Origin of the sequence: Rhizobium sp. P38BS-XIX (genome assembly GCF_012641435.1) — a bacterium.
Taxonomy (GTDB): Bacteria; Pseudomonadota; Alphaproteobacteria; order Rhizobiales; family Rhizobiaceae; genus Rhizobium.
Genome location: NZ_JABAIJ010000003.1, coordinates 227,887 through 285,178, shown reverse-complemented (window position 1 = coordinate 285,178; position 57,292 = coordinate 227,887). Strand labels below are relative to the sequence as shown.

General features: G+C 58.5%; 55 protein-coding genes and 1 riboswitch (2 of these 56 running past the window's edge). Of the genes, 17 read left to right on the top strand and 38 right to left on the bottom strand.

What is annotated here, in order from left to right:
• The 8 genes from HGP17_RS13375 to HGP17_RS13340 all read right to left on the bottom strand — a co-directional run.
• A protein-coding gene (locus HGP17_RS13375; RefSeq protein WP_168809640.1) for an ABC transporter ATP-binding protein crosses the window boundary here: on the bottom strand, window positions 1-775 show its 5' portion. Its footprint begins 41 nt before the window's first position; only the first 775 of its 816 coding nucleotides appear in the window; the start codon lies at window positions 773-775; the stop codon falls past the left edge of the window.
• Window positions 772-1,674 (bottom strand): ABC transporter permease, encoded by a 903-nt coding sequence (locus HGP17_RS13370; RefSeq protein ID WP_168809639.1) that lies wholly within the window; start codon window positions 1,672-1,674, stop codon window positions 772-774. Before HGP17_RS13370 ends, HGP17_RS13375 begins: the two co-directional genes overlap by 4 nt.
• A complete protein-coding gene (locus tag HGP17_RS13365) occupies window positions 1,671-2,654 on the bottom strand; it encodes an ABC transporter permease (protein WP_168809638.1) in 984 nt (327 codons plus the stop codon). The genes HGP17_RS13370 and HGP17_RS13365 overlap by 4 nt, the downstream gene beginning before the upstream one ends.
• Before the next feature lie 22 nt (window positions 2,655-2,676).
• Window positions 2,677-4,371 (bottom strand): ABC transporter substrate-binding protein, encoded by a 1,695-nt coding sequence (locus HGP17_RS13360; RefSeq protein ID WP_168809637.1) that lies wholly within the window; start codon window positions 4,369-4,371, stop codon window positions 2,677-2,679.
• A 415-nt stretch (window positions 4,372-4,786) separates the two neighbouring features.
• A complete protein-coding gene (locus tag HGP17_RS13355) occupies window positions 4,787-5,182 on the bottom strand; it encodes a RidA family protein (protein WP_168809636.1) in 396 nt (131 codons plus the stop codon).
• Window positions 5,183-5,440: 258 nt separating this feature from the next.
• Entirely contained in the window at window positions 5,441-7,240 is a 1,800-nt protein-coding gene (locus tag HGP17_RS13350) for an NAD(P)/FAD-dependent oxidoreductase (RefSeq protein WP_168809634.1), read from the bottom strand.
• A gap of 65 nt (window positions 7,241-7,305) precedes the next feature.
• Window positions 7,306-8,379, bottom strand: a complete 1,074-nt coding sequence (locus HGP17_RS13345; RefSeq protein WP_168809632.1) for a 2,3-butanediol dehydrogenase — start codon at window positions 8,377-8,379, stop codon at window positions 7,306-7,308.
• 163 nt (window positions 8,380-8,542) lie between these two features.
• The gene (locus HGP17_RS13340) at window positions 8,543-10,420 is read right to left on the bottom strand and encodes a sigma-54-dependent Fis family transcriptional regulator (RefSeq protein ID WP_168809630.1); all 1,878 of its coding nucleotides are present in this window, start codon (window positions 10,418-10,420) and stop codon (window positions 8,543-8,545) included.
• A gap of 233 nt (window positions 10,421-10,653) precedes the next feature.
• Between HGP17_RS13340 and HGP17_RS13335 the strand changes: the two genes are divergently transcribed.
• Both HGP17_RS13335 and ligD read left to right on the top strand, forming a co-directional pair.
• Window positions 10,654-11,448 (top strand): SDR family oxidoreductase, encoded by a 795-nt coding sequence (locus HGP17_RS13335; protein WP_168809628.1) that lies wholly within the window; start codon window positions 10,654-10,656, stop codon window positions 11,446-11,448.
• 87 nt (window positions 11,449-11,535) lie between these two features.
• Window positions 11,536-12,423, top strand: coding sequence for a non-homologous end-joining DNA ligase (gene ligD / locus HGP17_RS13330; protein ID WP_168809626.1), 888 nt, complete (start codon window positions 11,536-11,538; stop codon window positions 12,421-12,423).
• Between the two features lie 2 nt (window positions 12,424-12,425).
• On the opposite strand, the gene HGP17_RS13325 is transcribed toward ligD, so the two are convergent.
• The 6 genes from HGP17_RS13325 to HGP17_RS13300 all read right to left on the bottom strand — a co-directional run bounded on the left by HGP17_RS13325 (window position 12,426) and on the right by HGP17_RS13300 (window position 15,366).
• Window positions 12,426-12,950, bottom strand: a complete 525-nt coding sequence (locus tag HGP17_RS13325; protein ID WP_246704080.1) for an isoprenylcysteine carboxylmethyltransferase family protein — start codon at window positions 12,948-12,950, stop codon at window positions 12,426-12,428.
• Between the two features lie 45 nt (window positions 12,951-12,995).
• Entirely contained in the window at window positions 12,996-13,733 is a 738-nt protein-coding gene (locus HGP17_RS13320; RefSeq protein ID WP_168809622.1) for a glutathione S-transferase, read from the bottom strand.
• Window positions 13,734-13,759: 26 nt separating this feature from the next.
• Complete coding sequence (locus tag HGP17_RS13315; RefSeq protein WP_168809620.1) at window positions 13,760-14,158, bottom strand: GFA family protein; 399 nt, start codon at window positions 14,156-14,158, stop codon at window positions 13,760-13,762.
• A 121-nt stretch (window positions 14,159-14,279) separates the two neighbouring features.
• Window positions 14,280-14,594 carry a plasmid stabilization protein gene (locus HGP17_RS13310; RefSeq protein WP_168809618.1) on the bottom strand — a complete coding sequence of 105 codons (315 nt, stop codon included), beginning with the start codon at window positions 14,592-14,594 and terminating at the stop codon, window positions 14,280-14,282.
• A 39-nt stretch (window positions 14,595-14,633) separates the two neighbouring features.
• A complete protein-coding gene (locus tag HGP17_RS13305) occupies window positions 14,634-14,828 on the bottom strand; it encodes a hypothetical protein (RefSeq protein WP_168809616.1) in 195 nt (64 codons plus the stop codon).
• 265 nt (window positions 14,829-15,093) lie between these two features.
• Window positions 15,094-15,366 carry a DUF2934 domain-containing protein gene (locus HGP17_RS13300; RefSeq protein WP_168809613.1) on the bottom strand — a complete coding sequence of 91 codons (273 nt, stop codon included), beginning with the start codon at window positions 15,364-15,366 and terminating at the stop codon, window positions 15,094-15,096.
• 350 nt (window positions 15,367-15,716) lie between these two features.
• Here HGP17_RS13300 and HGP17_RS13295 point away from each other — a divergent pair, with 350 nt between their 5' ends.
• On the top strand, window positions 15,717-17,180 hold the full coding sequence (locus HGP17_RS13295) for a phospholipase D-like domain-containing protein (protein ID WP_168809612.1): 1,464 nt from the start codon (window positions 15,717-15,719) through the stop codon (window positions 17,178-17,180).
• A gap of 124 nt (window positions 17,181-17,304) precedes the next feature.
• The gene (locus tag HGP17_RS13290; protein ID WP_168809609.1) at window positions 17,305-18,138 is read left to right on the top strand and encodes an endonuclease/exonuclease/phosphatase family protein; all 834 of its coding nucleotides are present in this window, start codon (window positions 17,305-17,307) and stop codon (window positions 18,136-18,138) included.
• Between the two features lie 112 nt (window positions 18,139-18,250).
• Here HGP17_RS13290 and HGP17_RS13285 read toward each other — a convergent pair whose 3' ends face one another.
• Entirely contained in the window at window positions 18,251-19,006 is a 756-nt protein-coding gene (locus HGP17_RS13285; RefSeq protein WP_168809608.1) for an SDR family NAD(P)-dependent oxidoreductase, read from the bottom strand.
• Between the two features lie 743 nt (window positions 19,007-19,749).
• Here HGP17_RS13285 and HGP17_RS13280 point away from each other — a divergent pair.
• Window positions 19,750-20,493 carry a CDP-diacylglycerol diphosphatase gene (locus HGP17_RS13280; protein ID WP_168809606.1) on the top strand — a complete coding sequence of 248 codons (744 nt, stop codon included), beginning with the start codon at window positions 19,750-19,752 and terminating at the stop codon, window positions 20,491-20,493.
• Here the strand turns inward: HGP17_RS13280 and HGP17_RS13275 are convergent, their stop codons facing one another.
• Entirely contained in the window at window positions 20,494-20,937 is a 444-nt protein-coding gene (locus HGP17_RS13275; protein WP_168809604.1) for a MarR family transcriptional regulator, read from the bottom strand.
• Window positions 20,938-21,047: 110 nt separating this feature from the next.
• On the opposite strand from HGP17_RS13275, the gene HGP17_RS13270 reads away from it, so the two are divergent.
• From HGP17_RS13270 to HGP17_RS13260, 3 genes are all read left to right on the top strand, one after another.
• Entirely contained in the window at window positions 21,048-21,821 is a 774-nt protein-coding gene (locus tag HGP17_RS13270; protein ID WP_168809602.1) for an SDR family NAD(P)-dependent oxidoreductase, read from the top strand.
• A gap of 245 nt (window positions 21,822-22,066) precedes the next feature.
• Window positions 22,067-22,864, top strand: coding sequence for an NAD(P)-dependent oxidoreductase (locus HGP17_RS13265; RefSeq protein ID WP_168809600.1), 798 nt, complete (start codon window positions 22,067-22,069; stop codon window positions 22,862-22,864).
• 64 nt (window positions 22,865-22,928) lie between these two features.
• Window positions 22,929-23,534, top strand: a complete 606-nt coding sequence (locus tag HGP17_RS13260; RefSeq protein ID WP_205925959.1) for a hypothetical protein — start codon at window positions 22,929-22,931, stop codon at window positions 23,532-23,534.
• A 92-nt stretch (window positions 23,535-23,626) separates the two neighbouring features.
• Here the strand turns inward: HGP17_RS13260 and HGP17_RS13255 are convergent, their stop codons facing one another.
• From HGP17_RS13255 to HGP17_RS13185, 15 genes are all read right to left on the bottom strand, one after another.
• The gene (locus tag HGP17_RS13255; RefSeq protein ID WP_168809598.1) at window positions 23,627-24,673 is read right to left on the bottom strand and encodes a sulfate/molybdate ABC transporter ATP-binding protein; all 1,047 of its coding nucleotides are present in this window, start codon (window positions 24,671-24,673) and stop codon (window positions 23,627-23,629) included.
• An 11-nt stretch (window positions 24,674-24,684) separates the two neighbouring features.
• Complete coding sequence (cysW, locus tag HGP17_RS13250; RefSeq protein ID WP_168809596.1) at window positions 24,685-25,554, bottom strand: sulfate ABC transporter permease subunit CysW; 870 nt, start codon at window positions 25,552-25,554, stop codon at window positions 24,685-24,687.
• Window positions 25,544-26,401 (bottom strand): sulfate ABC transporter permease subunit CysT, encoded by an 858-nt coding sequence (gene cysT, locus HGP17_RS13245; RefSeq protein WP_168809594.1) that lies wholly within the window; start codon window positions 26,399-26,401, stop codon window positions 25,544-25,546. The genes cysW and cysT overlap by 11 nt, the downstream gene beginning before the upstream one ends.
• A gap of 6 nt (window positions 26,402-26,407) precedes the next feature.
• A complete protein-coding gene (locus HGP17_RS13240; protein WP_168809592.1) occupies window positions 26,408-27,436 on the bottom strand; it encodes a sulfate ABC transporter substrate-binding protein in 1,029 nt (342 codons plus the stop codon).
• Between the two features lie 160 nt (window positions 27,437-27,596).
• Entirely contained in the window at window positions 27,597-28,052 is a 456-nt protein-coding gene (locus tag HGP17_RS13235) for a PTS sugar transporter subunit IIA (protein ID WP_168809590.1), read from the bottom strand.
• A gap of 93 nt (window positions 28,053-28,145) precedes the next feature.
• The gene (locus tag HGP17_RS13230) at window positions 28,146-28,838 is read right to left on the bottom strand and encodes a response regulator transcription factor (RefSeq protein ID WP_168809588.1); all 693 of its coding nucleotides are present in this window, start codon (window positions 28,836-28,838) and stop codon (window positions 28,146-28,148) included.
• A complete protein-coding gene (locus HGP17_RS13225) occupies window positions 28,835-31,546 on the bottom strand; it encodes a sensor histidine kinase KdpD (protein ID WP_168809586.1) in 2,712 nt (903 codons plus the stop codon). Before HGP17_RS13225 ends, HGP17_RS13230 begins: the two co-directional genes overlap by 4 nt.
• A gap of 60 nt (window positions 31,547-31,606) precedes the next feature.
• Window positions 31,607-32,212, bottom strand: coding sequence for a K(+)-transporting ATPase subunit C (locus HGP17_RS13220; RefSeq protein ID WP_168809584.1), 606 nt, complete (start codon window positions 32,210-32,212; stop codon window positions 31,607-31,609).
• Window positions 32,213-32,224: 12 nt separating this feature from the next.
• Window positions 32,225-34,312, bottom strand: a complete 2,088-nt coding sequence (kdpB, locus tag HGP17_RS13215) for a potassium-transporting ATPase subunit KdpB (protein WP_168809581.1) — start codon at window positions 34,310-34,312, stop codon at window positions 32,225-32,227.
• Window positions 34,313-34,360: 48 nt separating this feature from the next.
• Window positions 34,361-34,522 (bottom strand): hypothetical protein, encoded by a 162-nt coding sequence (locus HGP17_RS13210; RefSeq protein ID WP_168809579.1) that lies wholly within the window; start codon window positions 34,520-34,522, stop codon window positions 34,361-34,363.
• A 12-nt stretch (window positions 34,523-34,534) separates the two neighbouring features.
• On the bottom strand, window positions 34,535-36,238 hold the full coding sequence (gene kdpA / locus HGP17_RS13205) for a potassium-transporting ATPase subunit KdpA (protein WP_168809577.1): 1,704 nt from the start codon (window positions 36,236-36,238) through the stop codon (window positions 34,535-34,537).
• A gap of 27 nt (window positions 36,239-36,265) precedes the next feature.
• A complete protein-coding gene (kdpF, locus tag HGP17_RS13200) occupies window positions 36,266-36,355 on the bottom strand; it encodes a K(+)-transporting ATPase subunit F (RefSeq protein WP_163985493.1) in 90 nt (29 codons plus the stop codon).
• A gap of 670 nt (window positions 36,356-37,025) precedes the next feature.
• Entirely contained in the window at window positions 37,026-38,030 is a 1,005-nt protein-coding gene (locus HGP17_RS13195) for a Tim44 domain-containing protein (RefSeq protein ID WP_168809575.1), read from the bottom strand.
• A gap of 159 nt (window positions 38,031-38,189) precedes the next feature.
• Complete coding sequence (locus tag HGP17_RS13190; protein WP_168809573.1) at window positions 38,190-39,014, bottom strand: FRG domain-containing protein; 825 nt, start codon at window positions 39,012-39,014, stop codon at window positions 38,190-38,192.
• 75 nt (window positions 39,015-39,089) lie between these two features.
• A complete protein-coding gene (locus HGP17_RS13185) occupies window positions 39,090-39,323 on the bottom strand; it encodes a hypothetical protein (RefSeq protein ID WP_168809571.1) in 234 nt (77 codons plus the stop codon).
• A gap of 401 nt (window positions 39,324-39,724) precedes the next feature.
• Between HGP17_RS13185 and HGP17_RS13180 the strand changes: the two genes are divergently transcribed.
• Complete coding sequence (locus tag HGP17_RS13180; protein ID WP_168809569.1) at window positions 39,725-40,003, top strand: HU family DNA-binding protein; 279 nt, start codon at window positions 39,725-39,727, stop codon at window positions 40,001-40,003.
• A 131-nt stretch (window positions 40,004-40,134) separates the two neighbouring features.
• On the opposite strand, the gene HGP17_RS13175 is transcribed toward HGP17_RS13180, so the two are convergent.
• From HGP17_RS13175 to HGP17_RS13150, 6 genes are all read right to left on the bottom strand, one after another.
• A complete protein-coding gene (locus HGP17_RS13175; RefSeq protein WP_168809567.1) occupies window positions 40,135-40,959 on the bottom strand; it encodes a glycerophosphodiester phosphodiesterase family protein in 825 nt (274 codons plus the stop codon).
• Window positions 40,960-41,170: 211 nt separating this feature from the next.
• The gene (gene nrdF, locus HGP17_RS13170) at window positions 41,171-42,145 is read right to left on the bottom strand and encodes a class 1b ribonucleoside-diphosphate reductase subunit beta (protein ID WP_168809565.1); all 975 of its coding nucleotides are present in this window, start codon (window positions 42,143-42,145) and stop codon (window positions 41,171-41,173) included.
• 25 nt (window positions 42,146-42,170) lie between these two features.
• Entirely contained in the window at window positions 42,171-44,276 is a 2,106-nt protein-coding gene (gene nrdE, locus HGP17_RS13165) for a class 1b ribonucleoside-diphosphate reductase subunit alpha (protein WP_348648936.1), read from the bottom strand.
• Window positions 44,277-44,368: 92 nt separating this feature from the next.
• Complete coding sequence (nrdI, locus tag HGP17_RS13160) at window positions 44,369-44,764, bottom strand: class Ib ribonucleoside-diphosphate reductase assembly flavoprotein NrdI (RefSeq protein ID WP_168809561.1); 396 nt, start codon at window positions 44,762-44,764, stop codon at window positions 44,369-44,371.
• Between the two features lie 11 nt (window positions 44,765-44,775).
• Window positions 44,776-44,997, bottom strand: a complete 222-nt coding sequence (gene nrdH, locus HGP17_RS13155) for a glutaredoxin-like protein NrdH (protein WP_168809559.1) — start codon at window positions 44,995-44,997, stop codon at window positions 44,776-44,778.
• A gap of 252 nt (window positions 44,998-45,249) precedes the next feature.
• A riboswitch (cobalamin riboswitch) is annotated at window positions 45,250-45,471 on the bottom strand.
• A gap of 315 nt (window positions 45,472-45,786) precedes the next feature.
• A complete protein-coding gene (locus tag HGP17_RS13150; protein WP_168809557.1) occupies window positions 45,787-46,932 on the bottom strand; it encodes an acyltransferase family protein in 1,146 nt (381 codons plus the stop codon).
• 268 nt (window positions 46,933-47,200) lie between these two features.
• On the opposite strand from HGP17_RS13150, the gene HGP17_RS13145 reads away from it, so the two are divergent.
• From HGP17_RS13145 to ugpC, 6 genes are read left to right on the top strand one after another with little or no spacing between them, the layout of a single operon-like run.
• Window positions 47,201-48,211 carry a LacI family DNA-binding transcriptional regulator gene (locus HGP17_RS13145; RefSeq protein WP_168809555.1) on the top strand — a complete coding sequence of 337 codons (1,011 nt, stop codon included), beginning with the start codon at window positions 47,201-47,203 and terminating at the stop codon, window positions 48,209-48,211.
• A gap of 21 nt (window positions 48,212-48,232) precedes the next feature.
• Entirely contained in the window at window positions 48,233-49,552 is a 1,320-nt protein-coding gene (locus HGP17_RS13140; RefSeq protein WP_168809553.1) for an extracellular solute-binding protein, read from the top strand.
• Between the two features lie 51 nt (window positions 49,553-49,603).
• Window positions 49,604-50,449 carry a sugar ABC transporter permease gene (locus HGP17_RS13135; protein ID WP_168809551.1) on the top strand — a complete coding sequence of 282 codons (846 nt, stop codon included), beginning with the start codon at window positions 49,604-49,606 and terminating at the stop codon, window positions 50,447-50,449.
• Entirely contained in the window at window positions 50,446-51,279 is an 834-nt protein-coding gene (locus tag HGP17_RS13130) for a carbohydrate ABC transporter permease (protein ID WP_168809549.1), read from the top strand. Before HGP17_RS13135 ends, HGP17_RS13130 begins: the two co-directional genes overlap by 4 nt.
• Before the next feature lie 29 nt (window positions 51,280-51,308).
• Window positions 51,309-53,417 (top strand): ADP-ribosylglycohydrolase family protein, encoded by a 2,109-nt coding sequence (locus HGP17_RS13125; RefSeq protein ID WP_168809547.1) that lies wholly within the window; start codon window positions 51,309-51,311, stop codon window positions 53,415-53,417.
• Entirely contained in the window at window positions 53,417-54,511 is a 1,095-nt protein-coding gene (ugpC, locus tag HGP17_RS13120; RefSeq protein WP_168809545.1) for a sn-glycerol-3-phosphate ABC transporter ATP-binding protein UgpC, read from the top strand. The genes HGP17_RS13125 and ugpC overlap by 1 nt, the downstream gene beginning before the upstream one ends.
• Window positions 54,512-54,559: 48 nt before the next feature.
• Here the strand turns inward: ugpC and HGP17_RS13115 are convergent, their stop codons facing one another.
• On the bottom strand, window positions 54,560-55,381 hold the full coding sequence (locus tag HGP17_RS13115; RefSeq protein WP_168809543.1) for a GntR family transcriptional regulator: 822 nt from the start codon (window positions 55,379-55,381) through the stop codon (window positions 54,560-54,562).
• A 68-nt stretch (window positions 55,382-55,449) separates the two neighbouring features.
• Here HGP17_RS13115 and HGP17_RS13110 point away from each other — a divergent pair, with 68 nt between their 5' ends.
• Both HGP17_RS13110 and manD read left to right on the top strand, forming a co-directional pair.
• Window positions 55,450-56,763, top strand: coding sequence for an MFS transporter (locus HGP17_RS13110; protein ID WP_205925958.1), 1,314 nt, complete (start codon window positions 55,450-55,452; stop codon window positions 56,761-56,763).
• A 30-nt stretch (window positions 56,764-56,793) separates the two neighbouring features.
• Window positions 56,794-57,292 carry the 5' portion of a D-mannonate dehydratase ManD gene (manD, locus tag HGP17_RS13105; protein ID WP_168809541.1) on the top strand. Its footprint extends 704 nt past the window's final position, so 499 of the gene's 1,203 nt are visible here — the first part of the coding sequence; its start codon is at window positions 56,794-56,796; its stop codon lies off the right edge, out of view.

The following is a 57,292-nucleotide window of genomic DNA, read 5'->3' as shown; positions in this document are numbered from 1 at the left end:
GGGGAATGGCGTTCCAGAGCTTGCGCGTATATTCGTGAACAGGCGACTGGCTCACCTGTGCGACGTCGCCGACCTCGACGAGCTCACCCTTCAGCATGACGCCGATGCGTCCACAAAGCTGCGCCATAAGATGCAGATCGTGGGTGATGAACAGCACAGAGAAACCATAGGTCTGCTGAAGGTCGAGGACTTGCTCGAGGATCTCGCGCTGCACGACCACATCAAGTGCTGTCGTCGGCTCATCCATGATGATGAGTTCCGGCCGCAGCGCCAGGCAGATAGCGATGACGATACGCTGGCGCATGCCGCCCGAAAACTGGTGCGGATAGTCGCTGACGCGATGCGCGGGAATGCCGACCAGCTTGAACATTTCCTCGGCACGGGCACGGGATTCCTGACGGGAGCAACGCGTATGGCGATAGAGCACGTCATGGAACTGCGCCTCCACCCGCATCAGCGGGTTCAGCGAATTCATGGCGCTCTGAAACACCATGCCGACCCGCTTCCAGCGGATTTTCTGCAGCTCCGTCTCGGGTATCTTTAGCAGATCCTGCCCATCGAGGCGGATGCTGCCGCCGCTGATCCATGCCGGCGGCTTGGAAAGCCGTGTAATGGCAAAAGCGATGGTGCTCTTTCCGCAGCCGGATTCGCCGGCGAGACCAAAGATCTCGCCGCGGCCGATGTTGAATGAAACATTCTTCACCGCCCGGAAGTCACCCTTGTCGACGAGATAGTCGATATTCAGGTTTTCAATCTCAAGCAGATTATCACTCATTGGCCTGATCTCATCATGCGGTTGCGGGCTCGGGTCAGGCGGAACCAGCGGGTCAAGGCCGGACCTGAGCGCAATTGCGGATTGGCGATTTCATCGAAGGTGAAGTTGATCAGCGCGAGGCCAAGGCCAGTGAGCGCGATACCGGCGGCGGGAACGGCAATGTCCCACCATGCGCCAACCATGATCGCCGAGGCGTTCTGCGCATTGTAGAGCATGGTGCCCCAGGTAACCTTCAGCGGATCGCCGAAACCGAGATATTCGAGCGTGGTCTGAGCAACGATCGCATAGATGATGCTGCCGACGAGATTGATGCCGATCAGCGGTGTCAGATTCGGCAGGATCTCGACAAAGATGATGCGCCACGCCGGCTCACCGATCATCTTCGCAGCCGTGACGAAATCACGGTTGCGCAATGCCATCGTTTGCGAACGTGTCATGCGCGCGCCCCATGGCCATGATGTCAGCGCGATGATTGTCATAATGGTCATCGGTCCGACCGTACCCGCAAAGGACGCGAGCAGGATGAGCAACGGCATGTTGGGTATGACCAACACCGCATTGGTCGCAAGATCGAGTGCGGCATCCGTCTTGCCGCCGGTGTAGCCGGCAATGAGACCGATGGCCGTGCCGATGACGGTAATGGCGATGCCGGTGGCAAAGCCGACCGAAAGTGAGCTTCTCGCACCCCAGACGAACTGACGATAGACATCGCGGCCCATCTTGGTGGTTCCGAAGACGTGCTCGACGGACGGCGCCTGATGCGAACGGCCGACACGGGCGCCGGGCTCGCCGGGCGCGATGATCGGCGCAAAAATGGCCATCAGGCACAGGACTGCAATGATGATGAAGCCGATGAGGGCCTTTTTCTGGCCGAAAATGGATCGCAACGCGAAGCTCATCGTGTGCCCTCCCTCAATCGCGGATCGACAAGGCCGTAGATGATGTCGACCAGGAAGTTTGCAGCGAGCGTCGCGATCGTCATCAGAAGCAGCTGCCCCTGAATGACGGGATAATCGCGGGCAACACTGGCGGTGAAGAGCGTCAGGCCGAGACCCGGATAGTTGAAGACGATTTCCGTGACGATCGAGCCGCCAAAGACAGCACCGAGCATCAATGCCAGATTGGTCAGGACAGGCAGTAGCGCGTTGCGCGCACCGTAGCTGAACATGACGGCGAGATTGCTGAGCCCTTTCGCCCGGCCCATGGTCACATAATCCTCGCCGAGGATCACGATCATCGAGGACCGCATGGTCGTCTGGAACTCGCCGATGAGAAATGGCGAGAGCGTCAGCACCGGCAGGATGGCATGCATGAAGACGCTGCTGAAGAAGGTGAAGTTGAAGCCCGGATCGAGATTGGGATCATAGGCATACCCGACAGGAAACCACCGCAACGAGACCGCGAAGACGAAGAGGATCGTCAGAGCGATGATCACGGGCGGGATCGAGAACATGATCACCGCGAGAGGCGACACGACCGTGTCGAACCGCCCGCCACGACGCCATGCCGAAATCGCGCCGAGCATGACGCCGACGCACAGCGAAAAGATGATCGCCGTTACGACAAGGAAGATCGTCCAGAGCGTGGCGCGGCTCAGCACCTGCACCACGGTCTGGGGATAATATTTGACCGAAACGCCAAGATCGAGCGTTGCGAGACCTTTGAGATAATCGACGAACTGCATCAGGATCGGTTGATCGATCTCACCGAAGCGGGCCTTGATCGCCTCGACTGCCGCGGGGGTTGCCCGCGGCCCGAGCTGGGCGACCATAGCATCGACGGGACTCCCCGGCATAAGCCGGGGAAGAATGAAGTTCACGACGATCGCGAAGGCCAACGCCACCGCGTAGACGCCAAGGCGCCGGCTTGAAACACGCATGTCTGCTTCCTTCGCTGTGGTCTTATTGGACCGGCTTCAGGCGCAGCAGATGCATGAGACGCATGCGGTTGTTGTCGTGGTTTTCCGGGTTCATGACCGGATCCTTGTCGGTGACCCAACCGGTGAACCGCTTGCTGGAATACTGGTACCAGGTCGGGCCGTTGAAGACGGGAACGACCGGGAAATCATCGGCGATCAGAACCTGGATGTCGTTGAAGATCTTCTTGTGATCCGCATCGGAAGACGACTTCAGATATTGATCGAAGAGCGCGTCGAGCTTCGGGTTGGAGTAACGCGGCGCAGAGACCGTGAGCTTGCCGGCATAGGCCGTCGACAGGCTCTGATAATAGCCCTGGAACGGCGTCGCGCTGTCGGCGCGCGAGTTCATGACGACATCGAAACTGCCGTCGAGAAGCTGCTTGCGCCACTGTTCGTATTCAGGCGTGGCGACCGAGGCATTTATGCCGGCCGCACGGAGACCTTCGACAGCGATCTGCACGGCGTCGATCCAGTCGGTCCAGCCGTTCGGAACGATGATCGGGAAGGAGATCGGCTTGCCGCTCGGCGTGGTGCGGAAGCCGTCAGCTCCCTTCTTGTAGCCGGCATCGTCGAGGATCTTGTTTGCCTTTTCGGTGTCGAAGCCCATGAAGGCATCCTTGTCGCCTTCGGCCGCCTTGTTACGCCAACTATCGAAGCGCGGCGGCAGGCCGCTGGCATGAAGGTTGACGACCGGATAACCGAAGCCGGCAATATCGACCATTGACTGGCGGTCCATCGCCATGCTGAAGGCGTGACGGAAATTCAAATCCTTGAAGGCCTCGAGATTGCCAGCATTCGTCGACTTGAAGTTCATCTGGAAGGCGACGGTTTCCGCCGGCGGCTGCCAGTAGCCGTTATGCTGCGGGTCAAGTGCGACGAAGGTCTTGTCGATCTGCGGCAGGAACGAGCCGATCCAGTCGACAGTGCCTTCCGGCAGCAGCGCCAGCATCTGGTCGTTGCCCGAAATCTGCGGCAGGCGCAGGCAATCTACATGCAGCGATGCAGCATCCCAGTAGTTCGGGTTGCGGCACTGCTCGTAGACCTGAGGCGTGAAGCGGCGAACTTCCGTCATCGGGCCGGAGCCGACAGGCTTTTCGTTCTTGAAGGCGACCGGATCGGCAATGTCCTTCCAGATATGTTCGGGCACGACGGCCAAATCGGCCAGCGATTCCGGGAATTCGGAGTTCACCGCCTTGAGCTTGATCGTTACCTCAGTTGGTGACGGTGCTTCGACGGAAGCGACAGTCTGGCCGACGCCAACGGTGTCAACGGCCGGATTCTTCAGCATCAGGTCGATCGTGTACTTCACGTCTGCCGAGGTCAGCGGCTGGCCATCCGACCACTTCACGCCGGGACGTAGCTCATAGGTGATCGACATCAGATCGTCGGAGAACTTGTAGCTGGTCGCCAGGCGCCAGACCGGCTTGCCGCCGTCATTGGCGTTGAAGATGACGAGCGGCTCGTAGATGAAATCCATCGTGCTCTGACGACGACCGGCCAGATCGAAAGGGTTGAAGTTGCTGACCCAGCTGGTCTGCTCCTCGATGTGCATCGTCAGCACGGATTCGGCTGCCATGGCCGCACCGGTGCCCAATGCCAGCGAGGCGCCAAGCGCCGCAGTCGCAAGCCACGGAGCCCGGTAAAGGAAATTACGCAATCTGCTTTTCTTCATTCCCATTTGCAGTTCCCTCTCGTTGATTTTCGAGTAGTCAATCAAATTGATTTAATCGTGAGTTTGCGCCCTCGTCAATCCGCTGTTTGGAAATCAACAGGCAATGAGATGCACAGTCGCACGCATCGTCCTGGTGGGACGGCGATCTCAGGCAATCAGGAATTTTTGAAAGAAAGAGCGGCGGTCGGCTTTTGCCGATCAGGGGCAAGTCGGCGCCTAGAGGCACGACGTGGCATGATCGCTGCCCCACGCGGCATACGCTCGAATCAACGCACGTGGTCTATGGGCGCAGCTTCGGACCCTGGGAAATAGAAAAAGATTGCGGCGGCATAATTTCAGCCGCCGCAATCCGCGAGGGGAAGTAGCTCCAATCAGCGCAGGGCGCGCAGGTGAAGCTTTCAATCACAATGAGAGATCTGGATTAGTCGAGCGGCTTATAGGCGACGACGTCCATCTCGACCTTCACATCCACCATCATCGGCGACTGAACGGTGGAGCGCGCAGGCGGATGATCGATGAAATGCTTCTGGAACACCGCATTGAAGCTCGAGAAATCGCGGGCGTCATCGAGCCAGACGTTGACCTTCACAACATGTTCGAGTGTGCAGTCGGCAAGGGCAAGCACGTCCTTGATGTTGGCGATGACCTGTTCCGTCTGCGCCACGATGTTGCCGACGATCACCTCGCCATCGACGGTGGGGACCTGACCGGAGACATAAACGAAATCACCGGCGCGGACGGCCTTGGCGAAGGGGCGGCGCTGGCCGCCAGCCTGACTATCGGCGACATCGAAACGAATCAGCTTGTTCTTGCTCATGGATCTACCCGGCCTTTCTCGGTTATCGATAGCCGCGATCGCCAGCATTGGGGGCTCAAAAGGATGGGCGCGCGACTCTCCTGCGCTCTTCCATATCTGCCAAGGCGCAGTCACGCCAGATTGATTCGCCATGGGGACGTCGCGTTCTTTAACCTCGTATCTATCCATCCACATCTAGCGAACAGCTACAGCTCCGGAAATCATATGATTCCCGGGGCTGCAATTTTTTCAATTACTTAAACGCTTTCAACTAACGGATTAGCGCTGGTGATGAACGGATTGCAGGCCATAGACGGGCGTCTCGATGCCCTCCATGCGTGCCTTCAATTGCAAGGAAAGATACTGTGAATAGTGCCTGCTCTGGTGCAGATTGCCGCCATGGAACCAGAGCGCCTGCTGCTGCGTCGGCTTCCACATGTTGCGCTGTTCGCCTTCCCACGGGCCGGGGTCCTTTGGCGTATCCGAGCCCAGCCCCCAGACCTTGCCAACCTTATCCGCGGTCTCCTGATCGATCAGATCGGCGACCCAGCCGTTCATCGAACCATAGCCCGTGGCATAGACGATCACATCCGCAGGAACCTCCTGCCCGTTGCCAAGCTTGACAGAATTTTCCGTGATTTCGGCGACCTGACCGGCTTGCAGTTTGATTTTCCCGTCGATGATAAGCTGGGACGCGCCGATGTCGATGTAGTAGCCCGAGCCTCGACGCAGATATTTCATGAAAAGACCGGAGCCGTCCGCGCCCCAATCCAGCTGAAAGCCGGCTTTCTCCAGCGCCGCATAGAAATCGGCATCGCGCTCGCGCATCTGATCGTAAAGCGGGATCTGGAACTCATGCATGATCCGGTAAGGGAGAGATGCGAAGATCAGATCTGCCTTGGCGGTGGTCACGCCGTTGGCCAGTGCCTGTTCCGAGTAGAGCGCGCCGAGCCCGATATCCATGAGCGTTTCCGAGCGGACGATATGGGTGGTCGAGCGCTGGATCATCGTGACGTCGACGCCGGCCTCATGTAGCGCTGCGCAAATATCGTGAGCGGAGTTGTTCGAACCGATGACGACGACCTTCTTGCCCTTGTAGCCATCCGGACCGGGATGCTGCGAAGAGTGATGCTGATCTCCCTGGAACCGCTCGCGGCCCTTGAAATCCGGAATATTGGCCTTGCCGGACATGCCGGTCGCAAAGACCAGCTGCTTTGGCCGGAGAACGACCTCCTCGCCGTCACGGTCGACGACAACGGTCCATTCCTTGTTCGCTTCATCCCACGTCGCGGATTTTGCCGAGGAACGGGTCCAATAATTCAGCTCCATCACCTTGGTATAGAATTCCAGCCAGTCGCCGATTTTGTCCTTCGGTGCGAAGATCGGCCAATTCTTCGGAAAATCGATATAGGGCAGATGGTCGTACCAGACCGGATCGTGCAGGCAGAGCGACTTGTAGCGCTTGCGCCAGGAATCGCCCGGTCTGTCGTTCTTTTCCAAAATGATCGTTGGGACGCCAAGCTGCCTCAGGCGAGCGCCGAGCGCGATACCGCCCTGCCCGCCGCCGATGACGACGACGTAGGGCTGATTCTCGTATCCGAGCGCTCTGGCCTCCTCCTCGCGCTCTTCCTTCCAGGTCTTTGCACCGATGTTCTGACCGTGTTTGGCGCCGAGCGGGCGCGTGAATCCCGCCTTCTCCTCATGCCCCTTCAATTCGACCAGCGCTGTCAGCAGGGTCCAGATCAAACCGTTCTTGAAGCGTATCAGGCCATAGCCGCGTCCCACGCCGGTCTCGAACGAAATCCAGCTTTCAAGCACGCCACCCGCTTCTGTTGCCTCCTCACCTGCGGCAACACGGAAATTCGATGGCTTGGCGGTGCCCAGCTGCTTCTGCAGCATGTCGCGAACCTGATCGCGCCCCTCCACTGTCTTGATATTCCAGGTGAAGGAAACGAGATCGCGCCAATAGCATTCCTCGGCAAACATGGACACGGCCTCATCGATGCGGCCGGCCGCAAGGACCTCGCTGAACTTGTCGAGAAGCGTCTGGACGCGCGTGGTTGGGGTCTTATCGAGCATATCATCTCCTCCTGCTCTTTGAGAATTGCGGGACGGCTCCTCAACCGTCCCGATGGATCGATTGCCTATCGCGACAGATCGATCAGTATTTTCAGGTGTTTGCCCGCGGGATCGAGCAGCTGGTCGAACCCTTCCTTCACAGCATCGCCAAGCGACACGAATTTGGTGACGATCTTGCGCGCAGGGATCTGACCACTGGCGATCAGCCGGGCGACGCGTGGCCAATAATGCGTCGGATAGGCCCAGGAACCCCTGATATCGATATCCTTGAAGGTGACGTCGAACCAGTTGAGCGGGTTTTCGTGGGGGTGCAGGCCGGTCTGGACGACAACGCCCTGTTTGCGCACCGCATCGGCGCAGTTCTTCAGCGCATACTCGTTGCCGACGCATTCGATCGCGATGTCGCAGCCAACGTTGCCCTCTGTTTCGTTGCGAATGACATCCGCCACCTTTTCCGACTTCGGATTGATGGTGCGGACGTCTCCAAGAGCCTCCCGGGCAAGCGCAAGCCGCGTCTCGTTGGGATCCGACATGAAGAGTTGCGTCGCGCCGGCCGCTCGGGCGGCCATGGCCGTGAGGATACCGATCGGTCCTGCGCCGGTAATCAGCACGCTGTTGCCAGCCGTCACGCCGGCGCGATCGCAGGCATAGACGGCGACGGCCGTCGGCTCGATGAGCGCTGCCTCTTCGTCGCTGAGGCTGTCGGGAATTGGCTGTACGTTATAATCGTTGAGCAGTGCTCGCTGCGCCATGCCGCCGGAGTGCCAGGAAAGGCCTGCAAGCGCGAGCTGCGAACTCAGGTGGAATAGCCCACGTGCCGCGTAATAATCACCCACACGCGGCATGATCAGCGGCTGCACGGAAACACGATCGCCGACCTTGACGTGGTCTACACCTTGGCCGACGGCCTTGACCACGCCGCCGAATTCATGCCCCAGAACCTGCGGACCATGCGCCTTGGTAAACGGGTGCGGCTCCTTGGGCACGAAAATCGGACCGTAGGCATATTCATGCAGATCAGTGCCGCAAATACCGCAAAAGCGGTTTTCGATCAGGACTTCGCCTGGACCAGGCTCAGCCGGCGCGGGGATATCCTCGATGCGCAAATCCTTTGCCGCATGGAAGCGGAGAGCTTTCATCCTGTTTCCTCCTCAAATGCTCTAGCAATGAGAAGGCAGCAAGCCGCGTGCCAAACAGCATGAATCCGTAAAAGCCTTTTACTTCAAATAGTTGTCTAAGTGCAGAACCCACGCAGATCACGCATGCAACACATGTCCTGCAACAGGTGTTGCATGCGGCGCATCAGTTGAGGCGCTTCAATCGACGATGGATCGTGGAGCGGTTGACGCCGAGTTTGCGGGCAAGCGCGGAGACATTGTTTCCGCATTCGTCGAGAGCCTTGTGCAGATCGGTATCCTGCTCCTCCGCATGGGGTCGTAACGGCTCGACATGCAGGTCGTCTGGCAGGCAATCCGTGCCGATGACGCCCGCCTCGGAGAGTGCGGCAGCCACGCGCAGCACATTAAAAAGCTCGCGTAGATTTCCAGGCCAGTCATGCTCGAGCAACAATCCGCGCGCGCCAGCGTCAAGCCGGTAGAATTGTGCATTCTCCCGCCCGATGCGAGCAAGCAGATGATCGATGACATCAGGCAGATCCTGCCGTTCGCGCAGTGGCGGCAACGCAAGCGTGACCGCATTCAGACGGTAATAAAGATCCTGTCTGAATTGGCCAAGCGCGACGAGGCCGGCAAGATCACGATGCGACGCGGAGAGAATGCGCAGACGTACCGGCTTGGATTTCAGAGCGCCGATCGGCTGCACCTCGTTTTCCGAGAGGACACGCAGCAGCCGGCTTTGCAGGGGAAGCGGCATGTCGCCGATTTCGTCCAGGAACAATGTACCGCCATCCGCCTCCTCGATGAGGCCACGTTTGCCCTTCTGATTGGCGCCGGTAAAGGCACCCGGCGCATAGCCGAACAGCTCGGATTCCATCAGCTGCTCGGGAATGGCCGCGCAATTGACGGCGACGAACCTTCCGGCGCCACCGCTGCTGTCATGAATGGCTCGCGCCAGATATTCCTTTCCGCTGCCGGTCTCGCCTTGGATGAGAATGGGAATCTCGCGGCCCGCCAATTTTGCTGCCTTCGTCTGGAGCCGCTCCATGGCTGGGTCGCCGAAGCTGAGGTTGTCGAAGGCGCCCTTGCCCCTGGAAACATCGGCGGAGGGCATCCGGCGCAGATGAGTGGCGGGGGCAATGGCGCTGGCAAAGACGGCAAGCCCGCTCTTTGCCTTCAGCAGACGATCGCCATTGGGCTGGCCGCGCATGAGTTGCGGGAGATCGTTCAGATCGATATCGAAAAAGCGATCGATCGGCTGTCCGATAAACTGTCGCGTCACGATACCATGCATGTTCATCGCACGCGCCAGCGCTCCGAAGCCGCCATGCGTCATGCCCGTGATGCGGCCACTGCCGTCAAGAGCGATGGCGGCATCCGGATCGACATCGAGGAATTCAGGTGAGCGCGCCAGGCGCAACACCCAATCGTTGCGGGTGCGGCTCATCAGATTGGCAAGCTCGATGCGCCGCGCCGTCGAGGCAACCAGGTGAAGCGCCAGCTGCTGGCTGGCCTTTGCCGTGGGGGAGCGGAGCTGGGAGATGTCGAGAACGGCCGTCAGATCGCCGAGCGTGTCGAAGATCGGCGCGGCAGTGCAGGTCAGCCCGATATGGCTGGTGTCAAAGTGATCGTCCTGGTGGATGATCACCGGCTCGCCGGAGACGATGCACGCTCCGACAGCGCATGTCCCTGCCCGGCTCTCAGACCATTCCGAGCCAAGATAAAGGCCTGCCTTGCGCAACTGATTATCGAAGGTCGGATCGCCCATGAAATCCACGGTCACGCCGCGCCCATCCGACAGGAGCAGGACGTAATTCTGCTCCGATACCTGGCCAAAAAGCTGTTCGAGACCGGACCGGCCGATGCGGATCAGCTCCTCGGCCTGCTCGCGATGCTCGCGCAGTTTTATCTCCGGCACGATGTAGGCTTCCTGCGCAGCGGCAGGATCAAGCCTGTAGTCGTTGAGGCAGCGCAGCCAAGACTGCACCACGGGCGCGTCGCGCGGGCTGGTAGCCCCCATGGCAACGCGCTCGATCTCCTTAATGTGCGACAACGTCGACACCATGGACCGCTCCTCCCGAAGGCATGGTCGCACATTCGATGCCGCTCAACAATCTTTCTTCTTCTCTCCGCAACGGCTGCGATTTGTCCATTCACCGACGGAAATCCTAGTCGCATGCCTCCGACCGCACGTCCGCGTCTTTTTGTCGGTCACTGCCGGATTGCCTTGCCGTGTCGGCGCCTGTTAAGACAGGATCGATTTCGTCATATGATTGTTGAAGTTCAGGAGGAGACGTCATGACAGAACTCGCACAGTCCCTTGCTTCCATCCGCATCCCCGATCTTAACGGCAAGCGCGTGCTGATCACAGGCGCATCGACGGGCATCGGGGCGGCGCTTGCCCGCGCCTTTGCAGCGCAGGGGATGAAGATCGGTCTGCATTTCAACGCAAGCCGCGAACCCGCGGAAAAGCTCGCGGCCGAAATCAAGGCTGGCGGCGGCACCGTGCATCTGATCCAGGGCGATGTTTCGCAGGATGGCCAGACCGAACGCGTGGTCAATGAAGCAGCCGACATTCTTGGCGGCCTGGACGGGTTGATCAACAACGCCGGTGGCATGCTCGGACGCCTGCCGACGGCCGACATGACCGACGAGCACTATGAGCGCGTGATGAACCTCAACGCCCGCTCGGTGCTTGCGGCAACGCGGGCTGCCCATCCGCATCTCAAGAAGCAGGGTGGCTTCATCATCAACACCACCTCGATCGCCGCCCGTAACGGCGGCGGCAATGGCGCGATCCTTTATGCGGCCTCCAAGGGCTTCGTTTCGACCATTACCCATGGTCACGCAAAGGAATTCGTCAACGACAAGATCCGCGTCAACGCGGTCGCGCCAGGCGTCATCGCAACGCCCTTCCATGAGCGCTACACCAACGACGAGCAGATGGAACTTCAGCGCAAGACCATTCCCATGGGCTTCGTCGGCACCTCCGAGGATTGCGTCGGTGCTTACCTGTTCCTGGCGTCTCCGACATTGTCCGGCTACATCACCGGCCAGGTCATCGAGGTCAACGGCGGCCAGTTGATGCCGTAAGGCACGGTGAATGATCGACTAATCGCGCCGGGCAATGCTACACTGCGCCCGGCGCTATTTTCGCGTCGAAAAATGGAGCGCATGCGAATGGCAAAGACGCCCATTAAGGACAGCATTGAGACTTCCGTTCAACTGACGCATCCCGAGCGGCTCTACTGGCCCGACGATAAGGTCAGCAAGCAGGATCTCCTCGATTATTATGCGCTGGCTTGGCCGCGGATGGCGCCCTTCGTCGCCAATCGCCCTCTGGCTTTGCTTCGCTGTCCCGACGGTATCGGCGGCCCGCGCTTCTTCCAGAAACATGCCTGGAAAGGCATCAATCCGCATATCATCGAGATCGCCGATCCGGAGGACAGCGAAAGCGCCAAGTTCCTGAAGATCGAGGATTTCGATGGGCTCGCCGCGCTGGTTCAATCCGCATCGCTTGAAATCCATCCCTGGGGCACGACCACCGATCATTGGGAACAACCCGACATGATCATCATGGATCTCGATCCGGGCGAGGATGTCGCCTGGGCCAAGGTCGTTGCCGCGGCCAGGGAGATACGCGAACGTTTCACCGCGCTGGGGCTCACCTCCTTTGTCAAAACTTCCGGCGGCAAGGGGCTTCACATCGTCGCGTCGCTCAAACCCAAGGCGGATTGGGCTAAAGTCAAGGACGCGGCCGAAGCGATCGCGCATGCGATGAGCGCCGACGATCCCGAAACATATCTTTCGGTCGCCAGCAAAGCGAAGCGAACTGGCCACATTTTCATCGACTACCTGCGCAATGGCCGTGGCAACACGGCGGTTGCGCCCTATTCGACGCGGGCAAGGCCAGGGGCCACCGTATCGATGCCGATCGCCTGGGACGAATTGGACAAGAAGATCGGCGCAGCCTCCTTCAGCGTGAAGAATGCTGCCGACCGCCTGAGCGGTTCCAGCGCGGATCCCTGGGCCGACTTTTTCAAATCGGCGTCTGCCCTGAAGGCATGAGACTATAGCAGGAAGGGAATGAGTGCCGGCGTTCTGGCCTTGTAGTCGGCGTAATCTCGGCCAAAGCTATCGCTCATCCAGCTTTCCTCGATGGTCATCCGACGCAGCACCGCGTAAAGCACGGCTGCGACAGCGAGCGCCGCCGCGATATCGCGGCGTGCAACGGCCGAGCCTATGATTCCCAGCATCAGGCCAGTGTAGATCGGATGACGGACGAGCGCGTAGGGACCCGAGCGGATCAGCACGTGATCCTGCTTGAGCGTAATCACGCCACTCCAATTGCGGCCGATGTGAAAGCGCGCCCAAACCGCAAAAACAAGGCCAATGAACGTCAGAACCGCGCCGGCAACCGAGATCGTCACATCGTTCGGAAGGAGACGAACCTGAAATGGGCCTAACCATGCCGGATGGGCGGATAGCAGAATAGCGCCAACCAAGATCGGCAAGGTATTGCCGAGTCTCGAGAGCGCATCTTCATGCCTTACGGTCTTTTTGGCGTTGAGGGCGGCGAAAAACCAGACGGCCAACCAAATGATCCAGCAGGCAGCAATAAAGGAATCCGGTGACATCGCTCAGGCTACATCTTTGTCAAGTTCCGGATAATGCCGGAAAATGCCGTCCTCATTGAAGGGTATTCGTCGGTCGGAGTGAAGATAGCGAGCGATATTGGGCCGCTTCATGACAGCTGCGTGCAAGGCTACGAAATGCGGATAATGTTTCTCCAGATGCGCTGTCGCACGTGGAAAGGCATAGCGCAGGCCCTCGTAAATCTGGAACAATGAGAGATCGACATAGGTCAGATCCTTACCGAAAATATGGGCCGGTCCATGAGGGTTCTGTTCCAGCACCCGTTCGAAATAGCCAAGATATTTCGGAATTCGATTGTCGATGAACTCGGCCGAGCGCCCCTTGGCCTCCTCCTTCTGCTCCTCGTAATATTTCGAGGTCGCGATGGGGTGATGCGTATCATGGACCTCGGCAACGAAATCGGTGATCGTCAGCTGCAAACCATTCAGGAGATGGCGCTCGTGATCGTCTTTGGGAGCAAGACCGAGCTTCGGCCCCAGATACATCAGAATGTTGGCCGCGTGTGAAACGATAAGTTCGCCATCCCTGAGGAAAGGCGGCGCAAACGGGACTGTGGCCAGCGATTTGCTCTCCATGATATCAATCATGGCAGATGTTCCCTGTCCTTCATTTGATGGCCCGCGGCAGATATCGACATAGTCGGCGCCGGCCTCCTCAAGTGCCAGGCGAATGAATTCGCCACGCCCCTGAATGCTGTTCCAATAATAAAGTTCGTAAGCCATTCGCTCTCTCCTCGGACTGGCCTCGATCAATCGCTTTCGTCATATTGTGGGAGATCGTCCGTGATTTCAAACCACTCGGCCTTCGAGCCGACAAAAACATGGTGGGTCGGCCGGATGCTTGGCGTATCGACGAGGGTGCCCATGGTGACATGCGCGTAGGTGCCGTTCTTGACGACCGCGTAAAGAAGCGAGCCGCATTTGCCGCAATGCAGGTAGTTATCGGGTTCATCGCCGTAGACCATGAGGTTCTCAGAGCCCGCTGCTATCTTGATTTTTTCGATGGCAATGCCGGCCAACGGCTTGAAAGCCGAGCCGGTTGTTCGCCGGCAATTCGAGCAATGGCAATTCACGGCATAGGCAAATTCGTCGGCAGCTTCATAGGTAACGGCACGGCATCGACACTGTCCCGTGAGAATTCTCGTCATCGCGCCTCGCAACGTTCGCCCGTCATCCTCTGAGAGGCATGCCTCGAAGGCACAGGGATACTACGACCCGCTGCGGCCGCACAATACATATGCCTTGGACCATGACGTCGCAGACTTAACGCTAACGATGCGCGCTGTGTTCATGCCGCTTGCGGGTCTCTGCCGCTTTCTTTGCGGATGCGGAACGCTCGGCAGCGGGCCGGTTTGCAGAGGCGCGGCCACCAATCCTTCCGCCTTTTTCCGACGACTCGTGATTTTCAGCGTGACCACGGCCGGAGCCTGATTTCTTGCCCCCGCCACTTTCCTTGTTGACGGTCGCCCATGCGCGCCGTTCGGCTTCGTCATGGGAAACGCCACGATCCTCGTAGCCTTCCTCGATGTGCTCGGCCTTACGTTTCTGTTTGTCCGTATAAGCGGATTTGTCTCCACGCGGCATGATCTTTCTCCTCATTTCGGATGAAAGACGAACCCACCGTCATGGAAAAGGTTCCGATATGCGGCTGGGCGAGCTGCGGTTGACCAAGGCAAACCACGAACGACGATCATGCCGCGGAGCGGCGCGATGTTTGGCTGAGGCCGGGAAGAAAACACCGACGGAGCGATCGATGATCAATATCAGGATCAGCGCGGCCAGAAGATAAAGTGCTGCAAGAACGAAGAGAGATGTCATCGCATCGCCTCCACACACTCGCGCTGCCTCGAAAGAGCGCGCATGCAGACCATCGCCGAAACGATAACTTCCAGATGATCGACACAACTGCGACGCATAACGGGGCTCCCTACCCGCATTGATAGCAGCAATGTGTGACAAGTATTTTGTGGTCTGGGCCCAAGTCGCAGAAATGATTGCGGATATTTGGCCTACGGCACAGAAAGAGCGGCTCGACGCTCATCATCGAGCCGCTCCACTTCCGCCCCCCAAAGGCGAACCGGCTTCAGGCCTTGGCCTTGACAGCCTTTTTAGGCGCGCGCTTGGCTGCCGGCTTATCCGCTGCCGTCTCGGCTACGACCGCGGCGGTAACCGCTGGCTTGCGCTTCACCTTCACTTTGGCGTCTACCTTGCCTTCCGCACCAGTCGTCTCTTCAAGCGCGATACGTTCGCTGCTCGCCTGCTGCCAGTGCATCATATCACGCCCTAAGGGATAGCCTTCTTCTTCCCAGATGGCATATGCACGCTTCTGGATCCATTCGTCCCGAGGTTCCAACATCTGCTGTTCTCCGTTCGCATCAATGAACATGGTCGATGAGCAATGCCCGTTCTTGAAATGCGGGCTTTCATACCTCCCCCCGAGCAGCCGAGACCCATGACCGGAAACTTTACATGGGCGCTTTCGCGAATGTCGGCTCTCGAACTCCAGCGGCGCCTCATACTCAAGAACACGGCGTACCGTGGGGGACGGTAGCGAAGCAGCCGAAACATGATTCAATATGAGCGGGAGCCTCACGAGGTTCAATTAAAAATATCTAATAAGATCGATTTTCCTGCTGGAAACCGCTATGTATCTCAGATCGTAACAGGGCTGATTGCAGCTTTCGCGGGCAAAGATATAGTCGCGGCATGATCGACCTCGTGGTTGCCCATTGGGGCCAAATTCTCGCAGTCCTGTCCATCGCCATGGGAGCGGTTGCTGCAATCCATGCTGCGATGACCAAAGAGGATGTTCGGGCGGCAATCGGCTGGGTCGGCGTCATCATCCTGTCGCCGATCATCGGCGCTCTGATCTACGCGGTCGCAGGCATCAATCGCATCCGCCGAGCCTCATTGAGCTCGCAACGCGATGTGCTCTTCCGAAAGGATGCTGCCGGCGAGCTTGCGAGTTTCGATGCCGATGGCGATCGGGTACGCCGGCTCTTCGGCGAGCGGTTCAGCTCCATGAAAACTCTGGGCGATCGCGTGGTCCGTTACTCGATGAGCACCGGCAACACCATCGAGATGCTGACAAGCGGCGATGCCGCCTATGCCGCCATGAAAGCTGCCATCGATGGCGCCGAACGCAGCATCCTGATGGAAACCTATATTTTCGACCGCGATCCAATCGGTCTGCGCATCGCCGATGCATTGATCGAAGCCGTCAAGCGCGGCATCAGCGTCCGTGTTCTCATCGATGCCGTGGGTGCGCGTTATTCGGTACCGAGTATCATGGGTTATCTCAGCGAGGGTGGAGTCGATGTCGACGTCTTCAATGGCAACGTTATCATCGGACTGCGGCTGCCCTACGCCAACCTGCGCACCCACCGCAAGATCCTGAGCATCGACGGGCGGATCGCCTTTACCGGCGGCATGAATATCCGCCAGGGTTTTACGCGCGAATTCGCCCAGGATCATTGCGCCCGTGACATGCACTTCTGCGTCACCGGCCCAGCGGTCGCCGATCTCTTCAACACGGCCGCCGAGGACTGGCGCTTCACCACCGGCGAGGCGTTGAACGGCGACGAATGGCGCATTGCCCCTCCCTCCAATGAGCCGGGCGCACCCGTCTTCATGCGCGTTGTGGCCTCCGGGCCAGACCGGAGCGTCGAGACCAATCACAAGATGCTGATCGGCGCCCTGTCGGTGGCAAACAAATCGATCCGCCTCATGTCGCCCTATTTTCTCCCGGATCGGGAGCTGATCAGCGCGCTGGTCACCGCAGCCCGGCGCGGCGTCGATGTCGATATCGTTGTGCCCACCGCCAATAATCTCGTCCTCGTGGATCGCGCCATGACCGCGCAGTTCGACCAGATGCTGAAGAATTACTGCCGCATCTGGAGGGCCGAGGGACCGTTCAACCACTCCAAACTCCTCGCCGTCGACGGAACATGGGCTTATGTCGGCTCGTCCAATCTCGATCCGCGATCGCTACGGCTGAATTTCGAGGTCGATCTGGAGGTGATGGATCGTGGCTTCGCGGGCACGATCGACGCCCACATTGCCCATATATTGGAGACCGCCCATCCGGTGGAGCTTGAAAAACTGCGCGCCCGTCCCTTCATCGTCAAACTGATCGAAAAGGTCCTCTGGCTCGGCTCGCCCTATCTCTGAACGGCGGTTTCGGCCGTATTCCGCTTATGTCGCAGCCTTTTTACATGACAAGGCGCAACAAGGCTTCCTATACTCGCACCGATACGCCCCACGTGATCTGATCAAGGAAGCGGTCGACAGACAGATGCGAAAAAAGAAAGAAAGCCTGCGGGCAAGCATCCTGGAAAGCCTGAAGAGCAGAAGCAAATCACGCGCGAAGCAACCTGGCAAACCCACCCGTCCTGACGGCACGTTGATTGCCTCCTATAATGTCCATAAATGTGTTGGTGCGGATCGACGTTTCGATCCCGAGCGAATAGGCCGAGTCATCCATGAGATCGATGCCGATGTCATCGGCTTGCAGGAAGCCGACACGCGTTTTGGGGAACGCACCGGCCTGCTCGACCTGCGCCGCCTTGAACGCGAGACCGGCCTCATCCCCGTGCCCATCGCCGGGACCACAAAGGCCCATGGCTGGCACGGAAATGTCGTGCTCTTCAAGCAGGGCACAGTGCGCGATGTGCACCAGATCAAGCTCCCCGGCTTGGAGCCGCGCGGCGCATTGATTGCCGAGATTGAACTCGCGCGCGGCGGCAGCATTCGCATCATCGCGGCTCATCTCGGTCTCCTGCATCGCTCGCGCGCGCAGCAGACGCGATTGATCGTCGATCTCATGAATGACCGCGGCGAGACGCCGACGATCCTGCTGGGTGATCTCAATGAATGGCGGCTTGGCGATCGTTCGTCGCTCAACACATTTCAGGCGGCCTTCGGCCCACTACCTCCACCCGTACCCAGCTTTCCATCAACGCTGCCGCTTTTGGCACTCGATCGTATCATGGCCAATCGGCGCGGTATGATTTCAGCGGTCGAAGTTCACGACTCGCCGTTGGCGCGCGTTGCCTCGGACCACCTGCCGATCAAGGCCGTTGTCAGCCTGGAAACCCTCGACAACGATGCTGAAATGCGCACGGGATGAAACCGAGCAACCTTCAGTCGGGGATCACGGTCTCATTTTGAAGCCGTGACCCCCGATTCATAACCATTCGCTTGAAAAATCGATCGCGAAATGAACGGAGCGATGTTCCTTCTTAGGCGGGATTGATGGCAGCGAAAACCTCGTCGTAACGCCCGTCGCGCTCGGCGGAACGTCTGGTCCGGTCGCGCTCGACCAGCACCTCTCCCTTCGGATGGCTGCCCGCTTCCAGCAACTGCATAACCTCCGCCACGTAAGCAGCCACCGGCATGGCACGAGGATCGGACGCCTGATGCTCGCCCGTCAGCACGGTCTGCACATAAGGCGGCGAAAGCTCCAGCACCTCGACCGGGATATTGCGCAGTTGATGACGCAATGATTGCAGCCAGGAATGGAGAAATGCCTTACTGGCGCAATAGGTCGGGAAATCGGCACGCGGAATAAAAGCGAGGTTGGAACTTGTTGCCATGATGGTCGCATCCCGTCGGGCCTTTAGCAGCGGCAGGAACGCCGCAGTCACCCGCAGGACGCCCATGATGTTCGTCTCGACGACCGATTGAGCGTCGGAAATGTCCCAATCGTCTCCGGTCATGTCCTCCGTTCGGGAAATACCGGCATTTGCGATAAGAACATTCAGCTCCGGGAAGAGCGACCGCACATCGGTTGCGAGGCGTGACAATGAGGTCGGGTCATCCAGATCAAGCGGCATGCCAATAAGGCCTGGTCGCTCGGCGGTGATTTCCGTCAGAAGAGACGAGCGCCGCCCGGTAATGATCACGCGATTGCCGCGATCGTGGAAGGCTTCGGCAAGCGCGCGCCCGATACCGCTGGTGCCGCCGGTGATGAGGATGGTGTTGCCAGTCATTTGCATAATATCTGCTCCATTGTTCGATGTCGGTCCTGCGCCGACGGTTCGACCGTGATCGCGGCTCCCTGCTGGAGTTCCGCGAGATGGCCGTTTGGAGCGCACGCCTGCACGGCTCTCTGTCGTTCTACGCAGTCGTGAAACGGAAAGAGAGCAATGTCGGCTGCGCCAGCGCCAATGGGCAAACGTCGCTTCTCCGCAATCAACCGATCGCAACTCACGGTGCGGCACCGGCGGACGAGCCCCGACGATGACGAGCCGATCCAACGCGTATCCGTGATCCGGGACGGTGCTGGAGCTTTCGAACGACCAAACGATGAAAATGGAAAAAACGATGTCATACCATAAACGCCTCTTGCATCGAGACCTCCCTGCTGGGACCTTCTCGACAAAGGACGCGTTGGATGACGGTAACGCCTACGACAGCGCTGAAAGAGCAGCTGCGACTTCGCCTCTAGCGCGGCGAGCCGCTCGCTGTCAAGCGGCGGCTGGCAGGGTTCCAGAGTTTGAAAGTCAACGCCGACGCCAGATCCTGAAGGCGTTCACGCTAAATTTGCTGGATTAACACCACCCTCCAATTCTATTGGTGCCGTTTCGCAGAACGAATATTCTGCAAATATCAACGTTCAGGCGGATAGAACGGGAATGCGCTGTCGTCTGCCGTTTTATTGCCAGGGATTAGGGTAAAGCATCATGACGGCCGGATCCGCGAACATGATTGGCTTGTCAGCAGAAGCTCGAAATCACGCATGAAGCCTCGACTTATCGTTCTTCTCGCCTCGCTTGTCGTCGCGATCATCGTCATGAGTTCCTTCGCCAGCCGTTCCGCTTTGGGGCTGGTCGTTCAAGCCTGCGAGATCAACGCTACCGTCATCGGATCGCCCTATCCGTGCCTCAAGGTCGTTCGGGAACAAGATCCCTTGTCGTCCTACGCCATTCTCCGCGAGCCGACAGACAAGGAGCGAACCATTCTGGCGCCGCTCGCGGATGTGCCGGGCATTGAAGACGCGCGGCTGATCGGAGCCGGGGCACCGAACTATTTCGAAGCGGCATGGAAAGAGCAAGCGGCGTCAAACACGGCACGCACGGCGAACGGCTCCGCACGAGATTTTGCTCTCGCGATTAACGCCGCCAACTGGCGCACGCAAGATCGGCTTCATATACACATGGGATGCGTGACGCCACGCTTCCGCGCCCTGCTGAGAGACCATGCGCAACAGATCGGAAGCGACGGTTTTACGAATTTGAACACCAGAGCCGGTTGGCGGGCTACATTCTACGTGGCCGATGACCTCTCAAATCTCAATCCTCTACAGCTTGTCGCTGACAGTCTTGATGGTGCACGCGCCAACATGAAAAACGTCGTTGTCGGCGTCTTCGGCTCGACGTCTACAGACGGACGACATGGCTTTTACATTCTCGCGAGAATCATGACCGAACGCAAATCCCGCGGGTCGGCCGAGGACATGATCGACCCCAAATGTCAGCTGTAGCTACCTTTGATTGGCGGTCAGTTTCGCAGATAGCTTGAGCAGCGCATCAGCTTCCTCACAGGAAAGGCGCGTGAGAAGCCACCTGCGCACCGACGCCGCATGAATGGGCCGAGCGGCGTCAATCTTCTGTCTGCCGAATGGCGTGATGCTGACCGTGACGACGCGGGGCGCCGTCTCCCGGCGGCGGACGAGACCACGCTCCTGCATCCGCGTCAATTGATGTGACAGCCGGCTTTTATGCCATCCCATCGAATTCGCAAGCATCTGCTGGCGCAACTCGCCATCCCCGAGATCAACGAGGCGAGACAACACACCGTAGTCGCTTCCCGTCAGATCCGCCATCTCGGCGAGATCTCTCTCAACCTCGGTCATGACCACCACGCCCATTTGCTTGAAGGCGTGCCAGATCGCCAGATCTTTTCTCGATAGTTCTTGGTCCGTCATCAGGAAACATTAGTCGCCACAGGTTGACATAGCAACCTGAAATCCTAGATTAAGGTTGTTATGACAACCCAGGTCTTGTCAGCAGTGTTTCAAAATCCAAGGAGTCGATCATGAATGCGCCATTTGCCTTCAACGATGCCGATGTTCTCATAACGGGTGGCAGCGATGGTATCGGACTCGGTCTTGCGAAACGCCTCCTGGCAGAGGGCGCAAACGTCCTGGTCACGGGCAGAAACGAAGACAGACTGAGCCGCGCGAGGATAGTAGCCCCCGGAGTGCGAACTTTTGTCAATGATATCGGCGTTGCCGACGAACGGGAAAAGCTTGCGCTCTATGTGCAAAAGCACGTCCCAAGACTGAATGTGATCATCAACAATGCAGGCATTCAGCGCCGGCTTTCGCTCGCCGAGGACATGGCGACTTGGACAGAGCGACAAAGCGAGATAGATGTGCTGTTCTCAGCTCCGATACATCTCAACCATCTGCTTATTCCGCTCGTGCTCAGGCATGGTCGCACCGGCCTCATTGCAAATGTCACGTCCGGCGGCGCTTTGATCCCGCAGCCTTTTGCGCCAGTCTATAGCGCCAGCAAGGCTGCGATGCACAGTTATACGACCAACCTCAGATTTGCGCTCTCAAACACGGCAATACGTGTCATCGAGATCATCCCGCCCGCCGTGCGCACCGGCCTCATGGCCGCAGGCGTGACGCATGGCGCGAATCTCGACGAGTTTTGCGATTCCGTCTTTTCTGCGCTGAGAACCGGCCAGGCCGACGAGATCGGGTTCGGGGCGACCGAAGGCCCGCTCGTCAGGCAGCGCCTTGCCCTTGATCGCGAATTGTTCGACGGCGTTTCCGGGCGCTCCCCTGTGCGCCAATATTGATAGGATCGACATCAATCGTCCGCATCGCGAGCCGATACAAGCAATTGGCCATACTTGCTGCGCCGCGTGGGTTTTCGACATCTCGGCCTGTGCTTGACGACCAGTAGATGGCGCGGGTCCGAAAGCGGCCTCCACAAACTCGACAATCGGCGCGCTCCCCAATTTCGCCGTTTAATTTCAGATATATGATGACTGACCACAGGCCCTGTTATAACGTCCTGCCAGACTGATCCGAGAGGCGATTCATGCTCAAAACTCTGCTGCTCACCGGCGCCGCCGGCGGTGTCGGCCAATCGCTCAGGCCGCTTCTATCGCAGATCGCCGAAAGCGTCGTGTTATCCGATCTCACACCGATAAAGGACCTCCGCCCGAGCGAGCGCTTCGTTGCCTGCGATCTTTCAGATCGTAGCGGCGTGGACTCATTGGTGAATGGAGTAGACGGCATCATCCACCTTGGCGGGATCTCTGTCGAAAAGCCATTCGACCAGATCATGCAGGGCAATATTCTCGGACTTTACAATCTCTATGAAGCCGCACGCGCTGCAGGCAGACCGCGCATCGTCTTTGCAAGTTCGAACCACACGATCGGTTTCTACCGCCGGGACGAGCGCATCGACAGCCAGGCGCCGACCCGTCCGGATTCTCTCTATGGTGTTTCGAAGGTGTTTGGTGAAGCGGTCGCCAGCCTCTACTTCGACAAGTTCGGCCAAGAGACACTGTCCGTGCGCATCGGCTCATGCTTTCCCGAGCCGCGCAACACCCGCATGATGGCCACCTGGTTCAGCCCGCGAGACTTTCTGTCCCTTTGCGGCTGCGCGTTTGAGACACCGCGGCTCGGCCACACGATCATCTACGGTGTTTCCGATAATGATGAGCAGTGGTGGGACAACAGCCACGCTGCGTTTCTCGGCTGGCGTCCGCGAGACAACGCCGCGCATTGGCGCAGGGAAATTCTCTCCAAAACAGCGCCTGACGATCCGAACGATCCGGCAGTCGTCTACCAGGGCGGCGGCTTCGTGACGGCTGCGCACCCGGAAGACTGACGATATAGGAGATAACCGCCGGCTTTCGAGGCGCTGGTCAGGGGCGTTGCAGCGGCTCGATTAAGTGCCGTTCAAAATCTTGCAGGTGCTTATGAAAACACGGCATGAGTTCTCCGAAGTTCTCAATGACTTGGTCGATTATTTTATTCTCGGCGACATCCGTCTTTTGGAGGGCTGGAAAGCGGAAAACAGCCTTGGAGATGATCTTGGGGCAGAGTTCGCGAGCAATGAGAGCGGTGATAGGGCGGCACGCGAAGGCATCATCATCCCCATGGCCGGAATAGAGAACTATCCGTACAATATTATCTTCACCCTTGATGATGAAACGCCTGAATTTCTCAAATCAGGACATCACCTGCAGCATAGACGCGCCGGCTATGTGCTAAAAATAGAAAATAATTGTTTACTTCTATATACTTGGCGAATCTTGAACGCATTTACCAGTGCGAATGTATCCGCGCTCCTGGAGCGTTACCGAGGCCCCGGAGGCAGGCCAATCATCGAGCTTGAAAACGGGTGGTACGACGTTGAGATATTGGGAGGCGAGTTGCTGAGAAATGGCGACTTTGAACCTGCGTTTGAATTTATTTTAAGAAAAACAGAAAGAGAGCCTGTCACGTCCCAGGCCGACATCGATTACCGTTTTACAATCCGCAGCCAAACATATTAGCCTTAAGGGATTCCGGTCAGCCGACGGCCTAGAAAGTCGTCTGATAGCTTTCCCCCATATCCGCCGTTCGCGTCTATGAGTTCACGGCCTCATCAACCACCGTTACGAAACAGCTTCCAACGAGTCGGCCTGAAGGCAATACGATTGCGGTCGAGTGTATCAGCCTTGTTTGGAGGCAACTCGATTTCGATGTGATCGTGGCTTGCGCCGATATTGAGCTCAAGATGGCGCGTGCCGGCGACACGACGGCTGGAGACCAGCAAGCCAGCGATCGCGCTCCCGCTGCCTTCGTGCAGCTCGATATCGTGCGGGCGGAAATAAAGATCGGCCTCGCCATCCGCCTCATGCGGCGTGCTCAAACCCAAAGGCCGCTCGTCAAACCATATCTCGCCGCTTTTGATGCGCACCTTGACCCGATTGGATTGGCCGATGAAGCCATAAACGAAGGGGGAGTTCGGCGTATCGTAGATCTCGTCGGGCGTTCCCACCTGTTCGATCGCACCCTTGTTCAGGACCACGACGCGATCGGCAAGTTCGAGCGCTTCTTCCTGGTCATGCGTCACGAACACGGTCGTATGACCGGTGCGATCGTGGATTTCCCGCAGCCATTTGCGCAGATCCTTGCGAACCTGCGCGTCGAGAGCGCCGAAAGGCTCGTCAAGCAGCAGGACGTTCGGCTCGACGGCCATGGCACGCGCCAGCGCAACGCGCTGCCGCTGGCCGCCGGACAATTGCGCGGGATAGCGCTTTTCCAGGCCGTTCAGCTGCACCAGTTCCAGCAACTCCATCGCACGACGACGAATTTCGTCACGTGGAGGCCGCCGCGACGCCGAGCGGACCTTGAGGCCGAACGAGACGTTATCCAGCACGGTCATGTGCCGGAAGAGCGCATAATGCTGGAACACAAAGCCGATATTCCTCTGCTGCACGGTCTTTCGAGACGCATCTTCTTCGCCGAAGAAAATCTGCCCTTCGGTCGGTGTCTCCAAACCCGCGATCAGGCGCAGGAGCGTCGTCTTGCCGGAGCCGGAAGGGCCGAGCAGCGCTATCAGCTCGCTCGAACGGATATCGAGCGAAACATCGTGCAGAGCAGGAAACCGGCCGAATTCCTTGCGCAAATTTTGAACGCGAACTTCCATCAAAAATTCCTTCAGTGACGCCGGCTGGCTGCGATCTCTTCGCTAAAGCGCATTTCCAGCAGCGTCTTCAGTAGAAGCGTGACAAGAGCAAGCAGCGCCAAAAGCGTGGCAACAGCAAAGGCTCCCGAGAAATTATATTCGTTATAGAGGATCTCGACCTGCAACGGCATGGTGTTGGTTTCGCCTCGGATGTGCCCCGACACGACCGAAACGGCGCCGAACTCACCCATCGCACGAGCGTTGCAGAGAAGCACGCCGTAAAGCAGACCCCACTTGATGTTCGGCAGGGTGACATACCAGAAGGTCTGCCAACCGTTGGCTCCGAGCGACAGCGCCGCCTCTTCGTCCGCGCTGCCCTGCTCCTGCATGAGCGGGATGAGCTCGCGGGCAACAAAAGGAAAGGTCACGAACATCGTCGCGAGCACCAGTCCGGGCACGGCAAACAGAATCTGTATGCCATAGCTCTGGAGCCAAGGTCCCAGCACGCTGTTGGAGCCGAACAGAAGCACAAATACCAGACCGGAGATAACCGGAGAGACGGAGAAAGGCAGGTCTATCAGCGTCGTCAGGAACGCCTTGCCCTTGAACTCGAACTTGGCGATCGCCCATGCGGCCGCAACGCCGCAAACGAGATTCAAGGGTACGCTGATGCCGGCAACGATCAGTGTCAGCCGGATTGCCGCGAACGTCTCCTCGTCCACCAGCGCTTCGAAAAACGTCTCGACGCCCTTGCGGAAGGCTTCGACGAAAACGGCAGCGAGGGGCAAAAGCACCATCAACGTCAGAAAGACGAGCGAAATCAGCACGAAGACAACACGCGCGAAACGGCTCTCCGTGATCACGGGATGCTCGACGCGGGAGACGGAAGTATCATGCGCCATAGCCATACCTCCTTCTGCTCCAAGCCTGAATGAGATTGATGATCAAGAGCATGGTGAAGGAAATGAACAGCATGACTGTCGCGATCGCCGTCGCCGCCGCGTAGTTATATTCCTCGAGGCGGATCACGATGAGCAAGGGAGCGATTTCCGAGACATACGGCTTGTTGCCGGCAATGAAGATCACCGAACCGTATTCGCCCGCAGCGCGCGCGAAAGCCAACGCGAAGCCGGTCAACGCGGCGGGGGCAAGCCCCGGCAGAAGAACCCTGGTGATGGTCTGAAAGCGTGTCGCGCCAAGAGTGGCGGCCGCCTCCTCCACTTCACGATCGATCTCCTCCATCACAGGCTGCGCCGTGCGCACCACGAACGGCAAACCGACGAAGATGAGAGCGATGACGATACCGATCGGCGTAAAGGCAATCTTGATGCCGAGCGGCGTCAGGAACTGACCGATCCAGCCATTCGGCGCATAAAGCGTCGTCAGCGCAATACCGGCAACGGCTGTCGGCAACGCGAAAGGGAGATCGACCATAGCATCGATCAGGCGTTTTCCGGGAAAGCGATAGCGCACCAGCACCCAGGCCAGAATGAGCCCGAGGACGGCGTTGACAAGCGCCGCGATGAACGCGCCGCCAAAGCTCATGCGCAACGCGTAGAGCGTGCGCACATCAAGAGCCAGGGTCCAGAACTTCGACCAGCCGAGGGAGCTACTTTTCCAAAGGAGCCCCGACAGCGGAATGAGGACAATGAAGATGAGCCAAGCCAAGGTAACGCCGAGCGCCAATCCGAAGCCCGGAATGACACTCGGCTGCCGAAACCGCCACCGTTTGCGGGTTATAGAATGCATTCAGTCTTATTGCCCCGGCTTGTAGACCTGATCGAAGATACCACCATCATCGAAGAACTTTGGCTGAGCTTGAGACCAACCGCCGAAATCGTCAATCGTCGCAAGCTTCAGGTTTGGAAACCGAGCGATATCCTTTGGATCCGCCGCCTGCGGCTTGATCGGCCGATAATAATGTTTGGCAGCGATCTTCTGGCCGTCATCCGAGTAGAGATAGTTCAGATAGGCTTCGGCGATCTTGCGCGTCCCCTTGGTGTCGACATTGCCGTCAACGACGGCAACCGGAGGATCGGCACGGATCGAGAAGGACGGCGTGACAACTTCGAACTTATCGGGCCCAAGTTCGTCGAGCGACAGATAAGCTTCGTTTTCCCAGGCAAGCAGGACATCGCCGAGACCGCGCTGGACAAAGGTCGTCGTTGCGCCGCGCGCACCGGTGTCGAGAACCGGCACATGCTTCAGAAGCTGCGTCAGATATTCCTGAGCCTTGGCATCGTCACCGCCATTGGCCTGCTTGGCCCAAGCCCATGCCGCCAGGATATTCCAGCGCGCGCCGCCCGAGGTCTTCGGGTTCGGCGTAACGACTTCGACGCCATCCTTGATCAGGTCGGACCAGTCCTTGATGCCCTTCGGATTGCCCTTGCGCACGAGGAACACGATGGTCGATGTATAGGGAACGGAATTGTTCGGGAACTTGGTTTTCCAATCTGCCGGGATCTTGTGTGTCGCCTTGGCGATCGCATCAATGTCGCCTTCAAGCGCCAGCGTCACGACATCCGCATCGAGACCATCGATGACCGAGCGCGCCTGGGCGCCGGAACCACCATGCGAAGCCTTGATATTGACGCTCTCGCCGGTGTCCTTCTTCCACTTTGCAGCGAAGGCGGCGTTGAAATCCTTATACAGCTCACGCGTCGGATCATAAGACACGTTCAGAAGCGTCTTGTCCGCAGCCCATGTCGGCGCAACCGCCGCAATCGAGAAACTGCCGATCAAAACTGCGGTGGCGAGAAGCCGGGAAAGCCTTATCGTCTGCATGGATACCCCCTTCGTTTGTCCTTAAACCCTATCAACTTGGTCGTATAAAGTAACGAAGGCCGTTCCCGTTTTTGGGAACTCCTGAGAACACCATCCCATAGAATCCGAAAAAATGAAATCACATTCCCGCCAATGAGCAATGCCCTATGATTGAGGGTTATTAGGCGGAAGAGTCGGACATAAAAACGGAGTAAAGCACCTCGGCGTTTCTTGCCATCTTCATCGCCGACAGAACGCCCTCCGTTCTCAAACGCCGTGCAATGGCAGCCAGAACATTTAAATACTCGCTTCGCCCCTCCTCTCCGAAAAGAAGCACGAATGCCCATTCGGTCGGCACATCATCTATGGCTTCGAAATCCACCGGGCGCGAAAAACGAACCAGCAGCCCGCGTGGCCTCGTCATACCCGCGATTGCAGCATGAGGAACGGCCACACCATTGCCGATGCCGGTCGTTCCAAGCTTCTCACGAGTTTCCAGCGCCCTGAGAACTGCCGCCTCCTCAAGACCGAAACAGCTGGCGGCATTCGAGGACAGCAATTGCAGCGCCCTCCACTTCGTCGGAGCGGAGACCCCCACGAAGACATGTTCGGGCAGAATAACGGAGGAAAGGTCCATGGGCGCTCTTCAGGATCGAAATTCGATTGCATTAACCGGACGGCCATCGCCGCGTCTGGCAGGCGATGACATCCAAGGCCGAGGATCGTTCATCTACTCTGGCTCGCGAAGGCGGTAACCCACGCCGGTCTCGGTGGTGATGTAATATGGCTGGTCGGGAATTTGCTCGATCTTCTGCCGGAGCTGCCGGACGTAGACGCGCAGATACTGCACATCGGCCGCGGGACCCCAGATCTGTTTCAACAGGAACTGATGGGTCAGCACCTTGCCGGCATGCTGGGCAAGAACCCGAAGGATATCGTATTCCTTCGGCGACAGCTTGATCTCCTTGCCATCCACCTTGACGATACGCTTGACGAGGTCGATCGAGAGGCCGCCGGTCTGAAAGATCGCCTTTTCGCCTTGCTGCTGCAGCCGATGGCGCAGCGCCACGCGGATGCGCGCTGCCAGTTCGTTGACGCCGAACGGCTTGGTGACATAGTCGTCCGCACCACTTTCAAGCGCCTTGACGATACCGGCTTCGTCGGTACGGCTCGATAAAATAACGACCGGGATCTGCACACCGTCCTCACGCCATTCCAGCAGGAGATCCTGCCCGGATTTATCCGGCAGACCAAGATCGAGCACGATCAGATCCGGTTGGTCCTCAACGACGGAAGCGCGGGCGGCGGCGGCATTCTGCGCCTCGTTGACGACATAGCCTTGGGCGCCCAGACCGACACGCAGCAGCTTACGGATCGGCGGCTCGTCATCGACGACGAGTATTTTGACGGCAGTGGTGTTCATTTCAGCTCATCCAGCTTCGGGACATCTGTTGGTCTAGGCAGGCGGATGGTAAAGACGGCGCCTTGACGATCCGTTCGGTTGCCGGCCATGATCGTGCCGCCCATCGCCTCGATGAAGCCGCGACAGATCGACAGGCCAAGCCCCGTACCCGCCCTCACCTGATCGCCCTTGCGGACGCGATAAAACGTGTCGAAGACGCGCTCGAGATCGGCAGGTGGGATACCCGGTCCCTCGTCCATCACGCGAAACACAATATTGTCGATATCGGCCCATGCCTCCAGGCGAACCGCCGAGTCATCAGGCGCGTATTTTGCGGCGTTATCGAGCAGGTTGAACAGCACCTGTTCGAATAGAACCGGATCGACCTTCACCATCGGCAGGTCGACGGGCATTTGCGCCTCAACACGATGGTGTGTGAGGATTTTTCCCGCACGACGCAGGGCGCTGCCGACGATGTCACCGCCATAGTGCAACGCATAATTCGGCTCCATCGCCCCGGATTCGATCTTGGTCATATCGAGGAGATTGGCGATGAAGCGGTTGAGGCGCTCGGATTCGTCGATCACGGTCGAAAGAAGATCGACGCGATCCTCTGGCGGCAGCGATTCCAGATAATCGCGCAAAGTGCCGGCGGCGCCGAGGATGGCGGCAAGCGGCGTCTTCAGATCGTGCGATATGGACGTCAGCAACGCCGAGCGCAGTCGGTCTGCCTCGACAGCCAGCTTCGCACGATCGACATCGGCAACCAGTTGCACACGCTCGATGGCAAGAGCTGCCTGATCCGCAAGTGCATCGAGCAGTCGCTGCTGTTCCGGCGTCAGAAGCGGTCCGTCGCGGCGATCGCTGTCCAGGCCGATGACGCCGACAGCGGTGCGGCCGGTGCGCAGCGGAACGTACAGACGCTTGGCCCCCGGCAGAGTATCGGCGCCCCGACCGGCCGCGTGATTGTGCTCCCAGGCCCAGCGCGCGGCTGCGATATCGGCATCATCAAGCGTGTCGTCGGGCGGATAGCCTGCCTTCACGGCGATCGTGTTGTGCTCCGGCAGAAGCAGCACGACCCGCAGCTTCAGCATCGAGGCCAACTGGAAGGCGGTCGCCCATAAGACGTCGTCAAGCGTACCGGTGCCGGCAAGCTTCTTCGAAAAGAGATAGAGGTCTTCGGTGGTTCGTGCGCGCTGCCGCGCCGCCGCCGCTTGCCGCTGCACTGTCGCAGTCAGGTTACTTGCAACAATGGCGACCCCAAGAAAGAAGAAGAGGGCAAGCACGCTTTCCGGATCGCTGATCGTCAGTGTGTAGCGGGGCGGCAGAAAGAAGAAATTGAAAGCGAGCGCGCCGAGAATACAGGAATAGAGCGCCGGACGCAGACCCTGCGTTACGGCACTGGCGAGAACAGCCATCAGAAAGACAAGCGCCAGATTGCGAACATCCAGCACCTGATCGAGGATGACGCAGAAGCCCAGGGCGATAGCGACATAGAGCGTCGCCAGAGCATAACCGCGCAGCTGGAAAGGTGGAGGCGAAGGCGCAACCTTGACGCCACGGTTCGCTGCCTGCCCGTCCGCATCGCTGCCGGAAATCACATGGACACTGATGTCCCCCGCCCTGCGGATGAGATCGTAGGACACCGAGCGGCGGGACCAATCGCGCCAGGAGCCGATTTTTGGCGAACCGATGACGATATGCGTCACGTTGTTGCTTGCCGAGTGGCGAAGCAGTTCCTCTGCCACCTCTCGACCCGGTAGGGTGATCGCTTCGCCGCCGAGCTGCTCGGCGAGCCTGAGCGTTGCGGCAATCGTGTCGCGCTGCGCTTCCGTGAGGCTGATCGAGCGGTTTGTCTCGACGTAAACGGCAGCCCATGGCGCACGCAGTCGCGACGCCATACGCGCGGCATAGCGCACCAAGGATGCCGAGCGCGGATGATGGTCGATGGACACGAGAACGCGCTCGCCTGCCGCCCAGGGCCCCTGGATCGCATGCGCCTGCATATGGGTCAGCAACTGGTCGTCGACCCGCTGGGCGGTGCGCCGCAGCGCCAGCTCACGCAGGGCCGTCAGGTTGCCGGGTGTGAAATAATTGGTGAGCGCTCGCTCGGCGGTCTTCGAGACATAGACCTTGCCGTCGTGCAGCCGCTTGATGAGATCGTCCGGCGTGAGGTCGATGATTTCGACGTCGTCGGCAAGGTCTATGATGGAATCAGGCACGGTCTCCCGCACACGGATGCGGGTAATCTGCGAGACGACATCGTTGAGGCTTTCGACATGCTGGATATTCAGCGTCGTGTAGACGTCGATGCCGCGCTCGAGCAGCTCCTTGACGTCGAGATAGCGCTTGGGATGCCGGCTGCCATGCGCATTGGTGTGAGCAAGTTCGTCGACGAGCACCAGTTCGGGACGACGCTTGAGAATGGCGTCGAGATCCATCTCCTCCAGCGCGCGTCCCTTGTAGTCGACATTGACCCGCGGAATGATCTCGAAGCCGTCGAGCAGAGCCTGCGTCTCCCGACGGCCGTGGGTTTCGACAACACCCACCACAACATCGATGCCGTCAGCGATCTTGGCCCTGCCAGACATCAGCATCTCATAGGTCTTACCGACACCCGGTGCGGCACCCAGAAATATCTTCAGCCGGCCCCGTGCCTCTGCCTTGGCTTTTTCCAGAAGCGCGTCGGGCGAAGGCCTGCTCATCATATCGCGGCTGTCATCTGCCATTCGTGGATTTGTCTTCCGTTACGAGATTGAGACGGCCATAGCCGTCTCAATCTTCTCAACCTATTGATTGATAGAGGCATCGAGCGATTGGTTCAATGCCAACACGTTGACGACAGGTTCACCCAGAACACCAAGCTCGCGCGGCTCGATGGCTGCCTCGACAAGCGAATGGACCTTGGCCTCATCCATGTTGCGGGCCTTGGCGACGCGCGGCACCTGGAAATAGGCGTTTTCGGGAGAAATGTCGGGGTCGAGACCGCTGCCCGAGGTGGTGAGCATGTCGATCGGCACTGGCATGTTCGGGTTCTGCGCCTGCAAGGTTGCAGCGTCACCCTTGATGCGGGTTATGAGGCTCGCGTTGGTCGGACCCAGGTTGGATGCCGCAGAGTTTGCGGCGTTGTAGGGTGCCGAAACCGACTTGGTCGGATCGTTCGGATCGGCTGCAGTCGTCGCGGAAGGACGGCCGTGGAAATACTTGTCGGTCGTGAAGTTCTGGCCGATCAGTGTGGAGCCGATCACCTTGCCGTCCTTCTCCACCAGACTGCCATTGGCCTGGCGGGGAAAGAGTGCCTGGGCGGCGCCTGTCATAGCCAGGGGATAGGCAAGGCCGGTCAGGACGGTGGTCGCGACGATCATGACGATTGCGGGTCTGATTTGTTTCAACATGAGAGAAACTCCTTAGGCGAGGCCAATGGCGGTGATCGCCATATCGATGGCCTTGATGCCGATGAAGGGGACGATAATGCCGCCAAGGCCGTAGATCAGCAGGTTGCGGCTGAGCAGCGCACCAGCGCCGATCGGGCGATAGCGAACACCTTTCAGCGACAGGGGGATCAGGGCGACGATGATCAGCGCGTTGAAGATGATGGCCGAGAGAATGGCGCTCTGCGGGGTTGCAAGGCCCATAATGTTCAGCATCTTCAGCTGCGGATAGAAGGCGATGAACATCGCCGGTATGATGGCGAAATACTTGGCGATATCGTTGGCAATCGAGAAGGTCGTCAGTGCGCCGCGGGTCATCAGCAGCTGCTTGCCGATCTCGACGATCTCGATGAGCTTGGTCGGGTCGCTGTCGAGATCGACCATGTTGCCGGCTTCGCGCGCAGCGACCGTGCCGGTGTTCATGGCCACGCCGACATCGGCCTGTGCAAGTGCCGGCGCGTCATTCGTACCGTCGCCGCACATGGCGACGAGCTTGCCCTTGGACTGCTCTTCGCGCATCAGCGCCAACTTCATTTCCGGGGTCGCCTGGGCAAGGAAGTCGTCGACGCCGGCCTCGGCCGCAATGGCTGCCGCCGTCAACGGGTTGTCGCCCGTGATCATGACCGTCCGGATGCCCATGCGGCGCAATTCTGCGAAGCGCTCGCGGATGCCGCCCTTGATGATGTCCTTGAGATGGATGACGCCGAGCAGGCGGCCATCGCGGGCCACAGCGAGCGGCGTCCCACCGGCCTTGGCAATCTCATCGGCGATCGTCTGCAATTCGCGCAGCGTTTCGCTCGACGTGCGCGACATAACGGCGGTGCTCTCATTGCTGCCGTTGGCAGCGCCCTCGACATAGGCAAGAACAGCATCGACGGCGCCCTTGCGGATCGAGGACCCTTCAAGGTCGACGCCGCTCATGCGGGTCTGCGCTGTGAAGGGCACGAAGGTCGCCTTCAGGCTCGTCATGTCGCGGCCACGGATCGCATATTTTTCCTTGGCAAGCACAACGATCGAGCGTCCCTCAGGTGTTTCGTCGGCGAGGGAAGCAAGCTGGGCAGCGTCGGCAAGATCCTGCTCGCTGATGCCACGGACCGGACGGAACGCGGTCGCCTGACGATTGCCGAGGGTGATCGTGCCGGTCTTGTCCAGAAGCAGCGTGTCGACGTCACCGGCAGCCTCGACGGCACGACCGGACATGGCCAGCACGTTGAAGCGCACCAGGCGGTCCATGCCGGCGATACCGATCGCCGAAAGCAGCGCGCCGATGGTCGTCGGGATCAGCGTCACGAAGAGGGCAACCAGCACCACGGTCTGGATCGAGCCGCCGGCATAGGCGGCAAAGCTTGGGATGGTGACCGTTGCGAGCACGAAGATCAACGTCATCCCGGCAAGCAGGATGTTGAGCGCGATTTCATTCGGCGTCTTCTGGCGCTCGGCACCTTCGACCAGCGCGATCATACGGTCGATAAAGGTTGATCCGGCGGCGGCGGTGATGCGGACGCGGATTTCGTCCGACAGAACCTGTGTGCCACCTGTGACGGCCGAGCGGTCCCCACCCGACTCGCGGATGACAGGTGCCGATTCCCCGGTTATCGCGGCCTCATTGACCGAAGCAACACCTTCGATGACTTCACCGTCCGAAGGGATGATGTCGCCGGCTTCCACCAGCACGACATCGCCGACCTTCAAGCTGGTGCCGGGCACCATCTTGTAGTCGGTCCGGCTGTTGCCGACGAGCAGCTTCGCCTGGGTTTCGGTACGCGACTTGCGCAGCGAATCCGCCTGCGCCTTGCCACGACCTTCGGCGACGGCTTCGGCGAAATTGGCAAACAGCACCGTAAACCACAGCCAGATATTGATCTGTAGAGAAAAGGCGATATTGCCGCCGCCGGTGACGAGGTCGCGCAGGAAGAGAACGGTCGTCAGTGCCGATACGACAGCGACCACGAACATGACGGGGTTCTTGGCGAGGGTGCGCGGGTTCAACTTCTTGAACGATGCGCCGATCGCCGGAACGAGGATGCGAGAATCCAGAATACTCGCTGATTTTAACTGGCTCATAAGAGGCTCCAGCGTGAAGAGGAAAACGTCAGATCGGAACGCTGCCGATCAGCCGATTAGAAAACCGAAGACGACGAGACCGAAAAACAGGGCGCCCATCGCCAGCAAGATGGCATCGGACGCGCAGTTCATTCCGGCCGGGCCACGCCCCCTGTCGAAGGGGCGTGGATCGATGACTTTTCGAAGCTTGGCCAAAAGCGGTTGGCTCATGACATCAGTTCCTTAGAAGGTCTGGCCTGCGATCATCGCGAGATGTTCGACGATCGGTCCGAGCGCGAGCGCCGGGAAGAAGGTCAGACCGCCGACGATCAGGATCGTGCCGACCAAGAGGCCGACGAAGAGCGGACCATCCGTCGGGAAGGTGCCGGCCGAGGCAGGAACCGTCTTCTTGGTGATCAGCGAGCCGGCGATCGCAAGCGCAGGGATGATGACAAGGAAGCGGCCGATCAGCATGACGAGACCGAGCGTGATGTTGTACCAGGGCGTGTTGCCGGACAGACCTCCGAAGGCCGAGCCGTTATTTGCCGCCGCCGAGCTATAGGCATAGAGGATTTCGGAGAAGCCGTGCGGGCCGGCATTGCCAACCGAGGCGACTGCGAAGGGCAACACGGCCGATATCGCGGTGAAGATCAGCATGCCGGCCGGCAGGCAAAGCACGGCAAGCATTGCCATCTTCACTTCCTTGGCCTCAATCTTCTTACCGAGATATTCCGGTGTACGGCCGACCATGAGGCCTGCGACGAAAATGGCGATGATGACGAACATCAGGATGCCGTAGAAGCCGGCGCCGACGCCGCCGACGATGACTTCGCCGAGCTGCAGGTTGATGAGTGGGATCAGACCGCCGAGCGCGGTAAAGCTGTCGAGTGCGCCGTTCACCGCACCGCACGAGGCGGCAGTCGTGATGACGGCGAAGAGCGACGACGCAGCGATGCCGAGACGGACTTCCTTGCCTTCCATATTGCCGCCCTGAATGCCGAGCGCATGGACCAACGGATTACCTGCGGCCTCAGCCCAATAGGTGACGAGCACGCCGGCAAGGAAGAGCACGCCCATTGCGGCGAGGATGGCCCAACCCTGACGCTGACTGCCGACCATGCGGCCGAAGACATTTGTCAGCGCCGCACCGATGGCGAAGATCGCCAGCATCTGCAACAGATTGGAAATAGCATCGGGGTTTTCGAAGGGATGCGCCGAGTTTGCGTTGAAGAAGCCGCCACCGTTTGTGCCGAGCATCTTGATGGCAAGTTGCGAGGCAACCGGGCCGACGGCAATCGTCTGCCGCGCACCTTCGAGCGTCGTCGCGTCCACATAGGGACCAAGTGTCTGCGGCACGCCCAGATAGACGAAGACCAGCGTCAGAACGAAGCAGATCGGCAAAAGCACGTAGAGCGTCGCACGGATCATATCGACCCAGAAATTGCCGATCGCCTTGCCCGAAGCGCGAGCGAAGGCGCGGATCAGCGCAATGGCGATCGCAATGCCGGTCGCGGCGGAGACGAAGTTCTGCACGGTCAGGCCGGCCATCTGCACGAGGTAGGACATCGTGCTTTCGCCACCATAGTTCTGCCAATTGGTATTGGTGACGAAACTGGTTGCCGTGTTGAAGGAGAGTTCCGGACCGACTGCCGTCATGCCGGCCGGATTATACGGCAAGCTGCCTTGCAGACGCTGCAACGCATACAGAACAAGGAAGCCGGCAAGGCTAAACAGCAGCATGGAGACCGAGTAAGTCGTCCAATGCTGCTCTTCGCGCTCGTCTGTGCCGGCCAGACGATAAAGCCCCCGTTCCACAGGACGGAGGACGAAAGAGAGGAAGGTGCGCTCGCCGGTAAAGACGCGGGTCATATAACCGCCGAGTGGTTTGACGAGCAGGAGAAGGATCCCGATGTAGATCAGGATCTGAAGCCATCCGTTGAGGGTCATGGAGGTAACTTTCCCTATCCAGCGCTGTTAGAAGCGCTCGGGGCGAATAAGAGCATAGACCAGATAGACGGTGAGAAAGAGCGTCACGCCGCCACCGAGAATGTAATCGAGAAGCATTGCCGTCTCTCCGACTAGAGGCTGTCGCAGGCCTTGGTATAGGCGACACATAGGAGGAAGAATAAGACGCCGATCCCGACAAGAATAATGTCCATCATCGATCGCGATTCCTTGGTTGTTATTGTTGAATGCAGAAATGATGGAGAGCGCCGTTGCTCAGCGCGTCTCTTTTTTCCTGCCGACCAGGAAGATCACTTGGGGTTATCTTCCACGCGTAATATGCGACCGAACCGCATTAAGGTTCGAGACGGCGGAAAAGCGGAAGATATAAAAATCTTATAAATGCCGAGGGGGGCCAGGTGGGCTTCGAAGGCGCCGCAAATTTTTGTTCGAACTCACTGGCAAGCGAGCATAGGATCGCTGCATCGACGACAATGAAACTATTATCTATCTGATTCTAAATCAAAAATTCTTGCGGCATTCAAACTTCGTAACAACCGCCTGCATCACACCGACGACGAATCCGTGTCGTTTGCTCAATGCCGCGAGACTGCGAGCCATATAGGCGGATATAAGTGAAGTCCTACGCGGTTGGCGCAGCATTCGCCCGATAATCGATTCCGCCACGGAATGATGCCCCTTCTTGGGAAGAGGCTTATGTGGGTTACAGACAAAAAAATTGCCCCGGCTTGCGCGCGGGGCAATCCTTTTAACTAGCAGCCATATCCGTTCAGTGCTGATCCGTTCCCTGGATCGCCGATAGCGCCCAATCCGAACCCGGCTTGCGCACGAAGGTCCAGAGTTCGACGGTTTCCGACGGATTACGGTCGTCACCATCGACGAGCTTACCGGTGTTGCGGTCAACCAAAGCGTCAATGCTGGAATAGCGCATCGCAAGCGTTGCATAGTCGGCATTGTCTTCACGCCAGGCTTCGGCAATATCGCCTTGCAACAGGTGAACGTCCGAAACGCTATTTCGTACGCCATTGGTTGCGTTTTCGCCAAGCTCTTCGGCAAGATACGACATGGCCTCCGGCGTGGTCAGCCGGCGCAGAGTTGCGTAGTCTTCCTTGCCATAAGCCGACTGGATCTCGGTGAGCAGATGCTCGAAGCGATCGAGATCCGCCTGCTGCAGTCCGATTTCGTCGTTTGCCTGCCGAGTTTTATGCGCAGTACCAGCCATGCCGCCGCCGATGGTCGGAATTGAAAACGAAGGGCGCGGCGACGCACCCGCATTGTTCGTCGCGTTCATCTGATTATAAGAGCCGGATGCTCCCGGTGCCGCATAATTCGGCCGCTGGCGGTTTGCGAAGAACCGCATGGCGAAACTGATAAGCAACACGATCAGGCCGATTTGAAGCAGCATGCCGAGGAACCCGGCGCCGCCACCAAAGCCGTGACCAAGCAACATGCCGAGAAGACCGCCGGCGACCAATCCGCCGATCATGGAGCCGCCGAAACCACCGAATAGACCGGGACGCTGCTGCGCGCCGAGCGGCGGTTGCGTGGCGGTTTGCTGCTGGGGCCGCGTTGTCATCGTCCGATCGATCGGTGCAGCCTGGGTCGGCGCGGTCCGCGTGACAGCCGGCGCGTCAAATGTCCGCGTTCCACGGCTGCCGAATCCGCTGGAGCCGGCACGACGTGCATCGGCGACATCGAAGCTCGCCACGACGGATGCGGTCGCGAGAACAACGATGGCTGCGATCTTGGCAAAACGAGGGACTGTTCCGAACATTGGCTCTCCTGTGATTGGTTCGAACCTCATATGGGAATGCCAGGCCAAGATTGTAAGTTGATGCACCCTCGAATGTCAGAACAAGCGTATCGCGCGCTGAATTTGGACCAAATGAGGTGCCAAGGAGTGGACCAACACTGTTTATCCACTGCCCGCTGGCTACACGAGAGCGGAGCAAACACGTCGGAAGATTTCGTCAACGCGAATTGCATCGAAAGCATGCTCATCGAGGCCATGGAGGCAGGCTTGTGAGACCTTTTGCCCCAGTTTATCGCTTCCTAATGGTATAAGAAGTTTTTGATGCAGCTGGTTAAACGCCCGCCTGTCTTCAGCTGACCAGGCAAACGTGATCGTCTCGACGACTCCATCCAGCTTGCGGAAGTCTTCGTTGCAGGCGTAGTCGACATCGCGAACACCCGTTCCAAGCCGCAGACATAAGCCGTGAGCTGCTTGCCGGGCATGCCGGCTACTACGATGAAGGTCCGTATCCGGCATCCGCGCGAGACGTGTCGCAATCGACTCCTGCTCGGAGTCGACGACAAACATGACAGCGACATCCGTCTCCGATTTCGCCGGGTAGGATGCGAAGAATAACGCCGTCTCCAGATTTTCGGTCAGATCAACAAACGGGGACGGAACACCATAGTGCTGCAGCGTCGCATAGATCAGGCATGCGGGAGACAGGCGATCATGTTGATCAATCAATGAGGCCGGCCTCAGAGGATTCAAGGCTGCGCTCGGAGAGGAAAAAAGCGGTCGCTCGTTGACCAGCAGATCAAGAAGCACAACGATGTTTTCAAGTCGTCTGTCAAACTCATTCCATTGGTGTTGCGGGAGCTGTTTGGAAGATTGAAGACGATCCAGGCTCGAGTATGTACTCCCCCAATCCCTGTTCTCACCCCGAAAGAGAAATCGAGAATCTCTATAGTTCTGCCAAATATGCCAGCGCAATGCATCCGGCCCGGACACTGTCGTCATCTTCATCGTGCACCCCCACCCGGAGTACTTTAGATGAAGTTTGCCGCAAAGGCGATGGATGCATTCGGGATTGGCAGGCGCTTAGGCCCCAGGCTCGTTATCGTCGGCGCCTTCCAGCAGGCCATCATAGACTTCCATAAGCGCGTTGGTAATTTCCTGTCCAAGCGCGTTGCCTGCCGCCCGAACATCCTCATCGGTACCGTCGCGTGCGGCTCTTGCAAGCTCGAAACCCTGCGTGCTGACGATCTGCTTTGCGACCTCAATGGCCCAAAGACCGAAATCACCGCGATTGTCGATCTTGATCGCGTCTTCCATTGCCTGTCCTCTTCATTCGTTTCGATCAGCCCGATACACCCAGATGGAGCACGGCCAGCAAGATGGCGGGCAATCAGGAACGCCCCATGCCATTCAGCCCTCGTCGCCAGATATGGGGCGGAATGGCCATCTGTCCATTCACGAAGCACGTGCACGGCAATCGAAACTTGCTTCGAAAGCAGGTGCAGGACACGGATAGAGACACGAAAACGCAAGGCGCGTGCTTGCGGCGAAAAATGTCTCAACCCGTGAAATCGGCGCGCGGCAAGGGTGTCCGAGGCCGCTAAAGCGCTAGAAATTGTGGAAATGCACCATTCTGAGGCCTCAAAGCTTGTCAGCCCTCGTGACAATGACCGCCTGCAATGGAAATGATTCCGCTGTAACCATTGCGGGGAAGCACCATGACCACTACGAATGAAATTGCAGACAAGATTGCCGCCGAGCACAAGCTGACCAAGGCGCAGGGCAAGGCTATCGTTGAAGCCGTATTTGCGTCCATCGTCGGCGCGGCTTCTTCCGGCGCTGAAACCTCCATTCCAGGCTTCGGCAAGTTCAAGGTAAAGGACACGCCGGAACGCGAAGCTCGCAACCCGGGAACGGGCGCGACGATCAAGGTCGCTGCAGCAAAGAAGCTGACCTTCACGCCTGCAAAGGCACTGAAGGATACGCTCAACAAGTAAGATCGCACTTTGAGCCCATCGCGGCTCGATGCGTCAAGCGGCCGGCCTCGACCAACGGGCCGGCCGTTAACATTTGCGGGCGGTCGACGCCCCAGCGCACACTCGCTCAAATCGCAGCGAGACCCACCCACTCAGCGTGATTGAAGATAAGCCCGGAGCGCGGAGGCCTCATCTGTCTGGATCGCGGAAATGCCGGCATCGATGAGACGCCCCCAAACTGCCTGGGGATCCCGCAAGGCGGCGGTATCGGTCAAACCTGCGCAGGAGACGGAGTCCAGCGTATTGACCCATAGCGCGATGCCGGCCTTGCGGAAAAGCGGTGCCCGCTCGATGACCTGTTCCAACCGGTCGAAATAGATTTCGCACAAGGTCGGCTTCAACTGAAGCAGGAGATCCATCTGCGTTTCAGCATCAGCCGCCTCAAGCCGCGTCTTCGCCATGAAAAGAACGGCCTGACGCGCTACGTTGGTGCGGATCCAGTCGAGATCTTCGCTTGTCTTGAGACTGCCCCAGAAATCGACCTGTTGATCGACACCCATGTCGCGAGCGCAGGCGATCACCTCCGGGATCAGATGCCGGTGCTTGACGTCGAGATGGATGAAAATGCGGTTTTTGGTCAGACTGAAGACATCCTTCAGGCTTGGCAGCTTTTCCTCTGTCACAGCATTGCGCTCACCGCCGTCGCGGTCGCGCAGGTTAAGGCTCGATAGCTGCTGAAGGGTCAGTGTTTCCGGCGCCCGATCCAGACCTGTCATCCGCTCAAGCGTATCGTCATGCAGAAGGAAAAGCTCGCCGTCACTGCTGCGGCGAACATCGATCTCGACGACATCGTAACCGGCTGATATGGCCCGCTCGATCGACAGCAGGCTGTTTTCCGGCGCAGCGCGCCAAATACCACGATGAACGACGATAGCGCAGTCGCGCGATGGATCGGCGATGTAGTCGGAATAGTTCATGATACGGCCTTCTGCCTTGGGATAGTCGGGCAACGAATAGCCCGCATCTGATCGCGTGAGGCATGGGGCCTATCATAGGACTTTGTCAGATCTGCAAAGCGCACAGCCTGTGATCGCAGCGTGCAACTCATCCCGAAACGACAATCGCAGCCCTAAGGCTGCGATTGAGATCAGAGATCATGGTCTCTTTTGAATTCCTCGAAGCCACACCTCAGAAATTCCAATCCTCGTCCTCGGTGGCCACGGCCTTGCCGATCACATAGGACGAACCGGAGCCGGAGAAGAAGTCGTGGTTCTCGTCCGCATTCGGCGACAGCGCCGAAAGGATCGCCGGATTGACCTTGCAGGCCTCGGCAGGGAAGAGTGCCTCGTATCCGAGGTTCATCAGCGCCTTGTTGGCGTTGTAGTGCAGGAATTTCTTGACGTCCTCGGTCAGCCCGACGCCGTCATAGAGCGCCTCGGTATACTTCGCTTCGTTGTCATAGAGTTCCAGCAGCAGGTCGAAGGCGAAATCCTTGATCTCCTGCTTGCGCTCTTCCGGCAACCGTTCGATGCCGCGCTGGAACTTGTAGCCGATGTAATAGCCGTGCACCGCCTCGTCGCGAATAATAAGCCGGATCATGTCGGCGGTGTTGGTCAGCTTGGCGCGGCTCGACCAGAACATCGGCAGATAGAAGCCGGAATAGAACAGGAAGCTCTCGAGGAAAACGCTGGCAACCTTCTTCTTCAGCGGATCGCCGGACGCATATTGCTCCATGATCAGCTGCGACTTGCGCTGCAAAAACTCGTTCTCCTCAGACCAGCGATAGGCGTCGTCCACGTCCGGCGTCAGGCAGAGCGTCGAGAAGATCGACGAGTAGGAACGTGCATGCACGGCTTCCATGAAGGAGATGTTCGACAGTACCGCCTCTTCATGCGGAGTCGCGGCATCGGCCATCAACTTGACCGAGCCGACACCGTTCTGGATCGTGTCGAGCAAGGTCAATCCGGTGAAGACGCGGATGGTGAGCTGCTGCTCTTCCGGCTTCAAGGTCGCCCAGGACGGTATGTCGTTCGACAGAGGGACTTTCTCCGGCAGCCAGAAATTGCCGGTCAGGCGATTCCAGACTTCGAGATCCTTGTCGTCTTCGATGCGGTTCCAGTTGATGGCACGGATACGGCTTGCCGGCTTGAATTGCATGTTCACGGGAATGTCCTTTTCAAACCGGGAATCAGAGGGCGCAGGAAACGCAACCCTGCACCTCGGTGCCGGACAGCGCCATCTGGCGAAGGCGGATGTAATAGATGGTCTTGATACCCTTCTTCCAGGCGTAGATCTGTGCCTTGTTGATATCGCGCGTTGTCGCGGTATCGCGGAAGAACAGCGTCAGCGACAGGCCCTGGTCGACATGCTGGGTGGCCGCAGCATAGGTGTCGATGATCTTTTCCGGCCCGATCTCGTAGGCATCCTGATAGTAATCGAGGTTGTCGTTGCTCATGAAAGCAGCCGGATAGTAGACACGACCGATCTTGCCTTCCTTGCGGATTTCGATCTTGGAGACGATCGGATGGATCGAGGACGTCGAGTGGTTGATGTAGGAGATGGAGCCAGTCGGCGGTACGGCTTGCAGGTTCTGGTTATAGAGACCGCCCTTCATCACGGCCTGCTTCAACTCGGCCCAATCCTCCTGCGTCGGGATGGCGATGCCGGCCTTTTCGAAGATCTCGGCCACGCGTTCGGTCGCGGGCAACCATGCCTGATCGGTATATTTGTCGAAATAGTCGCCGGACGCGTATTTCGAGTTCTCGAAGCCCTTGAAGCTCTGTCCGCGTTCGACCGCTAGGAGGTTCGAGGCGCGGATGGCATGATAGGTCACCGTGTAGAAATAGATGTTGGTGAAATCGACCCCTTCCTCCGAGCCGTAGAAAATGCGCTCGCGGGCCAGATAGCCGTGCAGGTTCATCTGGCCGAGACCGATGGCATGGCTGTCGTCATTGCCCTTTTCAATCGAGGGCACAGATGAAATATGGCTCATGTCGGAGACGGCGGTCAGCGCGCGGATGGACATTTCGATCGTCTTGCCAAAATCGGAACTATCCATTGCGGCAGCAATATTCAGCGAGCCAAGATTGCAGGAGATATCCTTGCCCATATGCTTGTAGGAGAGGTCGTCGCTAAATTCGCTGGCCTCACTGACTTGCAGGATTTCCGAGCAGAGATTGCTCATGGTGATACGGCCTGCAACCGGATTGGCACGGTTTACCGTGTCTTCGAACATGATGTAGGGATAACCGCTCTCGAACTGGATCTCGGCGATCACCTGGAAAAATTCGCGCGCCTTGATCTTCTTCTTGCGAATACGGCTGTCGGCGACCATCTCGCGATACTTTTCCGTCACCGAAATCTCGGTAAACGGCACGCCATAGACACGCTCCACGTCATAGGGCGAAAAGAGGTACATATCCTCGTTGTTCTTCGCGAGCTCGAAGGTGATGTCGGGAATGACAACGCCGAGCGACAGCGTCTTGATACGGATCTTTTCGTCGGCATTTTCGCGCTTCGTATCGAGGAAACGCATGATGTCAGGATGATGTGCGTTGAGGTAGACAGCGCCCGCCCCTTGCCGCGCGCCAAGCTGGTTGGCGTAGGAGAAGGAGTCTTCCAGCAGCTTCATGACAGGAATGATGCCGGACGACTGGTTTTCAATATGCTTGATCGGCGCACCGGCCTCGCGGATATTGGTGAGCGAAAGGGCAACGCCGCCACCGCGCTTCGACAGCTGCAGTGCCGAATTAATGGCGCGGCCGATCGATTCCATATTGTCTTCGACACGCAACAGGAAGCAGGACACGAGTTCGCCGCGCTGTTTCTTGCCGGCGTTGAGGAAGGTCGGCGTGGCCGGCTGGAAGCGTCCGGAAATGATCTCGTCCACCAGATCTCGGGCAATCTGTTCGCTGCCCTGCGCCAGCGTCAGCGCGACCATGCAGATGCGGTCTTCATAACGCTCGAGGTAACGCTTTCCGTCGAAGGTTTTCAGCGTGTAGCTGGTGTAATATTTGAACGCGCCGAGGAAGGTCGGGAAGCGGAACTTCTTCGCATAGGCGTGGTCGAAAAGATCACGCACGAAATTGAAGGAATACTGATCCAGAACTTCCTGCTCGTAGTAGCCTTCCGTCACCAGATAATCCAGCTTTTCCCGCAGGTTATGAAAGAAGACCGTATTCTGGTTGACGTGCTGGAGGAAGTACTGCTTGGCCGCCATGCGATCCTTGTCGAGCTGGATTTTTCCATGCTCGTCATAAAGGTTCAACATCGCGTTGAGGGCGTGATAATCCAGGCCCGTTTCCGCGGCCTTTGCCGACCGGTCGTTCGTGGGAGCAGGAAAAGCGCTCTGCGGCTTTTCGCCCGCATCCCGCGACAAAGAAGAGCTTAGCGTGTCCAAAATCGTTCCAATCCGTGTCTGACGTTCGCGACATCTTCATCCGTGCCCAAAAGCTCGAACCGGTAGAGATACGGCACCTGGCATTTGGTGGATATGATGTCGCCGGCGATCCCGAAGGTCGCCCCGAAGTTGCTGTTGCCCGCGGCGATAACGCCGCGGATATTCGAACGGTTACCCGCATCGTTCAGGAAACGGATCACCTGCTTGGGAACGGCACCCTTGCCGCCTTCACCACAATAGGTCGGGACAATGAGAACGTAGGGACGCGCGGCTCTAAGCTCTTCGGCCGCGCTGAGCGGAATGCGAGCAGCCGGCAATGCGAGCTTGGCAACGAAGCGATGGGTGTTCTCCGACTTGCTGGAGAAATAAACGATCTCACCCACCGCCAGGCTCCTCAGGCGAGCGCGCTGATCATGTCAGGGCGAAAACCCGCCCAATGCTGCTCGCCGGCAATGACGACCGGCACCTGGCGATAGCCGAGACCCTGCACCAACTCGTATGCTGCGCTATCCGTCGAAACGTCAACGATGGTGTAGTCAATTCCCTGACGGTCGAGAGCGCGCGTGGTGGCGGTGCACTGAACGCAGGCGGGCTTGCTGTAGACGGTAATGCTCATTGGATATCCTCGTAGTCTGATAGTCGTGCGAAAGGGTTCGGGCACCGGAAGATGCCCGCATCACGGAATGAAATTTGAGACGGATACAGCCAGTGGCCGCCCGTTTAGACGACCGTCATTTGCATAGCCGGTTTTGGATACTCGAATACATGGACTTCACCCCGAAGCAATTCATTGCGGGGTATTTGCAGGAGCAAGAATATGCGGCGGTCATGCCGCACAGATCCTCGCTCGCCAGCCGGACACCCCGCCCGTGGACGTTACGCTCGAGGCAGGTCTCCTGGCTCACGGGTCGCAGCATCCGATCTTGCCTTCCCAAGACACATGTGTCTCAGTGGCTATTTCGAACGAACACTCGCCGCTCACAGTTGCGGGGGCAGCTACGGCTTGGAAAGCATCATGCTCGCCGACCGTATTCCCATCTTAGCCTCCAAATCCTTGCGAATCGAAGGAACCTCGAACACTATATATAGTATATGAGGTTAAAATTGCGTCAACTGGTTCCATGTGGCCATCGCCATTTAGATGTTGATAAGCTGGAGACCGATGGATGCCTTCGCGGAGTAAAAGCCGCTTCCCCTCGAGGTCACGGGCGGCACGGCCGCCGTTACGCCAATTCTGACATCGATGCGAACGATCGGCCAATATTGGCTATCGGTGTCATGACCCTCCACGCGATCGCTATTAGCGGGGTGCCGCGAATAACACGCACCTACGCCGGGTCCCGCCAGCGGGAACCCCAATCAACGCCGAAACCAATTTAATGGCGACTTTGAGCCGGCCGATGCGTCAGGCAGGATTAACCTGGAAAATGACCCTCCAGGAAGCCCGCAATCGACGCTGCAGTTCGTATAGCAAAGCACAGACCGCCAATGTCGCGACGGTGATCGGCAAGAAGGATGCCGCCGACATCCATCCCATTTGATCGAGTGCATAGGCAATCAGCAGCATGACGGTTTGGTGCAGCACGTAGTAGGTCAGAATAGCTCGATTAAGATATATAACGATCCGGCTCTCCAACGCGCACCAGACCCTGGCATGTCCAAGGATCGCAACGACGGCGCTCCATTGAAATGCACCGGTCGCTACCCTGCCCACAAGCAGCCGCCACATCTCGGTCGCATCGGAAGGGAGGACCGGAAACACGATCGCCAAGATCGCGGCACACAGCACGGCGAGCAGTAAAGCCAGCTTTCGGATGTCAACGATGGCGCGCCAAAAGTCGTCGCGGCTCGCCATAACAGCCCCAAGGAAAAATGCCAGCATGTAGGCGGAATGACTGTACCAATCGGTTAGGATATTCAACGACGGCGGAAATGCGGGCCGCAGCATCAGCCTGAGAAGAATAAATACAAAGGTGGGTACGAAGAGCAGCCTCTTTCCTGAAAGCAAAGTCACCAGCCGATCTCCGACCTGAGCCAGAAGCAGAGGGCGCAACGAAACGGCAAATGCTAAAAGGGCTGTATAAAACCAGAGGTATGCAAGATACCAGAGATGCTGCATCCCAACGAGCAGCGTCTGCTCGCCACCCGGCAGCGAGACCGGCGTCAGAGTGACATAATGCCAGAAAACATCCATCAGGCCGATTTCAACACCCAGGCGTGTATTGAGCCAGACATAGACCTGCGGCGGGACCAGAAAAATGACACCTAACAGAAACGGAACGAGCAGTTGTCTGGTCCGCTCATTTCTGAGCACCTGGGGGGCTTGTCGTGGCAACAGGATACCCGTAACCGTTCCAGACACGAAGAATAACAACGTCATTCGCCACGGATGTGTCCATAAATAGATCAGATCGAAAATGGATGAGGGATCCGGCGCCTTGAACAGATATTCCCGGGAGTTGTACATTAGGCTGACGTGATAGACGATCAGCAGCATGAAGGCTGCAACCCTAACGAAATCCAGATCATGTCGGCGCGACAGCTTCCCCATGAGGCCGCAACCTAATTCACAACTATTAAGTGATTATCAAAATTAAACTATAAAATCATTCCGCGCACTTCGCTTTGAGGCCGGTTTTGGGAAAATACAACCCCAAGAAGCGGCATCGGCGACTGGCATTTATGCAAGCCAATAGCCTCAGCATGCAATTTCCTTCCTTGTCTCGCCGTTAGTCGCTGACCACCGAGCAGCGCTTGACAGACAATGCAAGCGCTCTTATTGATACGTATCAGTAATACGTATAACTAGATGAGCACCGATGAGCGGTCGAGCCACGCAAAAAGATGTCGCAAGGGCGGCGGGAGTATCCCAGGCCACCGTCTCCATGGTGCTGAGCGGTGGCGGCGCATCGATTCCGGCCGAGACTTGGGAGCGGATCACAAAGGCAGCGAGAGATCTCGGCTACGTGCCGAACCGCTTTGCCCAGGCGCTGAAGACCAGCCGCTCGATGACGATTGCCTGCATCGTCCCCGATATTACCAATCCGTTCTATCCGTCGCTGATCCGCGGCATTCAATCGATTGCGGACGGGCTGAATTACGATGTCATCACTGTCAACACCGACGGCACGCCTGACCGCGAGCGTCACTTTCTGGATTGGGCAAGACAAGGGCGAGTCGACGGCGTGATCGGCGTGTTCTTCACGCTGAAGGCCAGGGATTTCGGTCCGTTGACCGAAGCAGGTGTGCCCGTCGTGCGGATCGAATCGTCGAAGAAGCGCGGCGGTGACATTCCCGTGGACGATATCTATGTCGACAGCCGCGCTGCCGCGCAGGCTGTCACCGAGTATCTCCTCGGTCTCGGCCACACACGGATCGCGCTTGTCGCCGGTCGCGGCGGCCCGCAGGCACATCGTATCGAGGGTTATCGCACAGCACTCGCAAAGCTTGGCCATCCGGACCATGTCGTCATGGACGACGAATTTTCCGAGATGGGTGGCATCCGTGCGGCCGAGCGCATCCTTGGCGGCGACTTCAAGCCGACGGCTATCTTCGCCGCCAACGACCTGATGGCGATCGGCGTCATGCAGTCGCTGCGCGAACGCCGCATCCGTATTCCCGAAGATATCGCGGTCGTCGGCTTCGACGACATTTCCGCCGCCAAGCTCGTTACCCCGACGCTGACCACAGTCGCGCAGTTTCAATGGAAAATGGGAGAACGCGCCGCACAGACGCTGATGGATCGTCTGCGCGGAGAGAAGACCGGTGCAGGAACCGCTGTCGAAATGCCCTTCGACCTGGTCGTCAGGGGCTCGACGAGCAACGAGTAAAAGCAAAATTGGAGGAGACCCATGCGCAGACGTACCGTTTTGAAGGCAGGCATCGGCCTGGCCACCCTACCCCTCATGTCCCGCTTCGCGTTCGCAGCGGACCAGAAGCCCATATCCTTCTGGTATGAATCCGCCTCGCCGGAAAACCAGGATAACCTCAAGAACATCCTGATCGACCCGTTCAATGCAGCACATCCCGACGAGCTTCTGAGCATCGATTTTCGCGGCTCCGATCTCGACAAGCAATTGCGTATCGCGATGGTGGCCGGCACAGGTCCCGATGTCGTTTTCACGGCCGGTCCGAGCTACGTGGCGGCAATGGCACAAGCCGGCCAGCTCATGCCGCTGGATGACTACGCCAAGAAATACGGATGGAACGAGCGAGTACTGCCGCTTTTCCGCGATCTCGGCCGTTATAACGGCAAGCTCTACGCTTTGGCGAAGACTTACGAAACGCTCGGGCTCTTCTACAACAAGACCTTGTTCGACCAGAACAAATGGAAGGTTCCGACGACGATATCGGATTTCGAGGCGCTTGCCGACGAGATGAAGGCAAAAGGCTTGAACCCGTTCGGCGCCGGCAACGCTGATTGGCGTCCGGCCAACGAACATTACGTTTCGATCGCCTTCAACTCGATCGCTGGCCCGGAGAATGTCTACAAGGCGCTGACGGGCGCCATTCCATGGACCGACCCGGCCTTTGTCCACTCGATAGACAAGCTCGCCGAGTGGTGGGACAAGGGCTATTTCGGCGATAATTACTTCTCGCTGACGCTCGAGCAGGCCTTTGCACAGATCGCCAGCGGCCAGGCCGGCATGGCGCCGACAGGCACATGGAACTTCACCAACGTCCAGACCTATTTCCCGCAGAACAACGCGGAGCCCGGCTTCGTCGGCTTCCCGAGCGAGAAAGGCGATCCGATCTTCGCACTCGGCATCGGCTCGACGCTGTCGATCAACGCCAAGTCCGGCAATGCCGATGGCGCTGCTTCAGTTCTCGACTACATGTTTACGGACGACTACTACAGCAAGATGAACTCGGTCTGGCAGGGCGAATGGAACCTGCCCCTGGCCGATCTTTCCAAGGTCAAACTCTCCGATAAGGTCCTGCCTCTCTACGAGGATGCCATGAAGCAGCTGGCGGGCGCAGTCTCTGCCGGCAAGTATGGCTACACGACCTGGACCTTCCTGCCTCCGGCCACGGACACCTATCTGGTCAGCGGCATGGAAGAGGTCTGGCTCAAGAAAACGAAATCCGCCGACTTCCTGAAGAAACTCGACGAGACCTTTAAGCAGGAACGCGACGCCGGCAAGGCGCCCGCCGTGCCGCCACGCACCTGACAAGCCGCCGCAGGGCGGCGCCGAAAGCGCCGTCCTCGCACGGAGGACCATATGCACAAACTGTATCTCGTTCCGACGATGATTATTAACGTCATCATCGTCCTCATCCCTGCTTTGCTGACGGTGGTACTCGCCTTCTGCAATTGGGACGGCATTTCCTCGCCCACCTTTGCGGGCCTCGACAATTTCCGGGCCCTCGCCGATGACCGCGTCTTCTGGCTGGCGCTCGGCAACAACATCATATGGACCGTTGTCTTCCTGACGGTGCCGATCCTGATGGGACTGCTCGCCGCTTCGATGCTGCTTATCGTGCGCCGCGGCAGCAATTTCTTTCAGGTCGTCTACTTCCTGCCCGTCGTCATCGCCACCGCGATCACGGCCCGTATCTGGCAGGGGATGATCTACAGCCCGGTTACTGGCGTCTTCGGCCTTCTCAAGAAATACGGGCTGCCGATCCCCAATCCGCTGACGCAGCCGCCTATCTCGCTTTTCGGCGTCGCAACCGTGGACCTCTGGCACTGGTGGGGCTTTCTCTGCGTCATCTTCTTCGCCGCGCTCCGTCAGGTGCCTCAGGAACAGATCGAGGCCGCTCGCATCGAAGGCGCAACCTATTTCCAGATGATGCGCTATGTGCTGCTGCCTGGTATCCGGCCGACGATCACGCTGATGATGATCATGACCGTCATCTGGTCATTCCTTGCCTTCGACTTCGTTTACATCCTCACCCAAGGCGGCCCCGCTTTCTCGAGCGAACTGCTTTCGACGCTCGCCTATCGCAAGGCGTTCTACGACCTGAACGTCGGACAGGCTGCAGCCGCGGCGCTCGTCATCAGCCTGTTCGGGCTGGTGGGCACCTTTTTCTACGTGCGTATTCAGACCAGGGAGGGCGAGCAATGAGACTCGTGGAAAGCCGCCTGACCCTCTGGGTCTGCTATATTCTTCTCGGCATCTTCGCCTTCATCGCGCTCTTCCCGATCGCGCTTCTCGTACTGAACTCCTTAAAACCTGCCGCCCAGATCGTGCAGAATCCGCTGGGATTGCCGCAGCCGATCCGCTGGCAGAACTTTGTCAACGCCTGGAACCACGCCAAGTTCTCCAAGACCTTCATCAACTCCGTGATCGTATCGGGAACGACGATCGCGCTCGTCTGCACGACGTCGTCGCTGACAGCCTATGTGATTGCGCGCCGCAAGATCAAAAGCTGGAAGATCTTCACCTTTTATCTGCTCGCAACGACGACGGCCCCGATCCAGCTTTATATCTTCCCGCTGTATTTCGGCTTTGCGAAGCTCGGGTTGATCAACAACATCTTCGGCGTGGCGCTGATTTATACCGCACTCTACAGCCCCTTCGCTGTGATGCTGCTCAGAACCTATTTCCTTGCGGTCCCGAAGGAGCTCGAGGAAGCCGCGATCGTGGATGGCGCCACGCACTGGCAGGTCTTCTGGCGGGTGATGCTGCCGATCGTCTCGCCGGGCATTCTGACCGTGGCGCTCATCATCGGGCTGAATTCGTGGAACGAGTTCCTGATCGCCACGACCTTCCTGCAGAAACAGGAGAACATGACTGCCGTCATCGCCTTCTTCCTGTTGTCCGGCCAATACAGCTCCGACTGGGGTGAAATCATGGCCGCGGCCCTCATCATCGTCGTGCCCGTCGTCGCGCTTTTCGTCTTCATGCAGAAAAGATTCATCGAAGGCATGGCCGGCGGCTCCGTCAAAGGCTGAACGAATTTATCGATTAAATGGAGTGAGCAATGCAGCTTCCGAACGACTATCTCGAACGCGTCTATGCCGGCGTCCTGGGCAAGCTCATCGGCGTCTATCTCGGTCGCCCTTTCGAGGGTTGGACCTACCAGAAGATCATGGAAGAGCTGGGTCCGATCGAATATTACGTGCATGAACGTCTGAACCAGCCGCTCGTCGTTACCGATGACGATGTCGCCGGCACCTTCACGTTCATCCGGGCGCTTGAAGACTATGGCATCAAACCGAACCTCTCGGCCGAGGAAATCGGCAAGGCGTGGCTCAACTACATCGTTGAGGAACGCTCGATCCTGTGGTGGGGCGGCAACGGCAACTCGACCGAACACACTGCGTGGCTCAACCTCAAGAAAGGTGTAGCCGCACCGCAATCTGGCTCGATCGCCGCCAACGGCCAAGGCGTTGCCGAGCAGATCGGCGCACAGATTTTCATCGACGGATGGGCAATGGTCGCTCCCGGCCAACCCGAACTGGCTGCCAAGCTTGCCGAACAGGCCGGAAAAGTCAGCCATGACGGAGAATCCGTCTATGCCGCCATGTTGTGGGCGGCGATGGAAGCGGAAGCTTTCGTTGCATCCGATATCGATCATCTGATCGACACCGGCCTCAAGGCGATCCCCGGCGACAGCCTCATCGCAAAGCTGATTGCCGATATTCGCAGCTGGCACAAGGCGCACCTCGATTGGCGCGATACGCGTCAGAAGATCCAGGACAATTACGGCTACGACAAATATCCCGGCAATTGCCATGTCATACCGAACCATGCCCTCATGATCATGACCGTTCTCTATGCGCCGCACGATTTCCAGAAGGCGCAGATGATCGTCAATACGTCCGGCTGGGATACGGATTGCAACGCAGGCAATGTCGGTTGCCTGCTCGGCATCATGAACGGGCTCGACGGGCTTGGCGAAGGCCCGGATTTCCGCAGCCCCATCGCCGACCGTATGCTGATCTCGTCGGCTGATGGCGGCAACTCCATCAACGATGCCGTGCGGCAGGCTTATTTCCTGACCAATCTCGGCCTTCAGCTTGCCGGCCATCAGTCGCTCGGCGCGCCGAAGAACGGTGCGCAATTTCATTTCTCTCTGCCAGGAAGTCAGCAGGGGTTCCGTCCTCTGACAGGCCTCGATTCAGCGAGCGGCGTGCGCGTCGGCAATACCGAATTCGAGAGCGGGCGCGCGCTGACAATCGATTACGAAGCGCTTGGCCCGGCACAGAGTGCCGTGGTGACAACGCCGACCTTCTCGCCACGCGAAATGCTTGACATGCGCACCTACGATCTGATGGCAACGCCGCTCGTCTATCCCGGTCAGAAGGTGAAGGCCCGCGTCAAGGCCGGCCAGCAGAACCGTGGATCGATCGAAGCTCGTCTTCGCATCCGCGTTTATGACGAACGCGACCAGTTGAGCGATATCGACTCCGATCCGGTCATCATCGAGCCAGGCGCGGAAGCCATCCTCGAATGGACGCTTCCCGAAGCCGATGGTCAGCCGATCGCCGAAATCGGCATCGCGGTGAACGGTACCGGCCGCCGCGCCGATGGTCAGCTGCTCGTCGACTATCTCCGCTGGGACGGAGCACCGAAACTGACACTCAAGCGTCCTGCCGGTGACGGCGACTTCTGGCGCATGGCCTGGGTGAACGGCGCCAGCTTCTTCTCCAAGCGCTTCCCGGCCGCCTTTCGCATCTCGCAAAACAGCGGCGAAGGCATCATCATTCACGGCACCCGCCAATGGACCGACTATCAGGCATCGGGCCAGGTAATGATCCATCTCGGCAACTATGGTGGGCTTGCCATCCGTGCACAGGGTCTGCGCCGCTATTACGGAGCCCGTGTCACGCGTGACGGCAAGATGCAGATTGTCAGGGTTCGCGACGAGGACACCAAGGTCCTCGCCGAAACCGCCTTCAACATCGAATTCGACAAGCATATTTCTATGAAGGTCAAAGCTGAAGGCCCGCGTATCACCTTCGAAGCCGACGGTATTTCGGTCACCGCAGAGGACGCGTCCGCAGATGCGTTCCACGACGGTGGCATCGGCCTGCTCGTTCATGAAGGCGCCCTGTCGTCCAACGAGATCCGGATCGGAGGCGTCTGATGGCGACAGTCACCATAGACAAGGCACGCAAGGCCTATGGCGCAGTGGAGGTTCTCCACGGCGTCTCGGCCGACATTGCCGACGGCGAGTTCGTCGTTCTCGTGGGCCCGTCGGGCTGCGGGAAATCGACCCTGCTGCGAATGATCGCCGGCCTCGAGGACATCACCGGCGGCACGGTCAGCATCGGTGGACGGGTCGTCAACAATCTCCCACCCAAGGAACGCGATATATCCATGGTCTTCCAGAATTATGCGCTCTATCCGCATATGACGGTAGCCGAGAACATGGCTTTTTCGCTCACACTCGCCGGCGCCGCCAAGGACGAAAAGCAGAAGCGCGTGGCGCACGCCGCACAGATTCTGGGGCTCACCGATCTCCTCGGGCGATATCCACGCCAGCTCTCCGGCGGCCAGCGCCAGCGCGTCGCCATGGGCCGTTCGATCGTCCGCAACCCGCAGGTCTTCCTGTTCGACGAGCCCCTATCCAACCTCGATGCAAAGCTGCGCGTCGCCATGCGCGCCGAGATCAAGAGCCTTCACCGGCGTCTGGCAACGACGACCATCTATGTCACCCACGATCAGGTGGAAGCAATGACGATGGCCGATCGCATCGTCGTCATGAATGGCGGCCACATTGAGCAGATCGGACGGCCGCTTGAGCTCTACGACAATCCGCAAAGCACCTTCGTTGCCGCGTTCATCGGTTCTCCGGCCATGAATCTGCTGACCGGCCGTTTCGAAAGCGTGGATGGCAAGTCGGTGTTTAGAACCCATCAGGGCGTCATACTGCCTCTCCCCGAGAATGCTCCGAAGCTTTCGAGCGTGGAGGGCGTCTATGGCATCCGTCCTGAATATTTCAGCCTCTCCCCGGAGAATGTCGGCATTCCTGCCCGCGTGGTGGTCGTTGAGCCTCTCGGATCGGAAACGCACGTGACCGCGACTGTCGGCGAACAGACGATCGTGACCGTCTTCCACGACCGGCTGAGCATCCAGCCGGAGAAAACGATATGGCTGCAACCGCGGACGGAACGGATCTGCCTTTTTGACGCGACCGGCAAGCGACTGACCGGCAACATGGCCGAACAGCACGCCTGAGATCCTGCGATTTGAAGCGCCGTCCAAGGGCGGCGCATTTCTGCTCGATCAATGGATCGGGCCGGCCACGCCTGTTCTGACAGACATATCAGCCAGGCTGACATCGAGTGTTGCCGGATCGATCGATTGGCGCACCTTCAGCAGCATATTGCCAAGATCCTCCATCATCTCGCGCACATAGGCCTCCGTGCGAACACGGTCTCCTGAGACGATGTGTCGAAGCAAGACAATATGGTTCTCGACAGTCGTCTCCATCGGAGCGCCGGGGCCGAGATAGGTGTGATAGATCCAGCCGGTGCGTCTGTAGAGCGTCTGCAGCGGAATAAGCGTGTTTGCCAGAAGCGGCTCGCCGGAAGCCGTCAGGATTGCCCTGTTCAATAGCCGGTCCGTGACGTTGAAGCGCTCGAGGCTGAGATCTGCCTTGGACGCTTCGAGATCCGTGATGAATGTCCTCAGAACCTTATGATCCTGCGGCGTCGCGCGTTCGCTCGCCAGCCCACAGGCAATCGCCTCCATTTCCATGCGCAGAGGCAGCAACGTCCGCTCCTGCGCCAGATTGACCGGTGCGATGCGCAGGCCCGAGCGTGGGCTGACATGGATAAGTTGGTTGGCCGAGAGACGCTTGACCGCATCATGAACCGGCGTGCGACCAAGGCCGGATTGCTGTTGCAGCTGTTGGATCGTGTAACGAGCACCGGGCAGGAGCTCGGTGGAAACGATCATGCTCTCAAGACGATCATAGGCTTCCTCCGACAGGCTTCGAGGTTGTTTTTCCTTCTTCATCATCGCGCTGTCGATCTTTTCCCGCTCGAATTCACCACTGCCGCCGATCCTCGATTCACAAGGCCCGGCATTGACATTCGGCTCCATATATCAAAATTATTGCCCCATGTGAAATTTCAGATTACTAGCGTGATATTTCATTGAGGGAGGAAATCATGACAATCGACCACGCATCATCAACCGAAGCCATGCGACGGCCATCCACCAACCGACGTTGGTGGATCGGCGCTCTTCTCGCGCTCGGCGTTCTCGTCAACTATTTCGACCGGGTGAACCTCACGGTCGCCTCGCCGCTCATTCAGGACGATTTCAAGATCGGACCGGCCGAGATGGGCATCCTGTTCAGCGCCTTCGGCTGGACCTACGGCTTCCTGCAAATTCCCGTCGGTATGCTGCTCGACCGTTTCGGCATTTCCCGGGTGATGCGGCGGAGCACGTTTTCCTGGGGCATTGCTTCCGTCATCACAGCCTTCTCGGTGGGAATGCAGACGCTTTTTCTTTCCCGCATGCTTCTCGGCGTAGCGGAAACTCCAGGCTTCCCGGCCAATTCGAAGGCAACCGGCTACTGGTTTCCGCGCCATGAACGGGGCCTAGCAACCGCGCTCTTTGATGCGGCAGCAAAATTCTCCAACGTCATCGCCATTCCGCTGGTCGCCTTCCTAATGCTGCATTTCGGCTGGCGCGGCGGCTTCCTTGCGACGGCAGCCATCAGTTTCGTCTTCTTTGCGATGTTCTGGCTGTTTTATCGCGATCCCAGCGCCGACAAAAACCTCTCGGACGAGGAACGGGCGTACATAAAGGCCGGCGGTGCGGCACAGGAAGGCGAAGCCGCCGCCAACGCGGTCGGCATGCTCGGTTATCTCCTGCGCAATCGCAAGGTCTGGGGCCTTTCGATCGGCTTTGCCGCCTATGGCTACGCCTTCGCCCTCTTCATCTTCTGGCTGCCGGATTATCTGGTCAAGGAGATGCACATGGATATCCTGAAATCGGCAAGCTTTACGACGATCCCCTGGATCTTCGCCACGATCTCGGATCTCTTGATCGGCGGCTGGCTGATCGACCATCTCATCCGCAAGGGTCATGACGAATCCCGCGTTCGCAAGACGATCATCGTCTTCGGCATGTTGATGGGTCTGGCCGTCGTCGGTGCAGGGCTCACCACCGATCCTTATTGGGCGATTCTCTGGATTACCATTTCGCTGAGCGGCCTTGCCGCTGCCGCACCGGCCGGATGGTCGATCCCCGCGTTGATCGCGCCGAAGGGCGGCGCGGCGACGGTCGGCGGCATCATGAACTTCCTCAATAGCGTCACCGGCATCGCAGCGCCGATCATCACCGGCTTCATCGTCGGCGCCACGCAATCCTTCAGCCGCGCCTTTCTTCTGGCCGGCGCAATGCTTGCAATCGGCATCGTCTCCTATGTTTTCGTCCTCGGCCGCATCGAGCAGATCGCCGATCCGAAAGCGTGATTTAGATCCTCAGACCACGAAAGGGTTCCCATGAAAATCACAAATGCGAAGGTCATCGTCTGCTCGCCCGGACGCAACTTCGTCACGCTCAAGATCGAGACAGACGAAGGGATTTACGGCATCGGCGACGCCACGGTAAACGGCCGCGAGCTGGCTGTCGCCTCCTACCTGCAGGATCATCTCGTTCCCTGCCTCATTGGCCGCGACGCGTCGCAGATCGAGGACATCTGGCAGTATTTCTACAAGGGCGCCTATTGGCGCCGCGGCCCGATCACCATGGCCGCGATCGCCGCGGTCGACGTCGCGCTGTGGGACATCAAGGCAAAGGCGGCCAACATGCCGCTTTACCAGTTGCTTGGCGGCGCAAGCCGCACCCACATGCTGACCTATACCCATGCCAACGGCGAGACGATCGAAGAGACCGGCGACAAGGTCGCTGCTTTCAAGGAGCAAGGCTGGAAGGCAATTCGCGTCCAAAGCGCCGTTCCGGGCTTGCCGGTAACCTACGGCGTCGAAAAGGTAGGTTCGC

Excerpts from the sequence above, each read along its gene's own strand:
- HGP17_RS13370 (WP_168809639.1), bottom strand. The coding sequence starts at position 1,674 with ATGAGCTTCGCGTTGCGATCCATTTTCGGCCAGAAAAAGGCCCTCATC.
- HGP17_RS13365 (WP_168809638.1), bottom strand. The coding sequence starts at position 2,654 with ATGCGTGTTTCAAGCCGGCGCCTTGGCGTCTACGCGGTGGCGTTGGCC.
- HGP17_RS13360 (WP_168809637.1), bottom strand. The coding sequence starts at position 4,371 with ATGGGAATGAAGAAAAGCAGATTGCGTAATTTCCTTTACCGGGCTCCG.
- HGP17_RS13355 (WP_168809636.1), bottom strand. The coding sequence starts at position 5,182 with ATGAGCAAGAACAAGCTGATTCGTTTCGATGTCGCCGATAGTCAGGCT.
- HGP17_RS13350 (WP_168809634.1), bottom strand. The coding sequence starts at position 7,240 with ATGCTCGATAAGACCCCAACCACGCGCGTCCAGACGCTTCTCGACAAG.
- HGP17_RS13345 (WP_168809632.1), bottom strand. The coding sequence starts at position 8,379 with ATGAAAGCTCTCCGCTTCCATGCGGCAAAGGATTTGCGCATCGAGGAT.
- HGP17_RS13340 (WP_168809630.1), bottom strand. The coding sequence starts at position 10,420 with ATGGTGTCGACGTTGTCGCACATTAAGGAGATCGAGCGCGTTGCCATG.
- HGP17_RS13335 (WP_168809628.1), top strand. The coding sequence starts at position 10,654 with ATGACAGAACTCGCACAGTCCCTTGCTTCCATCCGCATCCCCGATCTT.
- ligD (WP_168809626.1), top strand. The coding sequence starts at position 11,536 with ATGGCAAAGACGCCCATTAAGGACAGCATTGAGACTTCCGTTCAACTG.
- HGP17_RS13320 (WP_168809622.1), bottom strand. The coding sequence starts at position 13,733 with ATGGCTTACGAACTTTATTATTGGAACAGCATTCAGGGGCGTGGCGAA.
- HGP17_RS13315 (WP_168809620.1), bottom strand. The coding sequence starts at position 14,158 with ATGACGAGAATTCTCACGGGACAGTGTCGATGCCGTGCCGTTACCTAT.
- HGP17_RS13310 (WP_168809618.1), bottom strand. The coding sequence starts at position 14,594 with ATGCCGCGTGGAGACAAATCCGCTTATACGGACAAACAGAAACGTAAG.
- HGP17_RS13305 (WP_168809616.1), bottom strand. The coding sequence starts at position 14,828 with ATGACATCTCTCTTCGTTCTTGCAGCACTTTATCTTCTGGCCGCGCTG.
- HGP17_RS13300 (WP_168809613.1), bottom strand. The coding sequence starts at position 15,366 with ATGTTGGAACCTCGGGACGAATGGATCCAGAAGCGTGCATATGCCATC.
- HGP17_RS13295 (WP_168809612.1), top strand. The coding sequence starts at position 15,717 with ATGATCGACCTCGTGGTTGCCCATTGGGGCCAAATTCTCGCAGTCCTG.
- HGP17_RS13290 (WP_168809609.1), top strand. The coding sequence starts at position 17,305 with ATGCGAAAAAAGAAAGAAAGCCTGCGGGCAAGCATCCTGGAAAGCCTG.
- HGP17_RS13285 (WP_168809608.1), bottom strand. The coding sequence starts at position 19,006 with ATGCAAATGACTGGCAACACCATCCTCATCACCGGCGGCACCAGCGGT.
- HGP17_RS13280 (WP_168809606.1), top strand. The coding sequence starts at position 19,750 with ATGAAGCCTCGACTTATCGTTCTTCTCGCCTCGCTTGTCGTCGCGATC.
- HGP17_RS13275 (WP_168809604.1), bottom strand. The coding sequence starts at position 20,937 with ATGACGGACCAAGAACTATCGAGAAAAGATCTGGCGATCTGGCACGCC.
- HGP17_RS13270 (WP_168809602.1), top strand. The coding sequence starts at position 21,048 with ATGAATGCGCCATTTGCCTTCAACGATGCCGATGTTCTCATAACGGGT.
- HGP17_RS13265 (WP_168809600.1), top strand. The coding sequence starts at position 22,067 with ATGCTCAAAACTCTGCTGCTCACCGGCGCCGCCGGCGGTGTCGGCCAA.
- HGP17_RS13255 (WP_168809598.1), bottom strand. The coding sequence starts at position 24,673 with ATGGAAGTTCGCGTTCAAAATTTGCGCAAGGAATTCGGCCGGTTTCCT.
- cysW (WP_168809596.1), bottom strand. The coding sequence starts at position 25,554 with ATGGCGCATGATACTTCCGTCTCCCGCGTCGAGCATCCCGTGATCACG.
- cysT (WP_168809594.1), bottom strand. The coding sequence starts at position 26,401 with ATGCATTCTATAACCCGCAAACGGTGGCGGTTTCGGCAGCCGAGTGTC.
- HGP17_RS13240 (WP_168809592.1), bottom strand. The coding sequence starts at position 27,436 with ATGCAGACGATAAGGCTTTCCCGGCTTCTCGCCACCGCAGTTTTGATC.
- HGP17_RS13235 (WP_168809590.1), bottom strand. The coding sequence starts at position 28,052 with ATGGACCTTTCCTCCGTTATTCTGCCCGAACATGTCTTCGTGGGGGTC.
- HGP17_RS13230 (WP_168809588.1), bottom strand. The coding sequence starts at position 28,838 with ATGAACACCACTGCCGTCAAAATACTCGTCGTCGATGACGAGCCGCCG.
- HGP17_RS13225 (WP_168809586.1), bottom strand. The coding sequence starts at position 31,546 with ATGGCAGATGACAGCCGCGATATGATGAGCAGGCCTTCGCCCGACGCG.
- HGP17_RS13220 (WP_168809584.1), bottom strand. The coding sequence starts at position 32,212 with ATGTTGAAACAAATCAGACCCGCAATCGTCATGATCGTCGCGACCACC.
- kdpB (WP_168809581.1), bottom strand. The coding sequence starts at position 34,312 with ATGAGCCAGTTAAAATCAGCGAGTATTCTGGATTCTCGCATCCTCGTT.
- HGP17_RS13210 (WP_168809579.1), bottom strand. The coding sequence starts at position 34,522 with ATGAGCCAACCGCTTTTGGCCAAGCTTCGAAAAGTCATCGATCCACGC.
- kdpA (WP_168809577.1), bottom strand. The coding sequence starts at position 36,238 with ATGACCCTCAACGGATGGCTTCAGATCCTGATCTACATCGGGATCCTT.
- kdpF (WP_163985493.1), bottom strand. The coding sequence starts at position 36,355 with ATGCTTCTCGATTACATTCTCGGTGGCGGCGTGACGCTCTTTCTCACC.
- HGP17_RS13195 (WP_168809575.1), bottom strand. The coding sequence starts at position 38,030 with ATGTTCGGAACAGTCCCTCGTTTTGCCAAGATCGCAGCCATCGTTGTT.
- HGP17_RS13190 (WP_168809573.1), bottom strand. The coding sequence starts at position 39,014 with ATGAAGATGACGACAGTGTCCGGGCCGGATGCATTGCGCTGGCATATT.
- HGP17_RS13185 (WP_168809571.1), bottom strand. The coding sequence starts at position 39,323 with ATGGAAGACGCGATCAAGATCGACAATCGCGGTGATTTCGGTCTTTGG.
- HGP17_RS13180 (WP_168809569.1), top strand. The coding sequence starts at position 39,725 with ATGACCACTACGAATGAAATTGCAGACAAGATTGCCGCCGAGCACAAG.
- HGP17_RS13175 (WP_168809567.1), bottom strand. The coding sequence starts at position 40,959 with ATGAACTATTCCGACTACATCGCCGATCCATCGCGCGACTGCGCTATC.
- nrdH (WP_168809559.1), bottom strand. The coding sequence starts at position 44,997 with ATGAGCATTACCGTCTACAGCAAGCCCGCCTGCGTTCAGTGCACCGCC.
- HGP17_RS13150 (WP_168809557.1), bottom strand. The coding sequence starts at position 46,932 with ATGGGGAAGCTGTCGCGCCGACATGATCTGGATTTCGTTAGGGTTGCA.
- HGP17_RS13145 (WP_168809555.1), top strand. The coding sequence starts at position 47,201 with ATGAGCGGTCGAGCCACGCAAAAAGATGTCGCAAGGGCGGCGGGAGTA.
- HGP17_RS13140 (WP_168809553.1), top strand. The coding sequence starts at position 48,233 with ATGCGCAGACGTACCGTTTTGAAGGCAGGCATCGGCCTGGCCACCCTA.
- HGP17_RS13135 (WP_168809551.1), top strand. The coding sequence starts at position 49,604 with ATGCACAAACTGTATCTCGTTCCGACGATGATTATTAACGTCATCATC.
- HGP17_RS13130 (WP_168809549.1), top strand. The coding sequence starts at position 50,446 with ATGAGACTCGTGGAAAGCCGCCTGACCCTCTGGGTCTGCTATATTCTT.
- HGP17_RS13125 (WP_168809547.1), top strand. The coding sequence starts at position 51,309 with ATGCAGCTTCCGAACGACTATCTCGAACGCGTCTATGCCGGCGTCCTG.
- ugpC (WP_168809545.1), top strand. The coding sequence starts at position 53,417 with ATGGCGACAGTCACCATAGACAAGGCACGCAAGGCCTATGGCGCAGTG.
- HGP17_RS13115 (WP_168809543.1), bottom strand. The coding sequence starts at position 55,381 with ATGGAGCCGAATGTCAATGCCGGGCCTTGTGAATCGAGGATCGGCGGC.
- HGP17_RS13110 (WP_205925958.1), top strand. The coding sequence starts at position 55,450 with ATGACAATCGACCACGCATCATCAACCGAAGCCATGCGACGGCCATCC.